Raw genomic sequence first — 57,671 nt, 5'->3', positions numbered from 1 at the left:
GACGAGCGTTTTGCCCGGTTCTCCGAAATGATCGGCAAGGCCGGCGAGCGTCTCGAGGCGCGCGACTATTCCTGGCTCATCCGGCTCTACTGGTTCACCATCGAGTTCGGCCTGACCCACGCGAACGGCGGCTACAAGGCGCTCGGCTCCGGGCTCGCCTCATCGCCCACTGAACTGCCCTACAGTGTCGAAAGCCCGGATGCGCAACGGCGCGCCTTCGACGTCATCGACATTCTGAGAACGCCCTACCGGATCGATATCCATCAGCCGGTCTATTTCGTTCTCGACAAGGTCGATGATCTTTTCAAAGCTGCCGAACGCGATCTGGCCGCCGACATCCGCACGGCGCAATCGCGCGGCCTGTTCGCCCCGCTCTATCCGGTCAAGGAAGACGCCTGAACCATGACACAAGACCTTACCCAGCAGACATGCGAGCCCTGCCAGGGCATCGGCAAGCCCATGACCGCCGAGCAGGCCAGGGAACAGATGGGCGCCCTGCACGACGACTGGGAGCTGAGCGGCGACGCCACGCAGATCAGCCGGACCTTCCGCTTCAAGGGATTTGCCAAGGCTGTCTACACCGCCAATCTCGCCGCCTATCTGGCCGACCGCGAAGGGCATCATCCCGATGTCAGCTTCGGCTGGGGGTATTGCACGGTCCGCTACACCTCCCATGAGCTGGGCGGGCTGTCGCTCAACGATTTCATTTGCGCGGCCAAGCTCGACAAATTGGTGATCTAGAGCAAATCCAGGATAAGTGGGCACCGGTTATCCGTCCGGATTTGCGCCAAAACAATGGCTTGGAGCCAAGATCCGATTCTGCAAGAAGTGGATCTGCTCCAGCCGGCCGCATTTGAGGTGGAGACCGCGGCCCGGACATTGTATTTACCGTGCAGACCCGGAGGATCCCGGCTCCGGCCGGACCGATGAGACAGCCAAGGAAGTGCCATGTCCGACGACGCCCTGCTCACCCGCAACGACGACGGCATCCTGCGGCTGACGCTCAACCGCCCCGAACGCATGAACGCGCTGTCGGAAGAGATGATGGCGTGTCTCAAGGACGCGCTTGAGCGCGCCGCAACGGACGCCGCCGTTCGTGTGGTGGTGCTCGACGCCGTGCCGGGAAAGGTCTTCTGCGCCGGCCACGATCTCAAGGAACTGACCGCGCACCGCAATGACGCCGACCGGGGCCGGGCGTATTTCGAAAAGATCATGACGACCTGCTCGGCGCTGATGCAGCAGATCGTGGCGCTTCCTAAGCCGGTCATCGCCGTGGTCGACGGCGTGGCCACGGCCGCCGGCTGCCAGCTGGTCGCCACCTGCGATCTGGCGCTGTGCACCGACACCGCCACCTTCTGTACGCCCGGCGTCAACATCGGGCTGTTCTGCTCCACCCCGATGGTGGCAGTGAGCCGGGCCGCCAACCGCAAGCAGGCGATGGAGATGCTGCTGACGGGCGAGAGCATCGATGCCTCGACCGCAAAGGATTTCGGCCTGATCAACCGCATCGTGCCGAAACAGTATCTCGACGTGGTGGTCACCAAATACGCGCAGATGATCGCCTCGAAATCGCCGCTGACGTTGAAGATCGGCAAGGAAGCGTTCTACCAGCAGATCGAGATGCCGCTCGATCAGGCCTACGCCCATTGCGTCCAGGTGATGACGGAGAACATGCTGGCCCGCGACGCCGAGGAAGGCATCGGCGCATTCCTGGAAAAGCGCAAACCGGAGTGGACGGGGGAGTAGGCGGCTGCGCCGGATCGCGGAGCCGGACCGGAGCACCCGCAAGCCTGCCGCCGACCCTTCGAGATGCCGTCTTCGACGGCTCCTCAGGGTGACGTTCTCGTGTTGATATATTTACAAGAATCACCACCCGCTCAACCTCATGCTGAGGAGCGTCGCGAGGCTCCGTTGTGAAGCATGACGTTATCGTGTTGAAGAATCACCACCAACTCAACGTCATGCTGAGGAGGGCCAAAGGCCCGTCTCGAAGCATCGGCCAAGATCTCCGTCTAGGCGCATGATCCCTGTTGCCATGTGAAGGGAAAGAATGCGCCTTCGGCGGCTTCTCTCCTGGGTTCCGGATTTCTCGACACGCTGACGCGTGCTCGGTCCGGAATGACGTTGAGAGTTGAAGCCCGACAGCAGCTGCGGTGAGTGGCGCAGCACCGGCGCAAACGGTCGCGGAGCCCTGAAGCGCCCCTGTGACGCTTCAACTATCCGCAGTCATTCCGGACCGTGTGCGGCGAAGCCGCATCACGCGATCCGGAATCCAGGATGAGAACGCCCGCAGGGCAGCCGTCCCATCGACGGCGGACGTGCCCCGGCGCATGCCGCAACCGGGGCCATCCCCCTATCCGGCCTGAAACAGCTTCACCGCGCCGCCGACGCCGGCGATCACCATCTGGGTGCCGACGACGGCGAGGATCAGCCCCATGATGCGGGTGACGATCTTGATGCCGTTGTCGCCGAGATAGGCCACGAAGCGGTTGCCGGAGATGAAGAAGCCGTAGCTCACCACGCAGAGCGCGAAAAACGCCGCGATCGTCACCACCAGGCCGGAAATCCCGGCGTTGGTGGAAAAATTGATGGCGGTGGCGATGGTGCCGGGTCCGGCGAGGATCGGCACCGCCAGCGGCGCGATCGCCACATCCAGCGCCGCCTGCCGGCTGGCCTTGGCGTCCGCCGCGCTGGGCTGCTGCACCTTCGAGGTGTCGCCCTGCACCATGTGGAAGCCGACCAGAAACACCAGAAGCCCGCCGGTGATGCGAAACGCCGGCAGGGTGATGCCGAACACCTGGAAGATCAGGTTTCCCGCCAGCGAAAACACCACGATGATGGCGAAGGCCAGCGCCAGGCCGCGCAGCGCCACCTGACGCCGGGTTGTGCTGTCGTCGCCGGCCGTCAGCGACAGGAACACCGGCGTGTTGGCCACCGGGTTCATGATGGCGAAGAAGGCGGCGAAGACCGACGCCGCGTGTCCGATGGAACCTTCCAAGTGCGCGCTCCCCGTGTAACGTGCCGCTGCGATTCCGACAAGCGTAGCACGGCCGCCGGCCCGCCATAGCCCCTTGTGACGCCGCGCAATTCTCACTAGCCTGCCGCCTCCCGAGGAAATCCAGGCGGCCTCATGAACCACGACAGCTATTCCGACGACTATATCCGCGCGATTCTCGATGACGTGAAGACCATCGCCATTGTGGGGGCCAGCGCCAACACCGTGCGGCCGAGCTATTTCGTGCTGAAATACCTGATTGCCAAGGGCTACGAGGTCTATCCGGTCAATCCGGGTCAGGCGGGCAGGGAGATCCTCGGCCGGCCCTGCCACGCCAGCCTCGCCGATATCCCCGCGGCCATCGACATGGTCGACATCTTCCGCAATTCCGAGGCCGCCGGCGCGGTCACCGACGAGGCGCTGGCGCTCTCCCCGCTCCCGAAGGTCGTCTGGATGCAGCTTGGCGTGCGCAATGACGCGGCGGCGGAACGCGCCGAGGCGGCGGGCCTGCGGGTCGTCATGGACCGCTGTCCGAAGATCGAATACGGTCGGCTCTCGGGAGAGATCGGCTGGACCGGCGTCAATTCGCGCACCATCTCGTCCAAGCGCCCGATGCTGAAATCAGGCTTCCAGCATCGCGGATTGCGGCCTGCGCCGGGTTCGAAAACCGGCGCCTGAGCCACCGGACCGAACAGCGCTAACCGACATCGAATTTGATTCAAAAAACGGTCGAAAATCATTCAACGAACCATCAAAAACGTCGAAATTTGAACGTCCCATTTGACGCAATGGAGGAGATCCCAATGAGCGACGACCAGACACCCGGCTTCTCGACCCTGTCGATCCACGCCGGCGCGCAGCCCGATCCGGCCACCGGCGCGCGCGCCACGCCGATCTACCAGACCACGTCGTTCGTCTTCGACGATGTCGACCACGCCGCGTCGCTTTTCGGCCTGCAGGCCTTCGGCAACATCTATACCCGCATCACCAATCCCACGACGGCGGTGCTCGAGGAGCGCGTCGCGGCGCTGGAGGGCGGCACGGCGGCGCTTGCGGTGGCCTCGGGCCACGCCGCGCAGATGGTGACGCTGCACGCGCTGATGACGCCGGGCGACGAAGTCATTGCGTCGACAAAGCTTTATGGCGGCTCCATCAATCAGTTCACCCATTCGTTCAAGAGTTTTGGCTGGAACGTTGTCTGGGCCGATCCCGACGATATCGCCAACTTCGAGAACGCGGTGAGCGAGAAGACCAAGGCGATCTTCATCGAGTCAATCGCCAATCCCGGCGGCATTGTCACCGACATCGCGGCCATCTCGGCTGTTGCGAAGAAGGCCGGCGTGCCGCTGATCGTCGACAACACGCTTGCCTCGCCCTATCTCTGCCGCCCCATCGAGCACGGTGCCGACGTGGTGGTCCACTCGCTGACCAAGTTCATGGGCGGGCACGGCAATTCCATGGGCGGCGTGGTCGTCGACGGCGGCACCTTCGACTGGTCCAGGGACGGCAAATATCCGTTCCTCAGCGAGCCGCGCCCGGAATACCAGGGCATCGTGCTGCACGAGACGTTCGGCAATTTCGCCTTCGCCATCGCGCTCAGGGTGCTCGGCCTGCGCGATCTCGGCCCCGCCATCTCGCCGTTCAACGCCTTCATGATCCTCACCGGCATCGAGACCCTGCCGCTGCGCATGCAGCGTCACTGCGAGAACGCGCAGGCGGTTGCGGAATGGCTGGAGAAGCACGAGGCCGTCGACTGGGTGTCCTACGCGGGCCTGCCCGGGGATTCCAGTCACGCGCTGATGCAGAAATACAGCCCCAAGGGCGCCGGCGCGGTGCTGACCTTCGGGCTCAAGGGCGGCTATGACGCGGGTGTTTCGCTGGTCTCCAACGTGCAGCTTTTCTCGCATCTCGCCAACATCGGCGACACCCGCTCGCTGATCATTCATCCCGCCTCCACCACTCACCGCCAGCTCACCGACGAGCAGAAAATCGCCGCTGGCGCGGGTCCCCAGGTGGTGCGCCTGTCCGTGGGTCTGGAAGACATCGCCGACATCATCGGCGATCTCGATCAGGCGCTGTCGGCCGGCTGAGAGCTGGGGTGTCTCCCCGATCATCACCGGCGCCGCAGGGCGCATGAATGCCGGGTCCTCACAACATGCAAGACCGCGGCGGGAGGGTCCCGCCACGGCCACCTGTTCTATTGGCCGGCGCCTGATCTCGGGCTCCGGCTCTCCCCCATGCGCCTGCGTTTTTGCGCGTTTTGAAGATGTTTGAGTTTTTTGCCTCAGGGATTGTAGGTTCACGCACACAGGCAAGGTGTGAGAGCCCCCATGATCGACAAGCTTGAAATGTTCATTGCCCTGGCGCGCGAGAAGCATTTCGGCCGCGCCGCGGAGGAATGCCGGGTCACCCAGCCGACGCTGTCGGCCGCCATCAAGCAGCTCGAGGATCAGCTCGACGTGATGCTGGTCCGCCGCGGGTCGCGCTTCCAGGGGCTGACGCCGGAGGGCCAGCGTGTGCTCGACTGGGCGCGGCGCATCGTCGGTGACGCGCGCACCATGCATGAGGAAATGCGCGCCGCCAAACACGGGCTTTCGGGCCACGTGCGCGTCGCCGCCATTCCAACGGCGATGGCGATGCTGCCCGATCTGACGACGCCGTTCTGCGAGCAGCATCCCAAGGTGACCTTCTCGGTGATCTCGCGCACCTCGGTGGAGGTGCTGTCGCTTCTGGAGAATCTGGAGATCGACGTCGGCATCACCTACCTCGACAACGAGCCGCTGGGCCGGGTCGCCAATGTGCCGCTGTACCTGGAGCGTTACTGCCTGGTCACCACCGAGGAAAATCCGTTCGGGCGGCGCGAGAGCGTGACCTGGAAGGAGGTCAGCGCGCTGTCGCTGTGCCTGCTCACGTCGGACATGCAGAACCGGCGCATTCTCAACCAGCATCTGGCGGAGGCCGGCACCGCGGCCAATCCGACGCTTGAGTCGGATTCGATGGTCGCGCTCATCGCTCATGTGCGCACCGGCAAGTGGTCGAGCATCATGCCGGTGAAGCTGGTGGAGACATTCGGCGCGGAGGCGCCGCTGCGCGCGATCCCCATCGTCGCGCCCGACGCTTCGCACACGGTCGGCCTCGTCGCCGCCTACCGTGAGCCCTACACGCCTGTGATCGCCGCGCTTCTGGCGCAGGCGAAGCGCATTTCCAGTCTCTGATCCGGTCTTTGGCGCGGGGCTCTTCCGCGCCGGCGGCATGGATGTCATCCCGCTTGATAGAAAAACCCTATCGAGCGACGGGATAGCTTTCTTGATATAACTGTACGTTTTCATGCAAAATTCCCTCTCATTGCGGTTTTGGGAGAAATTTGCATGTCAGTGCAGCCGTCTGCGCAGGAAATACGGGGCCGGGTCGGCGCCATCGTCGACCGCCTTTCAGAGCTGGAAGGTCCGCTGCTGCCGATCCTGCACGATGTGCAGGAGGAATTCGGGTGCGTGCCGCCCGCCGCGCTCACGACGATCGCCGGCAAGCTCAATCTGAGCCGCGCCGAGGTGCATGGCGTGGCGAGCTTCTATCACGATTTCCGCGAGCGGCCGGCGGGCCGCCGGGTGCTGAAGATCTGCCGCGCCGAGGCCTGCCAGTCGATGGGCGGCGACGCCATCGCCGACGACGTGATGCGCCGCCTCGGGATCGACTGGCACGGCACCACCACGGACGGGCTGGTGACGCTGGAGCCGGTCTATTGCCTCGGTCTGTGCTCCTGCGCCCCGGCGGCGATGCTCGGCGACCGGCTGCACGGGCGGCTCGACGCCGCTTCCGCCGGAGATCTGGTCGCGGAGGCGCGCCGATGAGCCTCACGATTTTCGTGCCTCGCGACGCCGCCGCCCTGGCCGTCGGCGCGGATTTGGTCGCCGAGGCAATTGCGGCTGAACTCAAGACACGTGGCATCGACGCCCTGATCGTGCGCAACGGCTCGCGCGGCATGCACTGGCTGGAGCCGCTGGTCGAGGTGGCGACGCCGGAAGGCCGCATCGCCTACGGCCCGGTCGCACCATCCGACGTGGTGGGTCTGTTCGACGCGGGATTCGAGGCCGGCGGCGAGCACGCCCTGTGGCTGGGCCTGACCGAAGAGATCGCCTATCTCAAGAACCAGACGCGGCTGACGTTCGCGCGCTGCGGCGTCACCGATCCGCTGTCGCTGGCGGACTATCGACAGCACGAGGGTCTGAAGGGGCTCGAGGCGGCCATCGCCATGACGCCAGCGGAGATCGTGCAGCAGGTGACCGACAGCGGGCTGCGCGGGCGCGGCGGCGCGGGCTTTCCCACCGGCATCAAGTGGAAGACCGTGCTCGATGCGCCGGGCGCGCGGAAATACATCGTCTGCAATGCCGACGAGGGCGACAGCGGCACGTTTGCCGACCGGATGATCATGGAGGGCGATCCCTTCGTGCTCATAGAGGGCATGGCGATCGCCGGCCTCGCGACGGGCGCGACCAAAGGCTACATCTACACCCGCTCGGAATACCCCCACGCCATCGCCACCATGCGCGCGGCGATCGACATCGCGCGGGCCGAAGGGATCCTGGGGCAGGGCGTGCTGGGTTCGGCCCACGCCTTCGACATGGAGGTGCGCGTCGGCGCGGGCGCCTATGTCTGCGGCGAGGAAACCTCGCTGCTCAATTCGCTCGAGGGCAAGCGCGGCGTGGTCCGCGCCAAGCCGCCGCTGCCGGCGCTGGAGGGATTCCTCGGCCGCCCGACGGTGGTCAACAACGTCATGTCGCTGGCCTCCGTGCCCATCATCCTGGACCGCGGCGCGGCCTTCTATCGCGACTACGGGGTCGGCCGGTCGCACGGCACGATCCCGATCCAGATCGCCGGTAACGTGAAATACGGCGGCCTCTACGAGACCGCCTTCGGGCTGACGCTGGGCGAGATCATCGACGAGATCGGCGGCGGCACGGCAAGCGGACGGCCGGTCAAGGCCGTGCAGGTCGGCGGGCCGCTGGGCGCCTATTTCCCGCGCGCGCTCTTCGACACGGTCTTCGACTATGAGGCGTTTGCGGAAAAGGACGGGCTGATCGGCCACGCCGGCATCGTCGTCTTCGACGACAGCGTCGACATGCTGAAGCAGGCGCGTTTCGCGATGGAATTCTGTGCCGTTGAATCCTGCGGCAAGTGCACGCCCTGCCGCATCGGCGCGGTGCGCGGCGTCGAAGTGGTCGACAGGATCGGGCAGGGCGATGCGCCCGGCGACCAGATCACGCTGCTTACCGATCTCTGCAACACGATGAAACTGGGATCCCTGTGCGCCCTGGGCGGCTTCACGCCCTATCCGGTGATGAGCGCGCTCACCCATTTTCCAGACGATTTCACACCAAAACACATCGCCGAAGCCGCGGAGTAGCACCATGGGTCTGATCCACGAAATCGATTACGGCACCCCCGCTTCCAAGGCGGAGCAAACTGTCACCCTGACGATTGACGGCGTTGCCGTCACCGTGCCCGAGGGCACCTCGGTCATGCGCGCCTCGGCGGAGGCCGGCATCCAGGTGCCGAAACTCTGCGCCACCGACATGGTCGACGCCTTCGGGTCCTGCCGCCTCTGCCTGGTGGAGATCGAGGGCCGCCGCGGCACGCCCGCTTCCTGCACCACGCCGGTGGCCGACGGCATGGTGGTCACCACCCAGAACACGCGGCTGAAGGACATCCGCCGTGGGGTGATGGAGCTCTATATCTCCGACCATCCGCTCGATTGCCTGACGTGTGCTGCCAATGGCGACTGCGAGTTGCAGGACATGGCCGGCGCGGTGGGCCTGCGCGACGTACGCTACGGCTACGAGGGCGACAACCATGTGAAGGCCAAGGCGGGGGACGGTGAGAATTTCCGCTACATGCCGAAGGACGAGTCCAACCCCTATTTCACCTACGATCCCTCCAAATGCATCGTCTGCTCGCGCTGCGTGCGCGCCTGCGAAGAGGTGCAGGGCACCTTCGCGCTGACCATCGAGGGCCGCGGCTTCGGCAGCCGGGTCTCGCCGGGCATGCACGAGGACTTTCTCTCGTCGGAATGCGTCTCCTGCGGCGCCTGCGTGCAGGCCTGCCCCACGGCGACCTTGCAGGAAAAATCGGTCATCGAGATCGGCCAGCCGGAGCATTCGGTGGTCACCACCTGCGCCTATTGCGGCGTCGGCTGCTCGTTCAAGGCGGAGATGCGCGGCGAGGAGCTGGTGCGCATGGTGCCGTACAAGGACGGCAAGGCCAATCGCGGCCATTCCTGCGTCAAGGGCCGCTTCGCCTATGGCTACGCCGGGCACAAGGAGCGCATCCTCAACCCGATGGTCCGCGAGAAGACCTCCGACCCGTGGCGCGAGGTCTCCTGGGAGGAGGCCTTCGCCCATGTGGCGAGCGAATTCCGCCGCATCCAGTATCAGTATGGCCGCGGCGCCATCGGCGGCATCACCTCCTCGCGCTGCACCAACGAAGAGACCTATCTGGTGCAGAAGCTGATCCGCCAGGGGTTCGGCAACAACAATGTCGACACCTGCGCCCGCGTCTGCCATTCGCCCACCGGCTACGGTCTCGGCCAGACCTTCGGCACCTCCGCCGGCACCCAGGACTTCGACAGCGTCGAGAAGACCGACGTGGTGATGATCATCGGCGCCAATCCGACCGACGGCCATCCGGTCTTCGCTTCACGGCTGAAGAAGCGGCTGCGGGCCGGTGCAAAGCTGATCGTCCTCGATCCGCGCCGCACCGACATCGTGCGCTCGCCGCACATCGAGGCGAGCCACCATCTGCCACTGCGCCCGGGTACCAACGTCGCCGTGCTGACGGCGCTGGCTCATGTCATCGTCACCGAGGGCCTGTTCGACGAGGCCTTCATTCGCGAGCGCTGCGACTGGGACGAGTTCCAGGACTGGGCATCGTTTGTGGCGGAGCCGGAGAATTCACCCGAGGTCGTCGGCGCCTATGCCGGGATCGACCCTGAGGAGCTGCGTGGCGCCGCGCGGCTCTATGCGACCGGCGGCAACGGCGCGATCTACTACGGTCTCGGCGTCACCGAGCACAGCCAGGGCTCGACCACGGTGATGGCGATCGCCAATCTCGCCATGGCCACCGGCAACATCGGCCGCGAGGGCGTCGGCGTGAACCCGCTGCGCGGCCAGAACAACGTGCAGGGCGCCTGCGACATGGGCTCGTTCCCGCATGAGCTGCCGGGCTACCGGCACGTGTCGGGCGATGCCACCCGCGAGCTGTTCGAGAAGCTCTGGGGCGTGACGCTGGACAGCGAGCCGGGCCTGCGCATCCCCAACATGCTGGACGCCGCCGTCGAGGGCAGCTTCAAGGGCATCTATGTGCAGGGCGAGGACATTCTTCAGTCCGATCCCGACACCCACCATGTGGCGGCCGGACTGGCGGCGATGGAATGCGTCGTGGTGCATGATCTGTTCCTCAACGAGACCGCCAACCACGCGCATGTGTTCCTGCCCGGCTCGACGTTTCTGGAAAAGGACGGGACGTTCACCAACGCCGAGCGCCGCATCAACCGCGTGCGCAAGGTCATGTCGCCGAAGAATGGCCTGGCCGACTGGGAAGTCACCCAGAAGCTGGCCCAGGCCATGGGGCTCGACTGGGCTTACACCCATCCCAGCGAGGTGATGGACGAGATCGCGCTGACCACCCCGAGCTTCGCCAATGTCTCCTACGACACTCTGGAGACCTTGGGTTCGGTGCAGTGGCCGTGCAACGACGCCGCGCCGCAGGGCACGCCGGTGATGCATCTGGACGGCTTCGTGCGCGGCAAGGGCAAGTTCATCCGCACCGAATATGTGGCGACAGACGAGCGCACCGGGCCGCGCTTCCCGCTGCTGCTCACCACCGGGCGGATCCTGTCGCAATACAACGTGGGCGCGCAGACCCGGCGTACCGACAATGTGGTGTGGCACGAGGAGGACCGGCTGGAGATCCATCCGCATGACGCCGAACAGCGCGGCGTCAAGGACGGCGACTGGCTGAGGATTGCCAGCCGCTCCGGCGAGACCACGTTGCGCGCGCTGATCACCGACCGGGTGTCGCCGGGTGTGGTCTACACAACGTTTCACCACCCCACGACCCAGGCCAATGTGATCACCACGGACTTCACCGACTGGGCCACCAACTGTCCGGAATACAAGGTGACCGCTGTGCAGATCGCACCGTCGAACGGACCCACCGACTGGCAGGTGGAATACGACCGGCAGGCGCGCCAGGCCCGCCGCATTCTGCCGGTCATCGAGGCTGCCGAATGAGCCGCGCCGGAATCGCCGCGCGCCAGGAAAGGAAATGGCCCATGTCGCCTGAGAAACTCGTCTATATGGCCAACCAGATCGCGACGTTCTTCCACTCCAAGCCGCACGACGAGGCGGTGGCCGGGGTGGCGGCTCACATTAACAGCTTCTGGGAGCCGCGCATGCGGGCCCAGTTCTTCGCGCTGATCGCGAGCGGCGAGGCGGGCTTCGATCCGCTGGTGCTGGAGGCGGCCCCGAGCATCCGCAAGGTGAGCGCGCCACGGCCGATGCCCGAGCCCGTGTGAGGATGCGGGCGATGGAGGCGCCCGCCGGTGCGCTTGAAACCGCTGTGAGCGTGGACGCGCGCGCCGATCACTACCGGCTGCTGGCGAGACTGTTGAGCGGTCCCGCGCGGCCGGAGCTTTTCGGCACCCTGCGCGCGACCGGCGGCGATCCCCTGGGTGACGCGTTCGCGGATCTGCATGCACGCGCAGCGGCGCTGGGTGATGAGGCCGTGGCGTGCGAGCACCGCGCGCTCTTTGCGGCCCGGCCGCAGCCGCGCCTGATGCCCTATGCCTCCTTTTACCGCAACGGCCATCTGTTCGGCCGGGCGCTCGCGGAGTTGCGCATCGACCTGGCGCGCATGGGGATCGCGCGCAACGGCGATCCGACCGAGCCCGAGGATCATGTCGCCAATCTCAGCATGATCATGGCCGGGCTGATCGCCGGCCGCGTGGGTTCGGTGCCGGTCCGCGCCCAGGCGGCGTTCTTTGCGCGCCATATCGAGCCCTGGGCGCCGAAATTCCTCGACGATCTGGAAGCCGCCGAAGGCGCCGATTTTTATGCGGCGGTGGCGCGGTTCGGGCGGGCGTTTCTCGCGGGCGAAGCCGCGATCGGGCAGAATTCCGGACCCTGAACGCTTGCGTGATCGTTCGATACGGCCTTCCGGCTGTTCTCTGAAGGTTGCCGTCCAACAGATGATTTCATAAAAATATCAATACGATGACGTCATCCTGAGGAGCCGCCGAAGACGGCGTCTCGAAGGATGGGCGGCGTGTTCGGAGAGGCTTTTACTGTCTGAAACCGTTCCGAATGCGCGGCTATCCCGCCGACGTCCGGAAAGCCTCACTCCGGTACGATGCGATGGGGATGGGAGAACACCTCGAAGCCATCGTCCCGCGCCATCGCCACAATCGTGATGCCGGCGGCTTCCGCCGTGCGCACCGCAAGCGCGGTGGGGGCTGAGACGGCGACAAGCACCGGGCTGCCGAGCACGGCGGCCTTTTGCACCATCTCCACCGACACCCGGCTGGTCAGCAGCAGCATGCCGCCGTGGGCGCGCGGCCCGGCGCGCGACAGCGCGCCAACGAGCTTGTCGAGCGCATTGTGCCGGCCCACGTCCTCGCGGATCGCCAGCAGTCCGCCGCTCGGCGTCCACAGGGCGGCGGCATGCACTGCGCTGGTTTCCGCGTGCAGCGTCTGGCCGGCGACCATGGCGCGTTGCGCGGCCATGATGTCGGCGGCGGTGACGCGCGCGTCGCCCTGCACCCGGGCGGGCCGCGGCACGGCTTCGCTCAGGCTCTCGATGCCGCACAGTCCGCATCCGGTGGGCCCGGCGATGCGCCTGCGCCTGTCGCGGAGTTGCGCCGCGGTGTCGGCGTCGAGCCAGATGCGCACGTCGATGCCCTCATTGAGCACGATCACGTCGATGGACCGGATCTGCGACGGGGCCTGGATCTGCCCCTCGGTGAGGCTGAAGCCATAGGCGTAGTCCTCCAGATCGCAGGGCGTGGCCATCATCACCGCGTGGGTGGAGCCGTTGTAGGTGAGCGCGACGGCGGTCTCTTCGGGAACCGCGCGCAACCCCGAGGGCGGGGCGGGCCGGTTCCAGCTCACGGTCCTGATCCTGCGGGTGGAGGACGTGTGGGGTGTGATGTCTTCTGCCATGCTCATGATGGCCGCACTATAGCGCAATGTTCGACGTGCGCTCGCAGAAAAAGATCAATATCACAGGAAAACGCACATGAAAGAGAGGTGCCGCAGCTCTAAAGACCGTTGAAATGCACCGTGCCCAGGCCTGTGACGTCATAGCCGGTCAGCGCTGCGACGCGGGCCTGGAACTCGGGCGTGCGGGTGAAGGCCATCAGCCGCTGCAGCGGCGGCTCGAACCAGTCGCGGCGCGTGACCAGAAGATCGAAACGCTCGCGGACGATGGGCACGAAGTCCAGCCGGAACTGCCGCGCCACGCACTGCAGGCCGAAGGCCGCGTCCGCCTCGCCCTCGAAGACCGCCAGCGCCGCGTCGCTTTCGGTTCTTGCCGCGCGGGTGAGCGTGACGGCGCCGGGGAGTTCCGTGTCCAGATAATGCTGCAGCAGCACCTGGCTGCCCGCCTTCTCCTGCCGCGGGATGACCCGCATGCCCGCCAGATCCGTGATGCCGGTGATCCCCTGGGGGTTGCCGGCGGGCACGATCAGCCCGCGTTCGCGCCACGCCCATTCGATGAGCGCGGCAGGCTGGCCGGCGGCCGCCGCCTTGATGGCGGGCACGTTCCAGTCGCCGCTTGCGGGATCGAACACATGCATGCCGTTGGCGATGCCTTCGCCGGCGCCGAAGCGTTCCAGCCCGTCGAGGCTGCCGTCGAGAAACGTCGCGAGGCCGGAATTGGATTCGCGCAAAGCCCATTCGAGCAGCGGGTCATGGCTGCCCAGCACCACGTTTGGCGGCTCGATTTCGGTCGAGGCGCCGGCGTCGGTGCCGTGGCTCTTCAGCCATTTGTAGATCGCCTGCCGGTCGAACAGCCATTTGCCCAGCGCGCGCGTGCCCGGAATCTCGCCCGCCGAGGCCAGCTCGTAGATCTTGCGTTCCTTCACGTGCAGCAGCGAGGCGACCTGCTTGGTGGTGAAGAATTTCTTCGCCAGATCGTCCAGCTCGGTCTCGGCGGTGTTCTCGGGCTCGGCCATTGAAAGGACTTGCTCCAATCCTGCGTGGCGGGATTCCGCACCGCGGCGCGGCACGGCGGGAAGCTCCTGAAAGAGCCGGACCAGGGTGGTGACGGCACACACCTGAATGGCAAAGAGTCTCACCCGGCACCAGCGAAAATTTCGCAAGGCGCGCCGGACGCGGGGAATGCAGCCTTTCGCGCGCGGCGGCGTCAGTACTCCTTTTCGAAGAAGATGCCGGCCTTGGTGCCGCCGTTGGCGTCGGTCTCGCCGCGCGCGCGCAGGTTCTTGGTCACGTCGATGTCGACGGTGACACGGCTGGAGCCGGCCTGCGAGCCTTGCTGGACGCCGAGCGAGACATTGTCGCTGACCTTCTTGCGCAGCTCCACGGCGGTGTTGTTGCTCTCGTCGGTGGTGATGTTGATGGTGTCCACGCCAAGGCTCTTGCGCAGCTTGTCCAGCGGATCGGCGCCGCCGAGGCTGGCCACCGCGCTCGCCAGCTGGGCGATCTGGGTCGCCGACAGGCCGGACAGGTTCTGGTCGAACAGCAGCAGCGCCAGGATCTCTTCCTGCGGATAGTCCGGCGAGGAGGAGAACTCGACCTTCGGATCGGACGCCGTGCCCGCCACCGTCACGGTGACGGTGGCCGAATTGGCGGTGGTCGTGGCCGCGAAGTCGAGCTGCGGATCGAAGCTGCCGAAAAACGTGATCGTGCCCCGGGTGAACGTCAGCAGCCGCGAGAGCAGCGACAAGGTGCCGTTGCGCAGAGTGAAGGCGCCGCTGGAGACCGGATTGGCCGTGGTGCCGGTGATGCGGATGCGGCCGCCGAGCTCGGCCTGCAGCCCGCGTCCGCGCACATAGATCTGTCCCGGCGCGTTGACGGTGAGATCCAGATTGACGCCGCCCGCGGCGTTGTCCTTGGGGCCCTTGCGCAGGGTGGCCGCCTGACGCGCCACGTCGCCCGGCGCGTTCACGTGCTCCACCGACACGGGCGCCAGCGTGGTCGCCATGGCTTGAGGAATGGTGATGTCCGCGCGCTTGACGGCAATGTTGCCGCCGATGCTCGGGGTCGTCGCGAGCGGTCCGCTGAGCGTGAGATCCGCGTCGATGCGTGCGGTGACGATCCGCCCGTCGGTGTAGGTGCCGTCGTCGATCTTCAACGACACATTGGCCGGCATGCCGCCGCCGATGCCGATTGTCCCCGAGGCCGCCAGCGTGCCGCCGCCGCCGATCTTGCCGGCGAGGCTGGTGATCTCGATCTGATCCCTTGAGAGCTGCGCGGTGGCCGAAAGCCCCGTGACCACAAGGCCGGTGTTGAGGCTGACGGCGGTTGCGTCACGGGTCGTGATCGTGCCGCTGATCGCCGGGCTTGCCGCGGTGCCGCCGATGCGCAGATCGAGCGCCGCGGCGCCGTCCAGCCGCAGACCGGATCGGGTCAGCGTGCGCTGGGCGATCGCAAACGGCAGCGTGCCGGTCACCGTCATGTCGAGGCGCGGCGCATCGGCAAGCGCGACGCTGCCCTTCGCCGTCATGGTTCCCGAGGAACCGACACCCAGCACCGTTGTGTGGGTGACGGTGTTTGCCTTGAACTGTCCCTCGCTGTTGAGGGTGGTCGCGGGCAGGCCGAAGCCGGCGACGGCACTGGCGGAGACATCGCTCCAGCGCACCGACCATTGCGCCGTCGGGTCGCTCGCCGCGCCCGTGACGCTGGCGCTGCCCGACAGGCTGCCGGCAAGGCCGAAGCCGGGCGCCACCGCGTTGACGAGCGCCACCGGCACCGCGTCGAGTTTCACCTTCACGTCCAGCGTGTCGCCGGCGGTGCCGGAGATCGTCGCGAACCCGGAGCCGAGCGCCAGGGAGACCGTCTCGATGGTCGTGCGGCCGTCGTTGCCGATCACTGCCTTCGCCGGGCCGGAGAGGCTGGTTTTCAGCCCCTGGTACTGGCCGCCGCCTTCGCTCAGCGTCAGCGTGATGCCATCGGCAGTGCGCGCCAGATTGCCGGTGAGCGCCAGATCGCCGCGGCCGAGATCGGCGCTGGCCTTGAAATCGGTGCCGTCCGCCGTGCCTGTCGCACTCGCCTCGATGCTTTCGATGATCGTCGCGCCCGAGCGGATGCCGCTCGCGGTGAGCGTGCCGTCCGCATGCGGCGTGGTGAGCAGGCCGGTGACGGTGGCCGAAAGATCCGCCTGGCCGATGCGCAGACCCGCGCGCTCCACCTTGCTGGCGTTGGCGGTCATCCGGGCGGTTGTCTCGCCCTGATCCTGGACGATCTCCACATGGGCGTTGAGCGCGCCCGACAGGCTCTGCAGCAGCAGCGGCGCGATCTCGGAAAGATCCGGCGAGGCAAAGTCCAGCGTGCCCGATGGCGTGTTGTCAGGAGCCAGCGCGAGGTTGCCGGACAGCCGGGTGCTGCCGGTAGCCAGCGCGATGTCGTTGATGCGGCGCACGCCGGTCTCGTCCGATGACAGTGTGGCGCTGCCGGTCAGCGGCTGTCCGCGCAGCCGGGCCGCCAGCTCGATGGTGCCCGAGGGCTTCGTGAGCGAGGCCGTCAGCGCGCTCTCAAGCGTCAGATCCTCCACCGCCTCGCCGCCCAGCGTCACGCCGTCGCCGGTCACGGTCGCGGTGACCTTCGGCGCGTCGAGCGGACCTTCGGCGCTGGCCTCCAGCGACAGGCTGCCCGTCATGCGCGGATCGAGCCGCCCAAGCGTCTTCACCTCGGCGCTCAGGTTTGCCGTTATCTCGGTGAGATCGCTGTCGGCTTCAAGCGCTGCCCGCAGCGCTGGCGTCTCAAGCGTCACGTCGCGCACCGACAGCGCGCCCTCCGCCGTGCGGGTCAGCGTGCCGCTCATCTGCGAGGGACCGCCCAGCAGCGCGTCGAGTTGCGCAACGCCGAGCAACAGATCCTGCCCTTGGGCGTCGAAGGCGAAGGTCGCCGCGCCATCCTTCGGGGTCGCTGTGGCGTCATAGGAAAGCTGCACCGCGCCACCAAGCGGCCGGCCGGCCAGCGCGGAATAGGGCGCGAGATCGGCGGCCGCGAGCGTGCCCTTGATCCGGGCGCTGTCGAGAGCATAGGTGCCGTCGAGCGCGGCGGTGAGACCGGGCGCTGCGACGGTGAGCGTGTGGATGTCCAAAGCGCCATCGGTGCCCAGCACCAGATCGGCGGAGGCCTTCGCCGGTCCGGACAGCGCCGCAAGCCGCGGATTTCCGGGGGCGTCGATGTCGGCGGCGATGTCGACGAGCGCCGGGATATGGCGGTCCCCGGCGCGCAGGCGGGCGTCGCGGCCGCGCGCGGTCGCCGTCAGCTTTACCAGACGCGCTTGCGGCGTCTCGATGCCGCTGCCCTCGATCACGGCGCTCCAGTTGGCCGCATCCAGCGTGCCGTCGGCCCTGGCGGTGATCGTCAGCGTTTCGAGCGCGAGGCTCTGGTCCGACAGCGTCAGCGAGACGGGCGTCTTGAGCGCGGCGGTCAGATCGGCGGTGAGCGCGTCGGCCGCGAGATCGGCGGTGCCGTTGAGCGAAAAGCCATCCGTTTCGGCCTCCACCACGCCGTCGAGCGGGGAAAATCCCGAATCCAGGCGTATGTCGCCGCGCGCCGTGGTGCTGCCGGCGAACAGCGGACGGATGCCCTCGGGCAGCAGGCGGGCCAGTTGCCCGTCGAGCGCGAAGCGCAACTGGCGGTTTTCGTCAGCCGTCTCCTCCAGCGTTGCCCGCCCGGTCACCGTCGGCACGTCGTCGAGCGCGATTGTCAGATCCGAACGCCAGTTGTCGAGCGGTCCGTCGCCCTCAAGCCGTACGTCGATGGCCGGCAGCGCGCCGATGTCCAGCAGCCGCGCGATCACGCCGCCGCCGGGCTCGCTGGCGCGCAGGGAAAAGCGCAAGGTCCGCTGATCGGGCTGGAACGCCACATCGGCGTCCAGCCGTCCGGCGATGTCGTCGTCGCGCTGGATTTTCAGCGATCCGGTCAGCTCGGAGGCGCGCAGATGCAGGGATCCGTCGGCAAACAGCCGCACCGGCGCGCCGGCGATCTCCGCGCCCAGGGAAATATCATTGATGCGCAGCGCGTCGACATCCACATCGACGGGGATGGCCGGAAGTCCGCCGCCGCTGGCCTCCGCCGTCTCCGCGGCGACGGGCTTGCGCTCCACCGCGATCGCGGAGACCGAGAGCCGGTCCACCTTGACGGCGCCGCGCAGCAGCGCAAGCGGATGCCACTGCATCTCGATGCCCTCGGCGCTGAGCCAGCGGCCCCGGGCATCGGTCATGGTGACGCTGTCGATGCGGGCAAGACCATCCCAGTCGAGCCGGATGGCACTGACGTCGATGCCGGCCTGCGGCGTCGACGCGCTGGAACTGACAACGCGCGCCAGCAGGGCGCCGCCGGGCCGGGTAAACAGCACAGCGACCAGCGCGGCCGGCAGAGCGACCACGACAAGCAGCAGGAGAATCAGGATTTTTGAGATTCGGCGCATGCGCCCAAGGTAAGCCGACGAATGCGGATTAAAAGCGGCCAGACGGGAAATCGGCGGGGAAAGGGTTCAAAACGCCTGGCTGAGGCCGACGTAGATGGCGTAGTCGGGGCGACCATTTCGAGCCAGGACGGATTTCTCTTGTCGATCAGCGCGGTGGCGTTTCGTTGAGATCGCTCAAGGTCTTGAGATGCACCGGCGCGTGATCGGGAAATGTCACGACCAGATCAAGCTCTCCGCCCATGGCTTCGATGTAGCTGCGCAAGGTCGAGAGCAGGACATCGGAACGCTTTTCGATGCGGGAGACGTTGTCCTGGGTCACGCCCAGAATCTCCGCCAAGCGCACTTGCGTCAGCGCGCGCGCCTTGCGGAGTTCCTGCAAGGTCTTGTATTCCGCGATCAGCTCGTCCGAACGCGCTTTCGCCTTCTTCCGCTGGGTGGCGGTCATATGTTTTTTGAAAACGTCATCGGCGGATATCGTCATGGTGTTTGTCCTTTTAGTCGAGCCAAATGGTCACCAAGCCGCTGATCGGCGGTTGCCAGAAGTTGTTTGTAAAAGCGTTTTTCGCTCACACCGGATTTGTCGCCCGCGACCAGAAGAATGGCTTTTCGCTCCGGGTCAAAGGCATAGGCGACACGCCAAGCGCCGTTATCGGCCCTGAAGCGCAGTTCCTTCATGTTGGCGTGCCTTGATCCCTTGAGGGTGTCGGCATGCGGACGGCTCAGTTGCGGACCGAATTCGGCGAGCAATATGACCATTGCCATGAGTTCAATTTTCACGTCCTCCGCCAAGCGATCGAATTCATCGGCGAAGCTGTCATGGAAATTGATGGTCCAGGCCATGCAGTGATTATGTCGTGAGGCGCATATGCATTCAAGTGCATATTTATGTCTCAAGCGTGCGAACGACGACATGAGCCGCTATTCGACAGCGGCCCTGGCGCCATCGGCGCTGACCGAAATCTTTCGTTTGCGTCAACTCTGGCCCCACCCTCGATTGTCACCCCGGCCTCCGAGCCGGGGACCACTCTGGGAGCCTCTTGTTGATGCCCTTGTGGCTTCGTTGCGGGGCATTGCTGCACGCTCGAAAGCCTTCATTCGAAGATCGGCATAATGGGCCCCGGGTCAAGCCCGGGGTGACAATCGAGGGTGAGGCGCGCTCAACCAGCGTTGTATATGGCGCACGCCAGCGGCTTCGTGGCGACGACGCGAATATCGGCGTCGATCTGATCGACAAATTTCGGGGCGACTTCGGGTCCCGGGCGGGCGCCGCAGCTGGATGTGATGTCTACAAATTGGCGCTTGAAAAGCGCGCTGCGGAGCAGTCCGGGCATGGCTGTCGCGTTATTTCACGGCGGCCCCTAAAAAGCCTGGCTGAGACCGACGTAGATGGCGTAGTCGGGGTCGTCCTTGCCGGGGTTGAGCGGCACGGCAAAGTCGAACCGCAGGGGCCCGAGCGAGGAGTAGTAGCGCAGGCCCAGGCCAACGCCGATCTTCAGCGGTTCGGAGAAATCCGGCAGCTCGGTGGAATAGGCCGCGCCGGCATCCATGAAGCCGACGACGCCGATGCTCTCGGTGATGCGCGTGCGCACTTCCGCCGATCCCTCGAAGAAGCTGCGCCCGCCGACGACCTCTCCGGCCACGCGCGGTCCGATGTTGCGGTAGGCGTAGCCGCGCACCGATCCGCCGCCGCCGGCGTAATAGCGCCGGGAGGGGGGAATGTCCTTCAGGCTCGAGCCGAAGATGCTGCCGGTGGCGAGACGGCCGGCGAGAATGAAGCGCTTGGCGTCGTCAAACGCCTGATAGGCGGAGATGCTGGCCTTGGTGAACAGCATCGCCCCGCCGGTCTCGATGTCGTAGGCGGGTTCGGCGAAGGCGGTGGCGCGAAACCCCTCGGAGGGGTCGAGGACATCGTCACGGCTGTCGTGGGTGACCTCGCCGAAGACGCCGAACAGCGCATAGTTGCCCGAGCCCAGCGCGTCGTCCTCGCGCGCGAAGGAGAATTCGGTGCCCACGGCGTATTCCAGCGTATCGGAGTGCTGTTTACCCACGCGCATGCTGCCGTAGACCGAGCGGCTGTCGTAGGCTTCCGGGTTCTCGCGCTTGGCGCCCACGGTGGCGGTGAAACTTGTTGTCGGGCCGAAGGCGCCGGGCTTGGTGAAGACGATGCGGGTGGCGTATTCCAGCTCGCTCAGCGAACGGGTGCCGATGCGCCCGGCGGAGCCCTCGATGCTGAGTTGTTCGCCGCGGCCGAACAGGTTGCGGTTGCGCCAGTAGGCCTCGAGCCCGGCGCCTTCCGTGCTGGAAATGGTCGCGCCGCCGCCGATCACGTGACGCTTGCGCTCGGACACCTCGATGGTGATGGGCAACTGGCCGTCGGCGTCGAGCTGCTCGGCTTCGGCGACGCGGATGCTGCCGAAAATGCCCAGGGCGCGCAAGCGCTTGCCGGCTTCGCGCAGGGCTTCCGGATCGTAGCGGCTGCCCGGTGCGATATTGGCCTGGGAGACGATGAAGTCCGTGTCCGTGCGCTCCTGGCCGCTGACCGAGACCGCGCCGAAGGTGGCCGTGGGGCCGGGATCGACCTCAAGCGCCACGTCCAGCCGCCGGCTGGCGTGATCGGCGACCACGGAACGGTCGGAAATCCTTGCGAACGGATGGCCCTGCGCCTTGAGATTGGCCACGAGTTTTCGTTCGGCGGCGAGGATGTTGTCCGACAGCGCCGGCTCGCCGGGCACCAGGCCATAGTCGCCCGGCGGCACGTCGGCCGCAGTGCCGCCTTCGCGGTGCAGGGTGGAAATGGCGATGTCGCCGAAGTGGAACTGCGGCCCGGTGTCCACGCGGATGCTCACTGGCACGCGCTGCCCGGCGCGGCGGTCGATCGTGCCGCTTTCCACCGCCGTCTGCAGGGGCACGCCGGCGATGTCGATCTCAATGGTGCCGCCGTACAGCCCGGATACATATAGCCGCGCGAGCAGCTGCTGCTGGTCGCCCAGCGCGCGGGAGATTAGCCCCGGCGCGCCCGAGGGCGGCGTGTCCGCCTGGCCGATGAGCTGGGAGGCCTTGGTCAGCGCGTCCCTGAGATCCTCGTCGCCGCCGGAAACCGTGATCGTCGCGGTGTAGGGCAACGGGTCGGGAACGGCGGCGGGCGTCGCGGTTTCCTCGTCCTCGAAGAACGTGAATCCGAAGAGCTCGAATGCCTGGGCGGAGGACGTGACGAGGCAACCAGCGCAGAGAAACCCTGCGATGAGCGCGGCCCGTGTGGCCGCAAGGGGAGTGCGATTGCTCATCGCAGGCGGCTGACGTCTCATTCCGCGGAACATTCAACTCCATACAGGCGTCCGGCCTCGCAGGACCGGGCCGCACTTTCATTTCCGCATCATTGTAAACGAAAAATCTCTACAGAAACAAAAGACCGCGTCCGTCGGGCCGCATTTACCCGACCGTGACGGATGGCGCATGAGCCGTGCCGTCTTCAATCCCGCCCTTTGAATACCGCAGCCGTACGGCAGGTCAATGGCGGGGCGCGAAAAAGCCCGCGCACGGCATGCCGTGCGGCATGGTTTTTCGAGACGGCGCGCCGCGTCGTTCGCGGCGCCAGCCGGGCACCTACAAGCGCAGGCCGGTCTCCCGGTCGAACAGCTTGGCCTTGCCCATCTCGACCTCGAATCGGAAGGCGGTGCCCGGAGGGCTCGCGTCCTGGGGGCGGACGCGCGCGATGAGCTCCGTGCCGCCGATCGAGAACACCAGCATCGTGTCGGGGCCGGTCGGCTCGACCACCTCGACGGGCCGCTCGAAGATGAAGCGCTCGGGTCCGGGCAGCTCGGTGCCGGCGGCGAAGATGGTCTCCGGCCGCAGGCCCAGGACGACCGAGTGCCCGTCCTGCGCCGTGATCCTGTCCGCGATGGTTTTGGGCAGCGGGAAACGCAGGGCCGGGTCCGCGCCCGCGGGCTCGACGAACAGCCCGCCATCATGCCGCAAGGTGCCGGGCAGCATGTTCATCGGCGGCGAGCCCATGAAGCCCGCGACGAAGAGATCCACCGGATCCTCGTAAACGGTGGTCGGATCGGCGAACTGGCGGATATGGCCGTTGTCCATCACCGCGATGCGCGAGGCCAGCGTCATCGCCTCGATCTGGTCGTGCGTGACATAGACGATGGTCTTGCCCAGCCGCTGGTGCAGCTTCTTGATCTCGGTGCGCATCTCGATGCGCAGCTTGGCGTCGAGGTTCGACAGCGGTTCGTCAAACAAAAACACGTCGGGCTTGCGCACCAGGGCGCGGCCCATGGCAACGCGCTGGCGCTGGCCGCCGGACAGTTGCCCCGGCTTGCGGGCGAGATAGGGATCGATGTGCAAGAGCGCGCTGACCTCGGCGACAGCGGCGTCCTGTTCCGCCTTGGGCACGCGCCGGGTCACCATGCCGAAGGTGATGTTGTCGCGCACGGTCTTGGTCGGATAGAGCGCGTAGGACTGGAACACCATGGCGATGTCTCGGTCCTTGGGCGGGATGTCGTTGACCAGCCGGGCGCCGATGTGAATGTCGCCCGAGGTGAGGGTCTCCAGCCCGGCGATCAGGTTGAGCAGCGTGGACTTGCCGCAGCCCGACGGTCCGACCAGGACGACGAACTCGCCGTCACCGATCTCCAGGTCGATGCCCTTGATGACGTCGGTCGCGCCGAAGCGCTTGAACACCTTGTCGAGGCGGATGTCGGTCATGCGGCTATCCTTTCACGGCGCCTGCCGCGAGGCCGCGGACGAAATAGGTTCCGGCGATGACGTAGACGGCCAGCGTCGGCAGGGCGGCGATGATCGCCGCCGCCATGTCGACGTTGTATTCCTTCACCCCGGTCGAGGTGTTGACGATGTTGTTGAGCGCCACGGTGACGGGATTGCTGTCGCCGACGGTGAACGCGATGCCGAACAGGAAGTCGTTCCAGATCTGGGTGAACTGCCAGATCACCGTGACCACGATGGCCGGCAGCGACATCGGCAGAACAATGCGGAAGAAGATGCCGAAAAAGCCCGCGCCGTCCACCTTCGCCGCCTGAATGATGCCGTCGGAGACGCCGATGAAGAAGTTCCGGAAGAACAGGGTGGTGAAGGCCAGGCCGTAGATGGTGTGTACCAGGATGAGGCCGGGGATGGTGCCGGCCAGGCCGAGCAGGCCCAGCGTGCGGGCCATTGGCAGCAGCACCACCTGGAACGGGATGAAGGCGCCGAACAGCATCAGCGCGAAAATCACGTCGGCGCCGCGAAAGCGCCATTTGGTCAGCGCGTAGCCGTTCAGCGCGCCGAGCAGGGTCGAGATGGCGACCGCCGGAACCACCATGGCGACCGAATTCCAGACATAGGGTTTCAATCCGTCGCAGCGCACGCCGACGCAGGCGGAATCCCAGGCCTTGGCCCAGGCGTCGAAGGTCACCTCGCGCGGCAGGCTGATGAGCGAGGTCTGCCGGATTTCCGCCAGCGACTTCAGCGAGGTGGAGATCATCACGATGAGCGGCACGAGATAGTACAGGCAGAACAAGCCGAGAATGACGAACAGCAGGACGCGCAGCGCGCTGTGCCGCAGCCCCTTTTGCCGAACCACACCGCCTTGCGCGGAACCGGGCATCACGCGGACCTCCTGAGTTCCGAGTAGAGGTAGGGCACGATGATCGCGGTGATGGTGACGAGCATCATCACCGCGCTGGCGGCCGCCATGCCGAGCTCGCTGCGCTGGAAGGCGAAGGAATACATGAAGGTGGCCGGCATGTCGGTGGCGTATCCCGGCCCTCCGCCGGTCAGCGCGATCACCAGATCGAAGCTCTTGATCGCGAGATGGGCGAGAATGATGATCGTGGAGAGGAACACCGGCCGCATCATCGGCAGGACGATGCCCGTGTAGGTGCGGATCGGCCCGGCGCCGTCGATGGCGGCCGCCTTGAGCACCTCGTCGTCGACGGAGCGCAATCCCGCGAGGAACAGGGCCATGGCGTAGCCGGAGGATTGCCACACGCCCGCGATCACCACCGTGTAGATGGCGAAGTCCGGGTTCACCAGCCAGTCGAAACGGAAGCTCTCGAAGCCCGCCAGGTGCATGAGGCGCTCCAGGCCGACGCCGGGATTGAGGATCCATTTCCACACGGTTCCGGTGACGATGAACGACAGCGCCATCGGGTAGAGATAGATGGTGCGGATCACCCCTTCGATGCGGATGCGCTGGTCGAGCAGGATCGCGAGCAGAATGCCGATGGCGGCGGAAATGATGATGAACAGCGCCGAGAAGATGAACAGGTTGCTCAGCGCGATGTGCCAGCGCGGCGTCTGCCACAGGCGCACGTATTGCACCAGCCCCTCGAAGCCGTAGGAGGGCATGACGCCCGAGCGGGTGAACGAGATGTAGGTCGTCCAGGCGATGAAGCCGTAGACGAAGAAGAGGCTCGCCGCGAACAGCGGGGAGACCACCAGTTTCGGCAGCCATCGCTCAAGCAAGCGTCCCATCGCAGATGACCTCTTGAGGGTGGATATCTTCGTGGCGCGCGGAAGGGCCGGGGCGTTGCCGCTCCGGCCCGTGTCGCGGCTCTCAGAGCTGGGCGCGTTTCACGGCGGCGGCGAGGTCCGTCGCGGCGTCCTGCGAACTCATGTCCGAATTGAAGAAATTCGTCACCAGATCGAGGATCTCGCCGCGGACCGACCGCGGAATCGCCATCTCGTGCGCCATGGAGGGCACGAGCGTGTCCGCCTTGATGGCGGCGAGCAGGTCGTCGTGCGATTTCACCGCGCAGACGTCGAACTTGTCGAGGCTCACGTCGGTGCGGGCGGGAATCGAACCCTTCGCCAGATTGAAGGTCTCCTGGAATTCCGGCGACATGATCAGGCTGGCCAGGACCTGCTGGCCCTTGAGGTTGTCCTCGCCCTGCACCTTGAAGAAGGTGAAACTGTCGGAATTCAGCACGAAGCCCTTGCCCGGCGTCGGCGCGCAGATGAAGTCCTTGCCCGGCACCTTGCCGGCGGCGAGGAACTCGCCCTTGGCCCAGTCGCCCATGATCTGGAAGGCGGCCTCGCCCTTCATCACCATGGCGGTTGCCAGGTTCCAGTCGCGGCCTGAGAAGTTCGGATCGACATAGCCGCGCATCTTGCGCAGCTGGTCGAAGGACTTGACCATCGTATCGCTGGTCAGCGCGTCCTGGTCCAGCTCGACCAGCGCCTTGCGGTAGAAATCCGCGCCGCCGACGCCCAGCACCACGTCCTCGAACACGGTTGCGTCCTGCCAGGGCTGACCGCCATGGGCGAGCGGGGTGATGCCCGCCGCCATCAGCTTGTCGGCCACAGCGTTGAACTCGTCCCAGGTGGCGGGCAATTCGGTGACGCCGACCTTGGCGAGCACCTCGGGGTTGGCCCACATCCAGTCCACGCGGTGGATGTTCACCGGCGCGGCGACGTATTTGCCCTCGTATTTCATGATGCTTGCGAGGACGGGCGGCAGAACGGCGTCCCAGGTCTCCGTCTCGGCGACGGCCTCCACGTCATTGAGCGCGCCCTGCTGGGCCCATTCCTGGATGCCGGGACCCTTGAGCTGCACGGCGGTGGGCGGATTGCCGGCCACCACGCGGGCGCGCAGCGCCGTCATCGCGGCATCGCCGCCGCCGCCGGCGATCGGGCTGTCGATCCAGGTGCCGCCCTGCGCCTCGAAGGCCTTCTTCAACTCGCCGACGGCCTTGGCCTCGCCGCCGGATGTCCACCAGTGCAGAACTTCAACGGTTCCGTCGGCCCGGGCGGCGCCCGGCAGGATCATTGCAGCAACGGCCGAAGCCATCATGAGTTTCCTGAACATGTACATTGGACGTCTCCCTTCGGTTTCCGACCTCGGTGACCTGAATGTTGTTCTGTCGTTCAGCGCGGATTTGTTTGCGTCTCGAGTGATTTTATTGTTCTCGCTGGAACGGGCACTTCGGTTCTGATCCCAGCAAATGGCATTTGCCGGCGCTTGGCTTTGATCGGGGTCAAGGGTGGAGCGCTTTTTGTCGCTGATGATGCAGGGACTGGCGCTGCGGCAGAAGCGGGCGGTTCCGGAAGAGGGAACTGGCGTGGAGACATAGAGGCATGGAGACATGGAGAGATGGATGTGAACAGGCGTGTGCGAGGCCGGTTGCCCGGTGCTGCGCTGCTGATGGGCATCCTGGCGCTGTGGGGCACGGTGGCGCCGGCCCATTCCGATGACGCCGTTGCGCGGGGCAGGGTGGTCGTCGAGCAATGGTGCCGCGATTGTCATCTGCGCGCCGGCGACAGGCCGGATCCGGACATGGCGCCCCCTTATGAGCAGATCGTTTTGCGCCCCGGGCGTGACCGGGCCTATTTCACGCGCTTCTTGCGGGAGGATCATTTTCCGATGACGACGTTCCGCCTGTTCGATCAGGAGAAGGCGGATGTGGTGGCCTACCTGATGAGCCTGCGCGAGGCAGCGCGGCGTGGCGCGGGGCCGGGGACCGCGCGTTGATCCACGTCATACCTTCGGCGCCGGCCCGGCCCTAGGGTTGAGCCGGGATGATCCGTGCAGTGACAACGGGGCCGTGATGATGAGCAGCGAAACCGAAAGCGTTGTCTGGTTCGAGCAATGCGGCCGCAAGGATGTCGGCCGTGTCGGCGGCAAGAACGCCTCGCTCGGCGAGATGGTCAGTGCGTTGACGCCGGAGGGCATCCGCGTGCCGCCGGGCTTCGCCACAACGGCGGATGCCTATTGGCGCTATCTCGAGGCCAACGGCCTGCGCACGGAGATCGAGGCGGCGCTCGCCGCGTTGACGGAGGGAGCCGCCACGCTTGCCGAGACCGGCGCGCGCATCCGCAAGGCCTTTCTGCTCGGGCGCTGGCCGGATGATCTCGCGAGCGCCATCACCGCGTTCTACGGGCAACTGGCCGCGCGCACCGGCCGGGCGGATGTGGATGTCGCGGTGCGCTCCAGCGCCACCGCCGAGGATCTGCCGGATGCCAGCTTCGCCGGCCAACAGGAAACCTTTCTCAATATTCGCGGCGCGGACGCGCTTCTCGATGCCTGCCGGCGCTGCTTCGCCTCGCTGTTCACCGACCGCGCCATCAGCTACCGCGCGGTGAAGGGGTTCGACCATCTCAAGGTGGCGCTGTCCATCGGCGTGCAGCAGATGGTGCACTCCGACCGGGGCGGCTCGGGCGTGATGTTCTCCATCGACACGGAAACCGGCTTCGACAAGGTGGTGGTGATCAACGCCGCCTGGGGGCTGGGCGAAACCGTGGTCCAGGGCACCGTCGATCCCGATGAATATGTGGTGTTCAAGCCGTTGCTGGCGGAGCCCTCGCTGGTGCCGATCATCGAGCGGCGGTCGGGCGCCAAGGCGCAGAAGATGATCTACGCGCAGGGCGCGGCGCCGACGCGCACCGTGCCGACGTCGAAGGCGGAGCGGGCGGCGCTGGTGCTCGGCGATGACGATATTCTCACGCTGGCGCGCTGGGCGGTGAGCATCGAGGCCCACTATGGCTGCCCGATGGACATCGAGTGGGCGCGCGACGGCGACACCGGTGAGCTGTTCATCGTCCAGGCCCGGCCCGAGACGGTGCAGTCGCGCCGCGACATGTCCTCGCTGCGCAGCTACGAGATCCGCTCCAGGGGCCGGGTGCTGGTGACGGGGCTGAGCATCGGCGATGCGGTCGTCGCGGGCCGGGTGTGTCTCATCGAGAGCGCGGCGGATATCGGCGACTTTGTCGATGGCAGCATCCTGGTGACGGGCACGACGGACCCCGACTGGGTGCCGATCATGAAACGCGCCGCGGGCATCATCACCGATCACGGCGGGCGCACCTCGCACGCCGCCATCGTCAGCCGCGAGCTGGGCCTGCCGGCCATCGTCGGCGCGGGCGACGCGACCAGGCTTCTGCACTCCGAACAGGATGTGACCCTGTCCTGCGCGGAAGGAGACGAGGGATTCGTCTACGAAGGGATCGCGGATTTCGAGGTGCGCGAGGCCGCGCTCGAGAATATTCCGGCGACCGCCACCAAGGTGATGCTCAATCTCGCCAATCCCGGCGCCGCCTTCCGCTGGTGGCAGATCCCGGCCGACGGCGTCGGACTGGCGCGCATGGAATTCGTCATCTCCAACCACATCCGCATCCATCCGATGGCGCTGCTGGGCTTCGACAGACTGCATGACGCGGAGGCCAAGCGCGCGATTGCGGAGCTGACGGAGGGCTATGACGACAAGGCGGAGTATTTCGTCGACCGGCTGGCGCGCGGTCTGGCGCGGATCGCCGCCGCCGCCCACCCCAAGCCTGCCATCGTGCGGATGAGCGACTTCAAGACCAACGAATACGCGGGGCTGATCGGCGGCGCGGAATTCGAGCCTGCCGAAGAGAACCCGATGATCGGCTTTCGCGGCGCCTCGCGCTACTATTCCGACGCCTATCGCGAGGGTTTCGCGCTGGAATGCCGGGCGATCCGGCGGCTGCGCAAAGAGATGGGCTTTTCCAACGTCATCGTGATGATCCCCTTCTGCCGCTCGGTGCGCGAGGCCGACCGCGTGCTGGAGGTCATGGCCGAGAACGGCCTGCGCCGTCATGAGGATGGTCTGGAGGTCTACGTGATGTGCGAGATCCCCTCCAACGTCATTCTGGCGAAATCCTTCGCCGAGCGTTTCGACGGGTTTTCCATCGGTTCCAATGACCTCACGCAGCTGACACTGGGCGTCGACCGGGATTCGGAACTGCTGTCGGAGCTTTTCGACGAGCAGGACGAGGCGGTGAAATGGATGATCGCCAATGTCATCCGCGAGGCGCATCAGGCGGGCGCCAAGGTGGGGCTGTGCGGCCAGGCGCCGAGCGACCATCCGGAATTCGCCCGCTTCCTTGTCGAGAGCGGCATCGATTCCATTTCGGTGACGCCGGACAGTTTCGTCGCGGTGAAGAAGCAGGTCGCGGCGGCGGAGGGCTGACGCGCCGGTTCCGAACGGTTGTCAGTGTGCCTTGGCCGGACGTTTCTGCGCCAACGCCACGGCCGCGCCGCGCAGTCCCGGATCCTTCGCCGTGATGACGAAGGCGGGGATCTGCGCCAGGTAGGACGACATCCGTCCCTTGTTTTCAAACGCCTTGCGGAAGGCGCCGGAGGTCAGGTGTGTCAGGATCCTCGGCGCGATGCCGCCGCCGAGATAGACCCCGCCGCGCGCGCCGAAGACCAGCGCGAAATCGCCCGCGGTGCGCGCCAGCACTGAGACGAAACACGACAGCGTCTGCGTCGCGTGCGCATCCCCGCCAGCGTCCGCGCGGGCGACGATCTCGGCCGCCGGCAGGGTTGCGGTCCGGCCGTTCTTGAGCCGGCCGAGCGCCGCGTGAATGGCCTCGATACCGCTTCCCGACAGCACCCGCTCGATCGACACATGACCGAATTCCCATGCCAGATGCTCGAGGATCGCCATTTCGCGGGCGCTGGTGGCGCCGAAGGACACATGCCCGCCCTCGCCGGACGTCGCGCTCCAGCCGTCGGCCACGGGAACCAGCCCGCTGACGCCGAAGCCGGTGCCCGGTCCCAGCACCAGCCGCGGCGCGGTCTCGTTGATCTGCGTGCCGCCGATCCGCTGCAGATCGCTGTCCGCGAGATAGGGCAGCGACAGCGCGATGGCCTCGAAATCGTTGAGCAGGGTGACGTTTTTTATCCCGGTGGCCTCCCGGATTCCGGCGGTGGTGAAGGACCACGGAGCGTTGGTCAGAGCGACCGTGTCGCCGGTGATCGGTCCCGCGATGGCGAAGGCGGCCATGCGCGGGCGTTCGTCGATGGCGCGGTAATAGGCGCTCACCGCGTCCTCGAAGGAGCTAAAATCCCTGGTCTTGTAGAGGGTGAAATGCTCGATGGTCAGCCGGTCGATGTCGCTGATGGCGAAGCGGGCATGGGTGCCGCCGATGTCGCCCACAAGCGCGCGCCTTCTGTCGTCCGGCATCTCGATCGGTCCTTCCCGTTCTATTCTTTATGACGCGCGCCGGACCGCGCATCCTTGATGGGGATCAAGGCGTGGCGCGGTGCGTCGCGTATCGTGGGTTTTCACGAGGGAGAGATTTCGAAAAGGCAGGCGCGCGTTGGCAAGAGCTCAAGCAACGCCGGACAAGACGGCACGGACCCGAACCAGTGCGTCCGGGCGCGGAGCGGGAGAGCGCGCGAACGCTTCGATCGCCGTGAAGCTGCGCGACTATGCGGATCTGCTCGAGCAGCAGGGCGCGGACGGGTTTCGCGAGCGCGCCTATCGCAAGGCGGCGGAGACGGTCGCGGCCTTGCCACGGCCCGTCGCCGATATCCTGGAGCAGGAGGGGCGTGCCGGGTTGATCGCGCTGCCGGGCATCGGCAAGGGCATCGCGGGCGCCATCGCCGAACTGGTGGTGAGCGGCCGCTGGTCGCAGCTCGAACGGCTGCGCGGCGAGCTCTCCCCGGAGAAGCTTTTTCAGACCATTCCGGGCATCGGGCCAAAACTCGCGGCGCGGCTTGCCGACGAGATGCATCTGGAGACGCTGGAGGATCTGGAGGCCGCGCTGCATCTGGGCGATGTCCGGATCGCGGGCCTGGGGCCGCGCCGCAGCCAGGCGATCGCCGCCGTGCTGGCGGAGCGGCTGGGCCGTCCGGTCTTCCGGCGCGAGCACCGCGCGGACGCCGTCCCCGGCGTCGACCTGATCCTGGAGATCGATGCCCGCTATCGCGAGCGCGCGGCGGCGGGCAGCCTGCGCAGGATCGCGCCCAAGCGCTTCAATCCCACCGGCGAGGCCTGGCTGCCGGTGATGCACGCCCGGCTCGGCGAGTGGCAGTTCACCGCGCTGTTTTCCAACACGGCGCTCGCCCATCAGCTCGGCAGGAACGACGATTGGGTGGTGATCTATTTCGAGAGCGACGGGCATGCGGAAGGCCGCTGCACGGTGGTCACCGAGACGCGCGGTCCGCTGGCGGGCAGGCGGGTGGTGCGGGGCCGCGAGGAGGAATGCGCGCAACTGAACGATGATCGGTGAGGGGGGAGCCGGATGGACATTCTGAGGCGACGTAGTGCGGGAGGGTTGCCGCGCGGCGGCATGCTGGCCGTGCTGCTCTTGGCCTGCGTGCTGATGTCGGGGCTGGCTTCAATGCCGGCCCTCGCCGCCAATGTCGGGGTGCGGATCGATTTGTCGCGGCAGACCATGCAGGTGAGCCTGGACGGCCGTGTGGCCTACCGCTGGCGGGTATCCACCGCGCGGCGCGGCTACCGCACGCCGACCGGCCGGTTCAGGCCCGTGCGGCTGGCGCGGATGTGGTACTCGACGATCTACGACTACGCGCCGATGCCCTATTCGATCTTTTTCTACCATGGCTATGCGATCCACGGCACCACGGAACTGCGCAATCTCGGACGTCCCGCCTCGCATGGCTGCGTGCGCCTGCATCCCGACCATGCGCGCACGCTCTTCGAGCTCGTCAAACGCTATGGCCGGGCGGCGACGGAGATCGTCATCACGCGCTGAAAGCGCGGCTGGAGTCGCAGCCTCTGCCGGCATGGTTTGCTTGAATTTTTAACGTGCAATCCAGCTCCTCCACTGCTGAGCCGGGGCTGTGGATTTTGCCAGCTTGACTCTCTGACGTCAGATGATGTTCCCTATTTGTTCTTTAATGGAACGCGGCATCATCTCATGGATCCTCAGACGAAAACGGCCCTTCTGGCCCGCTTGCGTGGCGATATCGCCAAGCTGGAAAAGCGCCCCATGCCGGGGGTGCCCGTGGCTGCGCCGGCGCAAACCGGCGTGCCCTTCATGGCTTGTCCCGCCGGCGTCCTGCACGAGGTCTGGACCGATCATTTCAGCCATTCCGCGGGCGTCTTCGGCTTCACGCTGGGGCAGATCCGCGGGCTTCTGGATGTCACGCGGCACGCCGTCATCTGGCTGCAGATCGCCCATGAGGGCCAGGAATACGGCATGCCGCATGGCGCGGGGCTGGCCGGCTTCGGGCTCGATCCCGCGCATCTGATCCTCGGCCGCACCCGCTCGATCACCGATCTTCTGTGGGCGGGAGAGGAGGCGGCCGCCTGTCCGGCTGTGGCCGCCGTCATCGCCGACATCGGCAGCCACCACAAGGCGCTGGATTTCACGGCCTCCCGGCGGCTGGGGCTGCGGGCGGAAGCCGCAGGCGCCTCGATCTTTCTCATGCGCTACGGGGGCGAGCGGGAGGCGAGCGCCGCCAGCTTCCGCTGGCATGTGACGCCGCAACCAAGCGCCGCGATGCCTTTCGACAACCGCGCGCCGGGACACGCGCGGTGGCAGGTCACGCTGGAGAAAGGGCTTGGACGCGCGGGCGGCAAAACCGAGGGCGGCACGTGGACTGTGGACTGGACGGACAATGGCTTTGCACTTGCACCAAAGGGAGATGCGGACGGTCGCCGAGCGGCGCTACCTGGTGCTGCATCTGCCGCGCTGGGCGACCGATTGCCTGAAACGGCATGACCCGCTGCTGGCGGGCAGCGCCGCGCCGCTGGTGCTCTACGAGCGCCAGAACAACGCCATGCGGCTGGTGGCGCTCGACGACCGGGCGCGGGCTTGCGGGCTGGGGACCGGCCAGACGCTGAGCGATGCGCGCGCCATGTGCCCCGGGATCATCGCGCGCGAGATCGACCGGGCGGAGACCGAACGGCTGTTCACCGAATTCGCCGACTGGCACAGCAATCTCTCGCCGATCGTCGCGGTCGTCCGCGACTGGTCGGCGCATGAGGACCTGTGCGTCGACATCACCGGCGCCGCGCATCTGTTCGGCGGCGAGCGCGCGATGCTGGCAATGGCGTTGCGGCGGCTGCAAGGCTTCGGCTTTTCCGTGCAAGGCGCCATCGCGCCGAGCATCGGCGCGGCGCTGGCGCTGGGCCGTTTCGCGCCGGGGCAGATCGTGCGGCCGTGCGGCCTGGCTCACGACGATGGGGCGCCGCCCTCAGCCGCCGCGCTGCGGGAGGAGGGCGCGGGGTTTCACAGGCACGGCAAGGCGCGATTGGAGCCCGAGAGGCAGGGCCCGGCGCTTGTCGAGGCGCTCGGCCCGCTGCCGGTGGCGGCCTTGCGGCTGAGTGCGGAGCAGATCGCGGGACTGCACGAGATGGGCCTGAAGACCGTCGGCCAGCTGTTCGGGCGTGACCGCGCGGGGCTGGGCGCTCGCTTCGGCCTGTCGCTGCTGACCCGGCTGGATCAGGCGTTGGGGCGCGCGCGGGAGCCGCTGGTGCCGCGCCTGCCGGTCATCGATTATCGCGCCCGGCGCAATTTCGCCGAACCCATCGCGCTGATCGACGATGTGCTGATGACGGCGCGCGATCTGGCGCAGCAGCTTTCCGCGCAGTTGGAGCAGGCGGGTTTGGGCGCGCAGACCTTCCACCTGATGCTTTACCGCGTGGATCACAAGCTGATGCATCTGGCGGTCAACGCGGCGCAGGCGACCCGCGACGCAGGCCACGTGTCGCGGCTTTTTGCCAACCGCATCGGCAAGCTGGTCGAGGAATTCGACGCCGGCTTCGGCATCGAGACGATCCAGCTCGCGGCCAGCTCCGTCTCGGAACTGCCCGATGTGCAGAGCGGGGCGTTCGGCACCGGCGATGGCGCCATCGATCTGGATCTGCTGATCGACCGGCTGTCGAGCCGGCTGGGCGCGCAGGCGGTGTTGCGGCCCCGGTTTTCCGACACCCACATCCCCGAGCGCGCCGTGACCCTGGCGCCAGCGGTGACGCAGGCGGGCCAGGCCGCTCAGTCGGCGGCCGATCCGACCCTGAAACGCCCGCTGCGGCTGCTGCCCGCGCCGGAAGTCGTGACGGTGGTGGCCGAGGTGCCGGACGGGCCGCCGGTGCGCATGCAGTGGCGGCGGCAGGGCTACCGGTTTGTGAAGGCCGCCGGACCGGAGCGCATCGGCGTCGAATGGTGGCAGCCCGGCGAGGGCGCCTTCACGCGCGACTATTACACCGCCGAGGACGTCTCCGGGCGGCGCTTCTGGCTGTTTCGCGAGGGGCTCTACACCACCGAGACCGACCGCCCACGCTGGTTCATTCACGGGTTGTTCGCATGAGCTACGTCGAGATCGGCGCGCTGTCCAATTTCTCCTTCCTGCGCGGCGCCTCGCATCCCGAGGAACTCGTCGCCCGCGCCGCCTCCCTCGGCCTGGGCGGGCTGGCGCTGTGCGACCGCAACAGTTTCGCCGGCGTCGTGCGCGCGCATATGACCATGCGCCAGGTCGTCGAGTTCGCGCCGCGCTTCCGCTATCTCGTGGGTACCCGGCTGGTGTTCTGCGACGGCACGCCGGATGTGATCGCCTGCCCGGTGGACCGCGCGGCCTACGGGCGGCTCTGCGCCCTGCTGAGCCTGGGCAACCGCCGGGCGAAAAAGGGCGACTGCCTTCTGCATTTCGAAGACCTGAGCGCTTACGCCGACGGCCAGCAGTTCATCCTCGCGCCCGATGAGCCGGACGGGATCGAACGCGCCTTGCGCGATCTGGCCGCTCTTGGGCCGGGGCGGGTGTGGCTGGGGGCGGCCTGCCGGCATCGCGGCGACGACCGCGCCCGGCTGAACCGGCTGGCCGCCTTGGCGAACAGCGCGCAGGTGCCGCTCATCGCGCTCAACGAGATCCTCTACCATGAGCCCGGCCGCCGGCCGCTGCAGGACGTGCTGAGCTGCGTGCGCGAGCATTGCACGCTGCAGACCGCCGGGCGGCGGCTGGAGGTGAACGCCGAGCGGCATCTCAAGGAGCCGCACGAGATGGCGCGGATGTTTCGCGAGCACCCCGACGCCATTCATGAGACGGAGCGGTTTGCGCGCGCCATCCGCTTTTCGCTTGAGGACCTGCGCTACAATTATCCCGAGGAGACCATCGGCGACGGCGAGACTGGGCAGCAGACCCTGGAACGGCTGACCTGGGAGGGGGCGAAGAAGCGCTATCCCGGCGGCATTCCCTTCAAGGTCAGGCGCGGGGTGCTCTCCGAACTCAGGCTGATCGCGGAAAAGCAGTACGCGCCGTATTTCCTCACCGTGCACGATCTCGTCCGCTACGCGCGCGAGGAGTGTGGGATCCTGTGCCAGGGGCGAGGGTCGGCGGCCAATTCCACCGTGTGTTTCTGCCTCGGGGTGACCGAGGTCGACCCGATGGTCGGCAATCTGGTCTTCGGGCGGTTTCTGTCGACCGAGCGCGACGAGCCGCCGGACATCGACGTGGATTTCGAGCACGAGCGGCGCGAGGAGGTCATCCAGTATCTTTATGCGAAATATGGCCGCGAGCGCGCGGCGCTGGCCGCCACCGTCATCACCTACCGCAGCCGCAGCGCCATCCGCGAGGTGAGCAAGGTGTTCGGGCTTTCGGCCGATATGGTGGAGGCGCTGAACGGGCTGCGCTGGGGCAGTTCGTCCAAGGGGTTGGACGCGGATATGGTCGCCGCCGCCGGGCTGGACGCCACCGATCCGGCGCTCGCCATGGTGCTCGCCCTGGTCAAGCAGCTGATCGGCTTTCCGCGCCATCTCGGCCAGCACGTGGGCGGCTTTGTGCTCACCCAGGACCGGCTGGATCACTGCATCCCCGTCGCCAATGCGGCGATGGAGGACCGCACCTTCGTGGAGTGGGACAAGGACGATCTCGACGCGCTCGGCATCCTGAAGGTCGACGTTCTGGCGCTGGGCATGCTGACCTGTGTGCGTAAGGCGTTCGAGCTGATGGACAGCCATTACGGCATTCCGCTGACGCTCGCCGGTGTGCTGCGGGATCAGGACGACCGGGTCTACGCGATGACCCGGCGCGCCGACACGCTCGGCGTCTTTCAGATCGAAAGCCGCGCGCAGATGTCCATGCTGCCACGGCTCAAGCCGAAGGAATTCTACGATCTGGTCATCGAGGTGGCGATCGTGCGCCCCGGCCCCATCCAGGGCGGCATGGTGCATCCCTATCTCAAGCGGCGGCAGCGCGGCATGCCGCCCAACGAGCGCATGCCCGGCAAGCTGCGCGCGGTGCTCGAGCGCACGCTGGGCATTCCGCTGTTTCAGGAACAGGCCATGCAGATCGCCATTGTCGCGGGTGGTTTTTCGCCGGGCGAGGCCGATCAGCTCCGCCGGGCCATGGCGACGTTCCGCCGCTCGGGCACCATCGGCCGGTTCCGCGACAAGCTGATCAAAGGCATGCTGGCGCGCGGCTACCAGCGCGATTTCGCCGAGCGCTGTTTCCGGCAGATCGAGGGCTTCGCGGATTACGGCTTTCCCGAAAGCCACGCGGCATCGTTTGCGCTGCTGGTCTATGTGTCGTGCTGGCTCAAGTGCCATTACCCGGACGTCTTCGCCTGCGCGCTTCTGAACGCGCAACCCATGGGGTTTTACGCCCCGGCGCAGATCGTGCGCGACGCGCGCGAGCACGGTGTCGAGGTCCGGCCCGTCGACATCAACCATTCGCTCATGGAGAACACGCTGGAGGACGGCGCGCGCGCCGCGGAACATCTGTGGGAGCGGCACGCGGAGATGCGCGGCGACATCCATTCGGTACATGCGCTGCGGCTGGGGTTCTCGCGCATCAAGGGTTTCAAGGAGGAAGCGGCGCGGCTGATCGCGGAGAAGCGCGGCAAGGGCTATGACTCGGTGCGCGACGTGTGGCTGCGCACGGGCCTGGGATTGCCCGTGCTGGAGCGCCTGGCACGCGCCGATGCGTTCCGTTCCCTGGGTCTTGGCAGGCGCGATGGCCTGTGGGCGGTGAAGGGACTGCGCGGCCGCGACGGGGCGGAGCTGCTGCCGCTGTTCGCCGCGGCGCAAGGCCCGGCCGCGCATGAAGAGCCCGACGCGGATCTGCCGCCGCTGCCGCCGGGCGAGGACGTGATCCACGACTACCGCACCCTGTCTTTGTCGCTGAAGGCGCATCCGGTGAGTTTCCTGCGAAGCGCCTTGCGCGACAACGGCCTGCTGACGGCGGCGGAGATCAACGCCACTCCCAACGGCCGTATGGCGACCACCGCCGGGCTGGTGCTGGTGCGCCAGCGTCCCGGCACGGCCAAGGGGGTGATTTTCGAGACCCTCGAAGACGAGACCGGCGTGGTCAATGTCATCGTCTGGCCCAAGGTGTTCGAGGCCAACCGCCAGGTGGTGCTGGGCGCGCGGCTTTTGCGGGTGCGCGGGCAGGTGCAGAAGGAGGGCTGGTGGTGCATCTGATCGCCCGAGAGCTGAGCGATTTCACGCCTGCGCTGCTGGCGGTGGCGGACGGGCACGACATCGGCTCGGCGGCGCTGGCCCGGGTCACCGGAGCGCACGGACCCTTGCCGCTGGCCAGCCGTCCGGCGGCGCGCGCGGCACAACCCGACGAGGCGGCCATGCGCGCCGCGCTGCCCGCGGGCCGCAATTTCCACTAGAGAAAACCGACAAGAGTCCGCTCCCGTCTTAACCCGCGATTCAGCCTAACGCGCGTTAAAGGCCGCGTATTTACCAGCTGTAACCCCGCCCGCCCTACCGTTGCCGTGTTGATGTGGCGCCGCGTCTGGCGCCGGTTGCAGGAAGAGGGACGGGGACATGTATCGCCTCTGCGTCAGATCAGTACGTCTGGGACTCTTTGCCGTCGCGGTCGCGGCCTTGTCGGGCTGCACCACGGACATCACGGGCAGCACCACGACATGGGGCGACGCCAGGCTGGCGCAGACCGGTCCCGCCAACCTCAACGCCTACACCGCCGACCGCGCTCTGGTGGAAGCCCGCAACCATTTCCGCAACAACGATTTCGGCTACTCCGCCGCGCTGTACAAGCGCGTCGTGGAGCTGTCGCCCGACAACCAGGAAGGCTATGTCGGCCTCGGCGCCTCCTACGACAAGCTGCGCCGTTTCGACCTGTCGGACCGTGTCTACGCGACGCTGTACAATCTCTCCGGCGCCACGACCCAGTATTACAACAACGCCGGCTATTCCTACATGCTGCGCGGTGACCTGAAGTCCGCGCTCAGCAACTTCCGCAAGGCCCAGAAGCTCGACCCGGAAAACGTGGTGGTCACCAACAATCTCAAGATGCTGGCCAAGGGCGCGGGCGAAGCGCGGGTGTAGGGGGGCGTTTCGGTCCATGGAGGAACCATCCGTATCCGCCCTCTCCCACGGGGAGAAGGCTGGGGTGAGGGAATGAACGCTCTCGTGGATACCGACCCAATTCATACTCTCCACCCGGCGCGTTCGCGCCGACCTCTCCCGCAGAGAGCGGGATGGGGCAATTCCACTGGGGCAATTCCATCTTTCACGGAATCATCTGTTTCGCCATGCTCGGGCGACCGCGCCCGTGCCTGAAGAACAAGAGCTGGAGGCCCGGCCGAATAAGCCGCCCGATCCTTCGAGACGGCCCTTTGGGCCTCCTCAGGATGAGGTCTTCGAGACGGCGCTGGCGCGCCTCCTCAGGATGACGTCATCGTATTGATATATTTTATGAAATTACCACAGGCTCAACCTCATCCTGAGGAGCCTGCGTTAGCAGGCGTCTCGAAGGATAGGCCACATGTTGGGAGGCTGGCCCAATTTTTGGCACGATACCCCGATTGACGGGAGCGGCCACCTGTTTCAATGGAAAGCAAAACCGCTCCAAGGGATCGAAGGCGGTCAGTCCGCCGACGGTGTCGTGGGCTCTGGAGCCCCGGCGCCCTTGTCCGCGGACTCCTCGGTGAGCGTCGGGATCACGACGCCGTTCTTGCCCAGACCGCCAAGACGGTTCATCGAGGCCTTGGACGGATCGACCGTCTCGCGCTCGAGATTGGCCCTCACCGCGTCGCCCGCCTTGTAGGAGATCCGGTCGCTGTTCTGGGTGTAGTCGTAGACGCAGCCGCCCAGTGCCATGGCCGTAACAGCCACGAGGGCGGCGGTGCGCCAGCCGGTCCGTGCGATCCGTGCGCTCATTGGGCGGCCTCCGTTCCGAGATTGATGATGTGCCCGGACGGACCGGCGATACCGGCGCCTGTCTGGAACTTCTCGATCATCTCCGGCGTCACTTCCATCTTGCCCAGCGCGAAGAACTCGGCGTCGTTCGCGGGCAGGGTGTTGTCGAGCGGCGAGGCGGCCACCTGTCCCGGCCGTGTCGGCTGGACCAGCCGCGGCGTGACGATCACCACCAGCTCGGTTTCGTTCTTCTCGTAGCTGGAGGATTTGAACAGCGATCCCAGGATCGGCACGTCGCCGATCCACGGCAACTGGTCCTGTTTCAGGTTGGCCTGGTTCTGCAGCAGCCCGGCGACGGAAAAGCTCTGGCCGTCGCGCAGTTCCACGGTGGCGTTCAGCTTGCGGGTGGTGAACACCGGATCGCCGGCGGCGGTGAAGCTGCCGATGCCGCTGACCTCGGGCGAGAGCTGCACCTGGATGCGGTCGTCGTCCAGCGCCACGGGGGTGAACGCCAGCCGGACGCCGAAATCCTTGTAGGAGATCGTCGCGTTGCCGTTGGCGTCGGGCACACGGATCGGAATCTGGCCGCCGGCCAGAAAGCTCGCGGTGACGCCTGACAGCGTGGTGAGGTTCGGTTCGGCCAGCGTGCGCACCAGCCCCTTGCTCTCCAGCGCGTTGATGGTCGTGGACAGGCTGAAACCGGTGCCGCCGGAAATGATGTTGGCGATGAAGGAGGAGAAGGAGGCCGCGGTGCCGGCCGGACCGTCCGGATCGCCGCCGATACTTGCCGATCCGCCGTTGCCCGAGGCGTTCCACTGAATGCCCAGTTTCCGGCCGGCCTCGCGCTGGGCTTCCAGGATGCGGACTTCCAGGTTGACCTGCTGGCCCCCGCGATCGTCATGGTGTTGACGACGGCGGGGCTGCCGTATTGCGCGACGATATCGAGCACCTTCTGCATCGAGGGGCCGTCGGCCACGGATCCGGCAAGCCGCACCCGGCCGTTGACCGTGCTGACGGTGACGTTGGAGCTGGGCATGGCCGCGCGGATGGAGCGGGTCATGTCGCCGGTGTCGGCGCCGACTTCCACCGCCAGCAGACCCACGGGTGTGCCCGAGGCCGAATAGAGGTTGACCGTCGTGGTGCCGAAACTCTTGCCGGCCAGATACAGCGAGCGGTCGGTGATCGGCTGCGCATCGGCGATGGAGGGATCGGCGGAGACGATCTTGCCGACGGATTCAGACATCATCACGGTCACCGCCTGGGAGACGGGCAGATGAATCCGCATCACCGATGTGGTGGTCAGGTCGTACTCGATCGTCTGCGCGCGCGCGGCGCTCAGCCCGGCCCACATCAGAAGGGCGCCGAGCAGGCTCCCAAGGATCACAAGCCGCAGGAAAACGGCCGGCGCCATGGCTTGGGATGAATACTTACAGGGAGTGTTTGCAGGACCGGTCAATCTGCGATGCTTTGCTGTTGTTTCAGACCAACGCCCAAGGCTTAGCAGTGTTTGGTCAACGGGGTCTTAACGGGGAAACGTAATTCGCACGCCGGCCGGGGCCGTCTGTTGGGAAACGGGGCGGTTGCCGCTCGATTGACCATCCTGGGGCGCGCAATTTGTCGAGGGTGCGCGCGTGATGCTCCGATCCGCCGTTCGCGGGGGCGCCGGGTTCGCCTGGCGCCGGGACAGGGGCGAAATCAGTTGGTCCAGAACGGGCTGGAAATCCGGATGGCCTGGTTCGACCCGCGATTCTCCGCCGGGGCGTTTTCGGCGAAGTCGGTGACCGAGCGCAGCACCAGCGACAGCTGCCCGACGGTGGATGCGTTGATGAGCACCTCGGCCTTGGTGGGGTCGAGTTCCAGCGTGGCGATGGCCAGGCTCGTGAAGTTCTCGGCGCGGCGCACGTCGGCTTTCTTCACCTCGCCTTCGGCGTTCATTTCTCCAAGTCGCGAGTTGATCGCCAGCACCCGCACATTGTGCAGGATCGTCTGCGACTGGCGTGTGCCGGTGGAGGACTCGTCCTGGGAGGAGCGCCCGGCCCCTTGCGGGTCAGAACCACATCGACGTGATCGTTCGGATTGACGAAGCCGCCGGAGGCGGATTCCGCAGCGACCGACACGGACACGGCGCGCATGCCCGCGTTCAGCACGGCCGACAGATAGCCCTGCGAGGCGCTGGCCAGCTTCTGCGCGCGGATCGGCTCGCCGGGGAAAATCTCGAACCGCGCCACCGATCCGGACATCTCGGCGATGGCCATGGGCGCGGCGGCGGCGGTGATGTATTCGGAACGCAACGAGGCTTCCGGCCAGTCCTCCCAGGCGACGGTCGTCTCGGAGATCTGTTCGCCGACGCCGATCTCGCGTTTCGCGACCAGGATCTGTGTCGTCTTCGCGGCGACGACCTGAGGCGCGGCCTGAATGACCGGCAGGGCTGGCTGAACGTCGCGTTGCGTTGTCAGAAAGGCGGCGACGCCGCCCGAGCCCAGCGCCATCAGCAGCACCAGAATGCGCGATGGCTTGTTGAACAATCCGCGCAGCATGCGCCGGCTCCTTGCCTTGATACCCCCTTCGTGAGCCTCCGCGGCGCGCGTCCACTGCAGTTCGGAGCGCAAGACCTCCGGACCACGGCGGTCGAGCTTGCGGCGCTCCTCGCCCTGGTACTCGCCCTCGCGGCCGGGCTGACGGCGGTCGCCGCCCTTGCGGCGCTCACCCTGGCGGCGCTCGCCTGTGGTCTCTGCATCGGCCTGTTCGGCCTCTGGTTTCTTGAGTATCGACACAGGGTCCTCACGGAAGCGATTGGCTTTGTGCGAAGCGGCCCGTTGCGCGAAACCCTCGCGCTACGGCCGCCTTGCGGCATGGACACTGGGCGTCCAAACCTTCAAGAGCCTACCGAAGAGGGATCACCGTTGCGTTCATCACGCGGTGACAATTTGAACTAATTTTCAAAAATGGATTTTGGGCGCGCCGACGCGTCGGCACGGTTCTCTCTGAAGTCAATGCCGTTCCTCCTCGGTGTCATCCTCGGGAGGCCGCAGGCCTGCCCGGGGATCCAGTATCCCGTGTGGCCGGCGTCGATGCACAGGCCGTGGGGATTGTGGTTACTGGATGCCCGCCTTCGCGGGCATGACACGGAGAGTATGACACGGCGAATATGACGCCAGGGCGATCCAACCGTGCATGCCGCCGCGCGGCACGTCTGAAGAGTCCCGCCGGGGACCTCGCAAAGGGCCCTAAACCAGCCCGCCCATCTCGGTGATCATCTCGGCCACCTGCGCGCCGTCGAGCTCGGGATTGGCGGCGGCGACGCCCGCAGCCTCGCCGGTGGCGAACGCCGTGCCCATGACGCGGATCGAACCATAGGCGAGGTCGTCGGCGCCGATGGTGCGGCCCGCGAAATACAGATTGTCGATCTCGGCGGAGCGCAGCGCGTCGAGTGGCACATGCGCATACCCCGCCCCGCCCACGGAGTGATATTCGGGCTTGCCGAGTTCGGTGTGCAGTTCCGCCGGCCACCCGGCACGGGCCACGCCGTCGGGGCGCTGCCGTCCCTTGATGAGATCCTCGCCGGTGATGCGGAGGCGCGCCTTGGGATGGCGGCTTTCGCGCACGCCGATCTGCGGTCCGGTCTGCACCAGATAGGCGTTCTCGAACCCCGGCACGGTCTCCCTGAGCACCTGCACGTAGTCGTGCGCGGAGGCGCGCATGATGCGTTCGGCCCTGGAGAATGTCTGCGATGACAGATCGTGCATCGGCAGATCGATGATCATCCACCACAGATCGCCCGAGCCCGGCATGCGCGTGTAGATGCCGCCGTCGGTGCGCGCGACCGGGTAGTCGCCGGTGGTGTTGTAAAAGGCCAGCGCCTTGATGATCGCCGCGCGGTCGACCTTCAGATCCGGCGCCAGTCCGCCGACGCGGATCGGGGCCGAGGCCGCCTGCAGATAGCCGTGCTCGTTGCCGGTCTGCATGCTCACGCCGGTGACCAGCGACAGGTTGGCGTCGCCCGTGGCGTCGATGAAGGCTTCCGCCGTCAGGCGCTCGCGGCCGTCCATCCCGGCGACCACCACGGATTCGATCGCCTTGCCGGTGCGGGTGACCGCGGCGACGCGGCTGTGCAGCAGCACGTCCACGCCATGGGCGGCCAGCACCCGGTCGAGCGCCAGCTTCACGCCCTCCGGCTCCAGCACGATGATCCAGTTGCCGGTGGTCGGCGAGCGGTAGGGCGCGCCATCCATGCCCGTGGCGCGCAGGGCGTCGAGCACCAGATCGGCGGCCCCGCCCACGGCCTTGACCGGTTCCAGGCCCTGCTGGAAGAAGCCGCAATAGGCCAGCACCTGGGAATGCGTCGCCGCGCCGCCGAGAAAGCCGTATTTCTCGATCAGGCAGGTCTTCGCCCCGGTGCGCGCAGCCCCAAGGGCCGCGCCGATGCCGCCCGCGCCGCCGCCGGCGACGATGACGTCGTAGTGGGATTCGGTTTTACGGGTCATGTGCGCCAATCGAGCAAGCGGTTTTCAAACAGGCCGATCACCGCGCTGACGCTGACGCCCATGACGGACAGAATGACCACGCCGGCGAACAGGCGTTCGAGATCGTAGAGCGAGCCGGCTTCGAGAATGTAGGCGCCGATGCCGTATTCCGCGCCGAGCATCTCGGCCGCCACCAGCAGGATGATGGCGATCGCCAGGCTGACGCGCAGCCCGGAGAGAATGCCGGGCATGGCGCCGGGCAGCACGATCTTGGTGATGATCGAGAACCACGACAGCGAGAAACTCTGACCCATGCGGATCAGCGAGCGGTCCACGTTGTCGACCGCGCCGTAGGTGGCCACCACCGTCGGCGTGAAGGTGCCGAAGGCGATGAGCGCGTATTTCGAGGTTTCGTCGATGCCGAACCAGATCACGAACAGCGGCAGCAGCGCGATCTTCGGGATCGGGAAGATGGCGGCGACCAGGGGCACGAGACCGGCGCGGATGAAGGAGAACAGCCCGATCAGCACGCCGACGCCGATGCCCGCCGAGGCGCCGATGCTGGCGCCCACCACGAGCCGGCTGAGCGAGGGGACGAGGTGCTTCCACAAAAGGCCGCTCTGCCACAGATCGACGAAGGTGGCGAAGACTGCGGACGGGCGCGGCAGCGTCAGGTTGGAGATGAAGCCCGAGCGCGTGCCCACTTCGGCGAACGCGATGAGAACCACGAACACCACCAGTCCGACCCAGCGCTTGGACTGCGGCACGAAGCCGCCGCCGCGGAAGTCGACCGTGCGCTGCGCGGGCTCTGTTGGTTGTGCCGGCGTTGCGGCCTGAGAGACATCAGACATCAAGCAACTCCTTGTCGGCCGCCACGGCCTCGTCGCGCATCAGGTTCCACAGGTGCTTTTGCTGCAGCTCGAGATCGGTGTCGCCGAGCGCGCGGTCGGACAGGGGCTTGTCGATTTCGACGATTTCGCGGATGCGGCCGGGACGGCGCGACAGCACCACGATGGAGTGGCCGAGCCGCACGGCCTCGTTGAGATTGTGCGTCACATAGACGGCGGTGAAGGGTTCGCGGGTCCACAGGCTGACGAGGTCGTCCATCAGCAGCTCGCGGGTCTGGCTGTCGAGTGCGGAGAGCGGCTCGTCCATCAGCAATACCGCGGGGCGGACGGCGAGGGCGCGCGAGATCGCCACGCGCTGCTTCATGCCGCCGGACAGCTGCTTGGGCAGCGCCTTGCGGAATTCGCTCAGCTTGGTGCGCGCGAGCACGTCGGCGATGATCTCCTCGGCTTCGCGCGCCTTGATGCCGTGATCTTCCAGCACCAGCGAAATGTTGCCTTCCACCGTGCGCCAGGGCAGCAGCGCGAAATCCTGAAAAACGTAGGTCAGCGGATTGATGCTGTCGGCGGGCGGCGCGCCGACCTGCACGACGCGGCCCGATGTGGGCCGTTCCAGCCCGCCGATCAGCCGCAGCAGCGTCGATTTTCCGCAGCCCGAGGGGCCGACGATGCACACGATCTTGCCGGCGGGAATCTCAAGGTCGATATCCCGCATGACCTCCATGCTTCCATAGGAATGGCTGATATTTTCCAGGCGCAGGTCCATGGGATATCCGTGTGTTCAGAAACGGCTGGGTCGCGGGACGGGAAGTTCCCGTCCCGCGGATGGGGCCAAAAGCGTGGGGCCGCCGGCTTTTGTGTCCCGGCCCTGAGGGCTGGGCGCCGGTCGGTCTGGAGCAAGTCCAGGACAAGTGGACGCCGGTTGTCCGTCCGGATTTGCGCCAGGCAAAGCGCGAAAGTCACGATCTGTTTCTGAAAGAAACGGATCCGATCCAGAGCCTGTGAGTATCAGTGTGTTTTCCCAAACATCATTCAATGTCATCCCGGGCGAGCAAAGCGAGACCCGGGACCCAGTAGCCGTTGTCGCCGGTTGCAGCGCGCCAAACCTGGCGTCGGCGTTTACTGGGTCCCGGCTCTGGGGCCGGGATGACATCGCCATTTTGGAGAATCCTGAGATAGCCTCACTTGCTCCAGATTCAATTGTCAACGCCGCTTACAGCGTCCGCACGTAGGAGCTGTCCACCAGCATGTCGTAGGTGATCGTGTCCTTGACCAGGCCTTCGGACTTGAACCAGTCGAGTTGATCGGTCACCGACGCCTTGTTGATCGCGGCGCCCTCGTTGATGCGCATGGCGCCGTTGATGATGCTGGGGGCTGCCTTCTCAAACGGGCGGTCGGTGTAGACGTACTTGTGGATCAGCTTGACCATGTCGTCGGCCGCCGCGTCGCCCGCGGTCTTGTCCACCAGCGCCGCGTTGAAGTCCGCCGCGCCCCTGGCGAAGGCGGCGAGGAAGGCTTCGGTCTTGGCGCGCTCGTTGTCGGCGTTCTCCGGCGAGGTGAACACGGTGGTCACCTGGTAGTCGGGGATGTAGTCCGCGACATCGCCGATGATGTGCACCGCGCCCGAGCCGGCCAGCGGCTTGGCGATGTGCGGCACGATCGACCAGGCGTCGATCTGGCCGGACTTGATGGCGCCGATGATCGCGCCGGTCTTCTGCAGCGGCTTGAAGTGCATCTCGACGCCTTCCTTCGCCGCGATCTTCGCGCCCATGTAATGGAACGAGGATCCCGCCTGGGTGATGCCCCAGGACTTGCCGTCCAGCTTGGAGGGATCGGTGAGCCCGGCCATGAAGGCGGCGTCCGATGCCAGGATCTTCTGCCCGTCGACGCCCTTCTCCTCGGACAAGGCGCCGCCGATGACCTTCGCCGCGCCCTTCTCGGCCAGCGAGATCAGGCCGCCGGAAATGGCGGTGACGGCGTAGTCGACGTCCTTGGAGGCGACCGCGACCGCCATCGGCTGGGCCGCCTGGAAGTACTTGAACTCAACGTCGAGCCCGGCGTCGGCGAAATAGCCGCGCTCGAAGGCGACGAAGCTGGCCGCGTGGCTGGTGAAGCGCAGCGCGCCCACGTTCACCTTGGTGTTCGCGGCGCGGGCCGGCAGGCCGAACATCGATGTGGCGGCGACGCCGCCCATCAGACCAAGCGCGTGGCGTCTGTTAATTGTCAGCATGGTAGTCCTCCCTTGGTGGCGGCGGATTTCGTTCCGCAGCCTGTTACTTGGAAACGCTCGAAGGCCCCCGATCGCGATGCCGCGGTTGAGGCTGTCTTCGATATCGGTCTTGAGGCAGCGCAAGGCTGCCGCGACGTCGCGCTTGAGGATGGCGTCAACAAGCGTGACGTGATTGGCGGCGGAGGCTTCCAGGTCGATCTGGCCCTCGCGCAGGGCGGCGAGGCGGAAGCGGCGCGATTCATCGTAAAGCTGCGCCTGGAAGGCGATCAGCCGCGGCGATCGGCACGCCGACACCAGGCAGACATGGAACGCGCGCTTGGCCTCGTCCCAGGCCAGCGCCGCCTCCAGTGGCGCGGCGATGACATCCCGGCGGACCCGCGACAGCGCGTGATGGGCGGCGATGATCTGGCCTTCCCAGCTCACGTCGCCATGCTCCATCGACCAGGTGAGGCCCAGCCGCTCGATCTCGCTGCGCAGCCGGGTGATGTCCTTGAGATCGTCCTCGGTGGCCGAGGAGACGCGAAAACCCCGCTGGGCGTTGGCTTCCACCAGCCCTTCCGAGCTCAGCAGTGTCAGCGCCTCGCGCATCGAATGGCTCGATCCGCCATACTTGGCGCGCAGCTCCTCGATCTTCAGCCGCTTGTCCGGCGGCAGCGCTCCAAAGGAGATGTCGCGGCGCACGGCGCTGGCGATCAGGCCCACCACTGTCTGACTGTCGTCATTTCCACGCGAGAAAATCATGATCTTTCACTGAAACCCAAAATGTGTAAGATTTTTACGACTGTGTAGGCAAACGAGTCAATCGGGAAACATAACAATGATCGAACGGCCGGCTCAGACCGTCATTCCCATTCTTGGCGACCCGGTGGCGCAGGTGGCCACGCCGCCGCTGTGGAACGCGCATTTCGCAAGCATCGGGGCGGATGCCGTCTGCGTGCCCATCCATCTCAAGGCGGCGGGTCTGGAAGCGTTTGTCGAGTGGATGCGCCACGCGCCCAATGTGCCCGGCTTCCTCACCACCATTCCGCACAAGGCGGCGTTGCCTGCGCTGTGCGACACCTGCCGCGACGAGGTCGCCATGCTCGGCGTCGCCAACACGGTGCGGCGCAACGCCGACGGCCGGCTCGAGTGCGCCATGTTCGACGGCGTCGGCATGATCGCGGCGATCGAGGCGCGGGGCGCGGTCATCGCGCAAGGCGCGATTCTGATCATTGGGGCGGGGGCTGCGGGCGGCGCCATCGCGCATGAGGCTCTGACCCGGGGTGCGACGCGGATTGTGATCCTGGATCATGTCCAGGCTCAGGCGGACAGGATCGCAGGCCTGTTGCGCGCGCGGTTCCCGGAGCGGGAGGTGATCACGCAGGCTGATGCCGCCGGCCCCTTCGCGGCGATCGTCAACGCCTCGCCGCTGGGCAACGCGCCCGGCGATCCGCATCCCTGGCCGCTGGAGGCGGTTGGCGCGGAGACCGTGATCGCCGATGCCGTGACAGATCCATCGCCCACGCCCTGGCTCGCGGCGGCGAAGGCCGCGGGCCTGCGCACCGTCCCCGGCTCCGACATGGCCGCTTTCCAGGCCGCCCTCATGCGCGCGTTCATCGGCATCGCGTGAGGGGAGAGGGTCAGCCGCCCCGGTCGCCAGTCCGGGCGCGGCGGACAACGACATGATGCTTCGCGGACCCGGGGCGGGCCACGCGTCCGGCGGCGAAGGGCCGTGGTCAGCTTCGCGCGTGTCGCCCGTCCTTCGAGACAGCCGCTTTGCGGCTTCCTCAGGATGAGGTCATCGCGTTGATGCCTTTTAAAATCACCACCCGCTCAACCTCATCCTTCGAGACGGTGTGGCGCACCTTCTCAGCATGAGGTGCGTGCGCGTGAGGCTGGCTTTTCAAGACTCTCAACACGATGACCTCACCCTGAGGAGCGCGCACCGCGCGCGTCTCGAAGGGCCGGCGGCGCACCCGGATGGCCCTGCTCGGCCTGCGCCGATGCGCTATGCCTTTGTCATAACTCTTGTTTTCCCATCGATGCCCACCAGAAATCCGGCGACGGTTCAAAACCTTCTATGCGTCATTTGGTGAATAGACGCAGGGTAAAAATCATATAGTATGACTTTTAATAATGAAGCCGAAGCCGCCGCGGCGGCATGATGGCGTGAACCCAGGGAGGAAGATGATGATGACAACCAGGACTTGGATCGGCGCGGGCGTGCTCGCGTCCATGACGCTCATGGCATCGGCCGCGATGAGCCAGACGATCGGCTTTTCGCAGATCGGCTCGGAATCGGGCTGGCGCGCGGCGGAGACGACGCTGACCAAGCAGCAGGCCGAGGCGCGCGGCATCACGTTGAAATTCGCCGACGCCCAGCAGAAACAGGAAAACCAGATCAAGGCGCTGCGCTCGTTCATCGCGCAGGGCGTTGACGCCATCCTGCTGGCGCCCGTCGTGGCCACCGGCTGGGATTCGGTGCTCGATGAAGCCAGGGAAGCCGAGATCCCGGTGGTGCTGCTCGACCGTCAGGTGGATTCCTCCAAGGATCTCTATCTCACCGCTGTCGGCTCGGATCTTGTCCATGAAGGCAATGTCGCGGGCCAGTGGCTCGTCGACGCCGTCGGCGGCAAGCAGTGCAATGTCGTGGAACTGCAGGGCACGACCGGGTCCTCGCCCGCCATCGACCGCAAGAACGGTTTCGAGCAGGCGATCAAGGGTCACGAGAACATCTCGATCATCCGCAGCCAGACCGGCGACTTCACCCGCACCAAGGGCAAGGAAGTCATGGAAAGCTTCCTGAAGGCGGAAGACGGCGGCAAGACCATCTGCGCGCTTTATGCGCACAACGACGACATGGCCGTCGGCGCCATCCAGGCGATCAAGGAAGCCGGGCTGAAGCCGGGATCGGATATCCTCGTGGTGTCGATCGACGCCGTGCCGGATATTTTCCAGGCCATGGCGGCGGGCGAGGCGAACGCCACCGTCGAGCTGACGCCGAACATGGCGGGGCCGGCCTTCGACGCGCTGGACGCCTATCTCAAGGACGGCACGGTTCCGCCGAAGTTCATCCAGACCGAATCCAAGCTCTACACCCAGGCCGATGACCCGATGGCCGTCTACGAGGAAAAGAAGAACCTCGGCTACTAGGACAGCCTGCCTCGCGCGAAGCGGTTCGGTGGGCATTGTCCACCGGACCGCAGCCGCGTCCTGAAATCGGGCTGCTGAAATCGCAGGACCCGGATTCGGATCGCCCTTTCAGGGTACAATCCCACAGGTATTGACGGGGGTACGGGTGTCTCAACCGCTCTTGCACGCCAGGAAGGTCACGAAGACCTTCCCCGGAACGATCGCACTTGATGCGGTGGATTTCACGCTCCAGGCGGGCGAGGTCCATGCGCTGCTCGGTGAGAACGGGGCCGGCAAGTCGACGCTGATCAAGTGTCTGACCGGCGCCTACCGCCGCGACTCCGGCGACATTCTGCTCGACGGCCGCCCGATCGATCCACGCGACACCCTGGAGGCGCAGGGGTTCGGCATCGGCACCGTTTACCAGGAAGTCAATCTGCTGCCCAACCTGACGGTGGCGGAGAACCTGCTGCTGGGTCATCAGCCCACGCGTTTCGGCATGATCTCGAGCCGGGCGATGAACCGCGAGGCGCGCGCGATGCTGGCCGGCTATGGCCTGCAGATCGATGTGGGCCGTGCGTTGGAAAGCTATTCCGTCGCTGTGCAGCAGGTCATCGCCATCGCCCGCGCGGTGGCGCTGTCGGGCAAGGTGCTGATTCTCGACGAGCCGACCGCCAGCCTCGACGCGCAGGAGGTGCGGCTGGTGTTCGACGTGGTGCGCGGATTGCGTGAGCGCGGCCTGGGCATCGTCTTCATTTCCCATTTTCTCGATCAGGTGTTCGAGATCTCGGACCGCATCACCGTGCTGCGCAACGGCGCGATGGTCGACACGCGGCCCACGCAAGGCCTCGACCGGGTGCGGCTGGTCAACCTGATGCTGGGCCGCGAGCTCGAGCAGGAAACCCGCGAGACGGGCCGCAGCGCGGCGGCGGGGCCGTTGATGCTGCGCTTCCGCGGCTTCGGGCGCGGCGGCCACATCGCGCCGTTCGATCTGGACATCCGCGCCGGCGAGGTCGTCGGCGTCGCGGGTCTGCTGGGCTCGGGACGGACGGAAACCGCGGAGGTGCTGTTCGGCGCGCGGCCGCATGACCGGGGACAGGCCGAGGAGGCGGACGGCAAGCCCCTGCCGCTGCGCTCGCCGCGCGAGGCGATCGCGCAGGGCTTCGGCTTTTCTCCGAGGACCGCAAGAGCGACGGCATCATCGGCGATCTGAGCGTGCGCGAGAACATCATTCTGGCGCTGCAGGCGCGGCTGGGCTGGAGCCGGCCTCTGCCGCTGCGCGCGCAGGCGGCCATGGCCGATGATTTCATCCGGCGGCTCGACATCCGCACGCCGAACGCGGAAAAGCAGGTCGGCCAGCTCTCGGGCGGCAACCAGCAGAAGGTGCTTTTGGCGCGCTGGCTGGCGACCAATCCGCGGTTTCTCATTCTCGACGAGCCGACGCGCGGCATCGATGTGGGAGCGCACGCGGAAATCATCCGGCTGATCGAGGATCTCTGCGCGCAGGGCATGGCCTTGATGGTGATCTCCTCGGAACTCGATGAACTGGTCGCCTACAGTCACCGCGTCATCGTGGTGCGCGACCGGCACCATGTGGCGGAACTGGTGGGCGAGGACATCACCACCGACACCATGGTCGCGGTGATCGCCGCGGCGCCGCCCGGCGGCGCCGAGCCGTCTCCGGAGGCACCGTCATGAGCGGCGTCCGCGCTTTCGCCTTTCGCATCGCGCCGCAGCTCGGCACCCTGTGTGTGGTGATGATCGTCATCGCCGCGGTGTTCCCCGGCTTCTTCGACGTCTCGATCGCCAACGGCCGGCTCTATGGCTCGACGATCGACATTCTCAACCGCGGCGCGCCGGTGGCGCTTCTGGCCATCGGCATGACGCTGGTCATCGCCACGCGCGGCATCGATCTGTCGGTCGGCGCGGTGATGGCGATTTGCGGCGCGGTCGCGGCATCCTCCATCGAGCAGGGGTTCGGTCTGCCCGCGACGCTGCTTCTGGCGCTCGCCGCCGGTCTCGTCTGCGGGCTGTGGAACGGATTCCTGGTCGCGGTCTTCGGCATCCAGCCGATCGTCGCGACCCTGATCCTGATGGTGGCGGGCCGCGGCATCGCCCAGCTCATCACCGAGGGCACCATCCTGACCTTCAACGATCCCGGCCTCATCTTTCTCGGCGGCGGCGCGTTTTTCACCATTCCCACCCCGATCGTGATCTTTCTCGCCGCCGGCCTCATCGTCACGCTCGGCGTGCGGCTGTCGGCGCTGGGGCTGCTGATCGAGGCGCTGGGCATCAACCGGCGCGCCAGCACGCTGGCCGGCGTCAACACCCGCGTGCTGCTGATCGCGGTCTACATGACCTCGGGCTTCTGCGCCGCGCTGGCCGGCGTCATCGCGGCCGCCGATATTCGGGGGCGGATGCCAACAACGCGGGCCTCTGGCTCGAGCTCGACGCGATTCTCGCCGTCGTGGTCGGCGGCACCTCGCTGCTGGGCGGGCGGTTTTCCATTGTCGCCTCGCTGATCGGCGCGCTGATCATCCAGGCGGTCAACACCGGCATCCTGCTGTCGGGCTATCCGCCGGAATTCAACCTGATCATCAAGGCGGTGATCATTCTCATCATCCTGGTGCTGCAGTCGCCCGCGGTGCGCGCCAGCCTGTCGTTCCTCCGGCGCGATACGCCGCACCCCAAGCCGGAGACCGTGACCCAATGACCGCGCGCAGCCTGCCGCTTCTGGCGACCCTGGCGATCTTTCTCGCAGCCTACGCCGTGTGCTATCTGCAGTTCCCGGCCATGCTGTCGACCCGCGTCATCGGCAACCTGCTGACCGACAACGCCTTCCTCGGCATCGCCGCCGTCGGCATGACCTTCGTGATCCTGTCCGGCGGCATCGATCTGTCGATCGGCTCGGTGATCGCCTTTTCCGGTGTCTTCATCGCCGTCGTGCTGCGCGACACGAGCCTGCATCCGCTCACCGTGTTTGCGCTGCTGCTGATCGTCACGACCCTGTTCGGCGCGGCCATGGGCGGGCTGATCCACGTGCTGGAGATGCCGCCCTTCATCGTCACGCTGGCGGGCATGTTCCTGGCCCGCGGCATGGCCTATGTGCTGACCATCGATTCCGTCCCCATCGACCACGACTTCTACGACACGCTGCAGAAGACCTACTGGCTGATGCCGGGCAAGGGGCGGCTGACGCTGATCGGCGGCGCCATGCTGGCGGTCTTCGCGCTGGGCGCGATCCTGGCCCACCGCACCCGCTTTGGCACCAATGTCTACGCGCTGGGCGGCGGCGTGCAGACCGCCCGGCTGATGGGCGTGCCGGTGGCGCGCACCACCGTGCAGATCTACGCCCTGTCGGGATTCCTTGCCGGGCTGGCGGGCATCGTCTTCTCGATATACACCTCGGCGGGCTATTCGCTCGCCACCGTCGGCGTGGAGCTCGACGCCATCGCCGCGGTGGTGATCGGCGGCACCCTGCTCACCGGCGGCAGCGGTTTTGTCGCCGGAACGCTGATCGGGGTGTTGATCATGGGGCTCATCCAGACCTACATCATCTTCGACGGCACGCTGTCGAGCTGGTGGACCAAGATCGTCATCGGCGTCCTGCTGTTCGCCTTCATCGGACTGCAGAAGGGTCTCGTCTGGATCACCAGCCGGGAGTCGCTGAAGACCGCGCGGTCGCCGCTTCGGCGCGCGCACAACGAGGCGGGCGTCACATGACGCCCAGAAGACAATGGTGGACATGCTCAAATCGGCGATTGCGGGGCGCGTGTCGCGCAACAGCCATGCCTTCGTCGTCCATGAACTGGGCAAGGCGATCGTCAACGGCGAGCTGAAGGTCGGCACCCTGCTGCCCGGCGACGCGGAACTAGCGGAACGCTTTTCGGTGTCGCGCACGGTGTTGCGCGAGGCGATGAAGACGCTGGCGGCCAAGGGGCTGGTATTCGCCCGCGCGCGCATCGGCACGCGGGTCACCGAGCGCACCGCGTGGAATTTCTTCGATGCCGACGTGCTGACCTGGCATCTGGAATACGGGCTGGACAGCGACTTCCTGACCCATCTGTCGGAAATGCGTCTGGCGTTCGAGCCCTACGCCGCCCGCCTGGCCGCCCGGCACGCCACCTCCGAAGACATCGCGCGCATGTATGAGCACGCCGAGGCCATGCGCACGGCGAGCTCCACGGAGGCCGTCGCGCTGGCGGACCTGGCGCTGCACATGGCCGTGCTCGACGCCTCCCGGAATCCCTTCATGTATTCCGTCGGCAACCTGATCGAGGCGGCGCTGGTCACCAGTTTCCAGCTGAGTTCGCCGTTCGGCGACCCCGCGCGCCAGCGCGGCGCGGCGTTGGCCCACCGCGCCATCGTCGAGGCCATCGAGGCGGGTGATCCGGACGCGGCGGCCAAGGCCACGGAACGCGTGATCATCGAGGGTCTCGACCGGGTCGCCAAAACCATGGGCTGACCCGGGCGGGGGATGTTGAGGCGCCGTTTTCGCGGATGCGCTGCGTCGTTTCGCGCCGACCCCCGGATTGTCATCCCGGCTGCAGCGCAGCGGAAAGCCGGGACCCAGTAATCATTGAATTCCCGGCGTTTGCCGAAGGGGCTCAACCGCTGTGGCAATGGTCTGGCGCAATCGCGGGCGCCGTCGGCTACTGGGTCCCGGGTCTCGCGATGCTCGCCCAGGATGACATTCCAGGGTGGAGCAACAGCGTTGATGACAGCGAGAGCGCGATCCGCGCACCCCCCATCGACCCCTCACAGCGCCCTGACCGCCATCGGTTCGTCCCGCGCCGGCGCGTCGCTCAAGGCCAGTGGGTTTCTCAGCGGCAGGCCGAAGGGGCCGCCTCGATCTCGAAGACGTCGCCCGCCTGCGCGGTGATTCCTTGCGCGAACGACAGCGTGGCGGTGCCGAACATATGCACATGCACGTCGCCGGGCTCGCGGAACAGCCCGTACTTGAAGTGGTGATGCTCCAGGTTGGCGATGGTATGCGACATGTTCGCCTCGCCGGTCAGGAACGGCTGCTCGAAGATCGCCTCGCCATTGCGCAGCACCCGTGAGGTGCCCTGGATGTCGGCCGGCAGCTCGCCGATCAGGATTTCCGGGCCAAAGGACGCCGGGCGCAGCTTGGAGTGCGCCAGATAGAGATAGTTCACCCGCTCCATCACGTGGTCGGAGAATTCGTTGGACAGCGCGAAGCCGACGCGAAAGACACCGCCGTCGTCGCCGATCACATAGATGCCGGCCAGCTCCGGCTCCTCGCCGCCGTCCTGGGCGAAGGCGGGGGAGACCAGCGGCGCGCCGGGCCGCGCCACCGCGTTGCCGTTGCCCTTGTAGAACCATTCCGGCTGCACGCCGACGCCGCCGCCCTGCGGTTTGCCGCCTTCCAGCCCCATGCGGAACATGCGCATGGAATCCGACAGGGTCTCCTCGTCCTCCATCGCCTTGTGGTGCATGGAATCGCGCGTCGCGGCCGAGCCCAGATGCGTCAGCCCCGTTCCGGTGAGATGCAGATGCGCCGGGTCGGGATGATGGATCGGCGGCAGCAACCGGCCCTCGTCATAGGCGCGGGCCAGATCCACCGCGGGACCGAAGCCGAGCCGCGCGATGCGCATCGCCAGCGTCTCGCCGGCGCGCGCGCAGTCCATGGCCAGCGCGTAGACGCTGTCGGCGCCGCGCACCTCGTAAGCTTCCGTGCCCTCGCGCGCGATCACTTGCGCCTTGCCGGGAGTCGTCTCGATCTGTGAAATCAACATGAGGGGGTCCTTTGCGCTCTCACGCCTTGTTCTTGTTGTAGACGTCGAAGATGACGGCGCTGAGCAGCACCAGCCCCTTGATCACTTGCTGCCAGTCGATGCCGATTCCGAGGATCGACATGCCGTTGTTCATGACGCCCATGATGAAGGCGCCCACCACCGCTCCGATGACGGTGCCCACGCCGCCGGACATCGACGCCCCGCCGATGAACACCGCGGCGATCACGTCAAGCTCGAAGGCCTGCCCGGCCTTGGGCGTCGCCGTATTCAGCCGGGCGGCGAAGACGAGACCGGCAAGCGCCGCCAGCATGCCCATGTTGGCGAAGGTGAGGAAGGTCAGCTTCTCGGTGTTGATGCCCGAGAGCTTGGCCGCCTTCTCGTTGCCGCCGATGGCGTAGAGCCGGCGCCCCACCGTGGTGCGGTTGGCGACGAAGCTGTAGATGGCGATCAGCAGCGCCATGATGATGAACACGTTGGGCAGGCCCCGGAACGTCGCCATCAGATAGCACATGGCGATGATCGCGAAGGCGATGAGCGCGTGCTTGGCGGCGAAGAACGGAAACGGCTCGTCGTCCGCGCCGGTCGCCTGGCGTTGGCGGCGTCCGCGCGCGGCCAGCGCCAGCAGGGTGGTGGCGACGATGATGCCCAGGGCGATCGAGGTGAGGTTGGGCTTTCCGCCGCCGATGAAGTCCGGCACAAAACCCGAGGAGATCAGCTGGAACTGGCGCGGGAAGGGCCCCACGGACTGCCCAGCCAGCAGCCACAGCGTCAGCCCCTTGAACACCAGCATGCCGGCCAGCGTGACGATGAAGGAGGGGATCTTGAAATAGGCGACCCAGAAGCCCTGCGCCGCGCCGATGATCGCCCCCACGCCCAGGCAGATCACCCCGGTGAGCACATAGTTCATGTCCCAGTTGACGATCATCACGGCGGCCAGCGCGCCGATGAAGCCGAGCACCGAGCCCACCGACAGATCGATATGGCCGCTGACAATGACCAGCAGCATGCCGATCGCCATGATCACGATGTAGCTGTTCTGCAGGATCAGGTTGGTGAGATTGACGGGTTTGAGCAGGATGCCGCCGGTGGCGACCTGAAAGAACGCCATGATCACGACCAGCGCGATCAGGATGCCGTATTCGCGGATGTGGCTGCGGATGAACCCGAGATACCCCGGTGCCGCCGTCTGCTCGCGGTGTGAAGTGACGCTTTGTTCCATGGTTTATCCCGTCGTGTCCTGGCCCGCGGACTTGATGATCATCGACATGATGCGTTCCTGGCTGGCTTCGCCTGCCGTCAGTTCGCCAATGAGCCGCCCCTCGTTCATCACGTAAAGCCGGTCGCAGATGCCGAGCAGTTCCGGCAGTTCCGACGAGATGACGATGATGGACTTGCCGGAGGCGGCGAGGTCGCGGATCACGGTGTAGATTTCGAATTTCGCGCCCACGTCGATGCCGCGCGTCGGTTCATCGAGAATGAGGATGCTGGGATCGGCGTAAAGCCATTTGGCCAGCACGACTTTCTGCTGGTTGCCGCCCGAGAGGTTGAGCGTCTTCTGGGCGACCGAACTGCACTTGATATTGATCTTGCGGCGGTATTCCTCCGCCACCGCGGTCTGGCGGTGTTCGTCGACCACGCCGTTGGCCGAGACGCCGCCAAGGTTGGCCAGCGTCACGTTGCGGGCGATCGTGTCGTCGAGGATCAGTCCGTAGGTCTTGCGGTCCTCGGTCGCATAGGCGAGTCCGGCGGCGATCGCCTGCGGGATGGTGGAGACAT

Annotated in this window: 49 protein-coding genes and 5 pseudogenes (2 of these 54 cut by a window edge); 28 read left to right on the top strand and 26 right to left on the bottom strand. The window is 66.4% G+C overall.

Annotated elements, in window-relative coordinates:
- The 3 genes from phhA to D1F64_RS18580 form a co-directional block, all read left to right on the top strand.
- Positions 1-399, top strand: partial view of a phenylalanine 4-monooxygenase gene (gene phhA / locus D1F64_RS18590; protein WP_117413627.1) — the 3' portion only. The gene continues 396 nt to the left of window position 1, outside the view; only the last 399 of its 795 coding nucleotides appear in the window; its start codon lies off the left edge, out of view; it ends in the stop codon at positions 397-399.
- A 3-nt stretch (positions 400-402) separates the two neighbouring features.
- Entirely contained in the window at positions 403-741 is a 339-nt protein-coding gene (locus D1F64_RS18585; protein WP_117413626.1) for a 4a-hydroxytetrahydrobiopterin dehydratase, read from the top strand.
- Positions 742-948: 207 nt separating this feature from the next.
- Entirely contained in the window at positions 949-1,746 is a 798-nt protein-coding gene (locus D1F64_RS18580) for an enoyl-CoA hydratase (RefSeq protein WP_117413625.1), read from the top strand.
- Positions 1,747-2,353: 607 nt separating this feature from the next.
- On the opposite strand, the gene D1F64_RS18575 is transcribed toward D1F64_RS18580, so the two are convergent.
- A complete protein-coding gene (locus tag D1F64_RS18575) occupies positions 2,354-2,998 on the bottom strand; it encodes a MarC family protein (protein ID WP_117413624.1) in 645 nt (214 codons plus the stop codon).
- A gap of 132 nt (positions 2,999-3,130) precedes the next feature.
- On the opposite strand from D1F64_RS18575, the gene D1F64_RS18570 reads away from it, so the two are divergent.
- The 8 genes from D1F64_RS18570 to D1F64_RS18535 all read left to right on the top strand — a co-directional run bounded on the left by D1F64_RS18570 (position 3,131) and on the right by D1F64_RS18535 (position 12,175).
- Positions 3,131-3,673 carry a CoA-binding protein gene (locus tag D1F64_RS18570; RefSeq protein ID WP_117413623.1) on the top strand — a complete coding sequence of 181 codons (543 nt, stop codon included), beginning with the start codon at positions 3,131-3,133 and terminating at the stop codon, positions 3,671-3,673.
- 125 nt (positions 3,674-3,798) lie between these two features.
- Complete coding sequence (locus D1F64_RS18565) at positions 3,799-5,085, top strand: O-acetylhomoserine aminocarboxypropyltransferase (RefSeq protein WP_117414715.1); 1,287 nt, start codon at positions 3,799-3,801, stop codon at positions 5,083-5,085.
- A gap of 240 nt (positions 5,086-5,325) precedes the next feature.
- Entirely contained in the window at positions 5,326-6,210 is an 885-nt protein-coding gene (locus D1F64_RS18560; RefSeq protein ID WP_117413622.1) for a LysR family transcriptional regulator, read from the top strand.
- A gap of 153 nt (positions 6,211-6,363) precedes the next feature.
- Positions 6,364-6,843: a formate dehydrogenase subunit gamma gene (locus D1F64_RS18555; RefSeq protein WP_117413621.1), complete on the top strand. Its 480-nt coding sequence runs from the start codon at positions 6,364-6,366 to the stop codon at positions 6,841-6,843.
- A complete protein-coding gene (locus tag D1F64_RS18550) occupies positions 6,840-8,396 on the top strand; it encodes an NADH-quinone oxidoreductase subunit NuoF (protein ID WP_117413620.1) in 1,557 nt (518 codons plus the stop codon). Before D1F64_RS18555 ends, D1F64_RS18550 begins: the two co-directional genes overlap by 4 nt.
- 4 nt (positions 8,397-8,400) lie before the next feature.
- Positions 8,401-11,280 (top strand): formate dehydrogenase subunit alpha, encoded by a 2,880-nt coding sequence (gene fdhF / locus D1F64_RS18545; RefSeq protein ID WP_117413619.1) that lies wholly within the window; start codon positions 8,401-8,403, stop codon positions 11,278-11,280.
- Between the two features lie 41 nt (positions 11,281-11,321).
- Positions 11,322-11,564, top strand: coding sequence for a formate dehydrogenase subunit delta (locus D1F64_RS18540; RefSeq protein ID WP_117414714.1), 243 nt, complete (start codon positions 11,322-11,324; stop codon positions 11,562-11,564).
- Positions 11,565-11,575: 11 nt separating this feature from the next.
- A complete protein-coding gene (locus tag D1F64_RS18535; protein WP_162901642.1) occupies positions 11,576-12,175 on the top strand; it encodes a molecular chaperone TorD family protein in 600 nt (199 codons plus the stop codon).
- Between the two features lie 209 nt (positions 12,176-12,384).
- On the opposite strand, the gene fdhD is transcribed toward D1F64_RS18535, so the two are convergent.
- From fdhD to D1F64_RS18485, 11 genes are all read right to left on the bottom strand, one after another.
- A complete protein-coding gene (gene fdhD / locus D1F64_RS18530; protein WP_248304511.1) occupies positions 12,385-13,212 on the bottom strand; it encodes a formate dehydrogenase accessory sulfurtransferase FdhD in 828 nt (275 codons plus the stop codon).
- 92 nt (positions 13,213-13,304) lie between these two features.
- Positions 13,305-14,219, bottom strand: coding sequence for a helix-turn-helix transcriptional regulator (locus D1F64_RS18525; protein ID WP_117413617.1), 915 nt, complete (start codon positions 14,217-14,219; stop codon positions 13,305-13,307).
- Positions 14,220-14,410: 191 nt separating this feature from the next.
- On the bottom strand, positions 14,411-18,667 hold the full coding sequence (locus D1F64_RS18520) for a translocation/assembly module TamB domain-containing protein (RefSeq protein WP_117413616.1): 4,257 nt from the start codon (positions 18,665-18,667) through the stop codon (positions 14,411-14,413).
- Between the two features lie 145 nt (positions 18,668-18,812).
- Positions 18,813-19,148, bottom strand: coding sequence for an XRE family transcriptional regulator (locus D1F64_RS18515; protein ID WP_117413615.1), 336 nt, complete (start codon positions 19,146-19,148; stop codon positions 18,813-18,815).
- Positions 19,145-19,507, bottom strand: coding sequence for a type II toxin-antitoxin system RelE/ParE family toxin (locus D1F64_RS18510; RefSeq protein WP_117413614.1), 363 nt, complete (start codon positions 19,505-19,507; stop codon positions 19,145-19,147). The genes D1F64_RS18515 and D1F64_RS18510 overlap by 4 nt, the downstream gene beginning before the upstream one ends.
- 317 nt (positions 19,508-19,824) lie before the next feature.
- On the bottom strand, positions 19,825-19,998 hold the full coding sequence (locus D1F64_RS23560; RefSeq protein WP_162901641.1) for a hypothetical protein: 174 nt from the start codon (positions 19,996-19,998) through the stop codon (positions 19,825-19,827).
- Positions 19,999-20,025: 27 nt separating this feature from the next.
- The gene (locus D1F64_RS18505) at positions 20,026-21,951 is read right to left on the bottom strand and encodes an autotransporter assembly complex family protein (protein WP_117413613.1); all 1,926 of its coding nucleotides are present in this window, start codon (positions 21,949-21,951) and stop codon (positions 20,026-20,028) included.
- A gap of 319 nt (positions 21,952-22,270) precedes the next feature.
- Complete coding sequence (ugpC, locus tag D1F64_RS18500; protein ID WP_117413612.1) at positions 22,271-23,377, bottom strand: sn-glycerol-3-phosphate ABC transporter ATP-binding protein UgpC; 1,107 nt, start codon at positions 23,375-23,377, stop codon at positions 22,271-22,273.
- A 4-nt stretch (positions 23,378-23,381) separates the two neighbouring features.
- Positions 23,382-24,275 carry a carbohydrate ABC transporter permease gene (locus tag D1F64_RS18495; RefSeq protein WP_117413611.1) on the bottom strand — a complete coding sequence of 298 codons (894 nt, stop codon included), beginning with the start codon at positions 24,273-24,275 and terminating at the stop codon, positions 23,382-23,384.
- Positions 24,275-25,144: a sugar ABC transporter permease gene (locus D1F64_RS18490; RefSeq protein ID WP_117413610.1), complete on the bottom strand. Its 870-nt coding sequence runs from the start codon at positions 25,142-25,144 to the stop codon at positions 24,275-24,277. Before D1F64_RS18490 ends, D1F64_RS18495 begins: the two co-directional genes overlap by 1 nt.
- Before the next feature lie 82 nt (positions 25,145-25,226).
- The gene (locus D1F64_RS18485; RefSeq protein ID WP_117413609.1) at positions 25,227-26,483 is read right to left on the bottom strand and encodes an ABC transporter substrate-binding protein; all 1,257 of its coding nucleotides are present in this window, start codon (positions 26,481-26,483) and stop codon (positions 25,227-25,229) included.
- A 285-nt stretch (positions 26,484-26,768) separates the two neighbouring features.
- Between D1F64_RS18485 and D1F64_RS18480 the strand changes: the two genes are divergently transcribed.
- Entirely contained in the window at positions 26,769-27,140 is a 372-nt protein-coding gene (locus tag D1F64_RS18480; protein WP_205470536.1) for a hypothetical protein, read from the top strand.
- Positions 27,141-27,219: 79 nt separating this feature from the next.
- The gene (gene ppsA / locus D1F64_RS18475; RefSeq protein WP_117414712.1) at positions 27,220-29,598 is read left to right on the top strand and encodes a phosphoenolpyruvate synthase; all 2,379 of its coding nucleotides are present in this window, start codon (positions 27,220-27,222) and stop codon (positions 29,596-29,598) included.
- 21 nt (positions 29,599-29,619) lie between these two features.
- Here ppsA and glk read toward each other — a convergent pair whose 3' ends face one another.
- The gene (glk, locus tag D1F64_RS18470; RefSeq protein ID WP_117413607.1) at positions 29,620-30,597 is read right to left on the bottom strand and encodes a glucokinase; all 978 of its coding nucleotides are present in this window, start codon (positions 30,595-30,597) and stop codon (positions 29,620-29,622) included.
- A 232-nt stretch (positions 30,598-30,829) separates the two neighbouring features.
- Between glk and D1F64_RS18465 the strand changes: the two genes are divergently transcribed.
- From D1F64_RS18465 to D1F64_RS18440, 7 genes are all read left to right on the top strand, one after another.
- Positions 30,830-31,648, top strand: a complete 819-nt coding sequence (locus tag D1F64_RS18465) for a helix-hairpin-helix domain-containing protein (protein WP_248304510.1) — start codon at positions 30,830-30,832, stop codon at positions 31,646-31,648.
- A gap of 12 nt (positions 31,649-31,660) precedes the next feature.
- Positions 31,661-32,134: a L,D-transpeptidase gene (locus D1F64_RS18460; protein WP_248304509.1), complete on the top strand. Its 474-nt coding sequence runs from the start codon at positions 31,661-31,663 to the stop codon at positions 32,132-32,134.
- A gap of 165 nt (positions 32,135-32,299) precedes the next feature.
- A complete protein-coding gene (locus D1F64_RS18455; RefSeq protein WP_117413604.1) occupies positions 32,300-33,106 on the top strand; it encodes a hypothetical protein in 807 nt (268 codons plus the stop codon).
- Positions 33,030-34,694: a DNA polymerase Y family protein gene (locus D1F64_RS18450; protein ID WP_162901640.1), complete on the top strand. Its 1,665-nt coding sequence runs from the start codon at positions 33,030-33,032 to the stop codon at positions 34,692-34,694. The genes D1F64_RS18455 and D1F64_RS18450 overlap by 77 nt, the downstream gene beginning before the upstream one ends.
- Positions 34,691-37,798, top strand: a complete 3,108-nt coding sequence (locus D1F64_RS18445) for an error-prone DNA polymerase (RefSeq protein ID WP_248304508.1) — start codon at positions 34,691-34,693, stop codon at positions 37,796-37,798. The genes D1F64_RS18450 and D1F64_RS18445 overlap by 4 nt, the downstream gene beginning before the upstream one ends.
- Positions 37,786-37,995 carry a hypothetical protein gene (locus tag D1F64_RS24850; protein ID WP_248304507.1) on the top strand — a complete coding sequence of 70 codons (210 nt, stop codon included), beginning with the start codon at positions 37,786-37,788 and terminating at the stop codon, positions 37,993-37,995. The genes D1F64_RS18445 and D1F64_RS24850 overlap by 13 nt, the downstream gene beginning before the upstream one ends.
- A 157-nt stretch (positions 37,996-38,152) precedes the next feature.
- Positions 38,153-38,674: a tetratricopeptide repeat protein gene (locus D1F64_RS18440; RefSeq protein WP_117413602.1), complete on the top strand. Its 522-nt coding sequence runs from the start codon at positions 38,153-38,155 to the stop codon at positions 38,672-38,674.
- A gap of 540 nt (positions 38,675-39,214) precedes the next feature.
- Here the strand turns inward: D1F64_RS18440 and D1F64_RS18435 are convergent.
- Entirely contained in the window at positions 39,215-39,508 is a 294-nt protein-coding gene (locus tag D1F64_RS18435) for a hypothetical protein (protein WP_117413601.1), read from the bottom strand.
- Positions 39,505-40,140 (bottom strand): hypothetical protein, encoded by a 636-nt coding sequence (locus tag D1F64_RS24845; RefSeq protein WP_248304506.1) that lies wholly within the window; start codon positions 40,138-40,140, stop codon positions 39,505-39,507. The genes D1F64_RS18435 and D1F64_RS24845 overlap by 4 nt, the downstream gene beginning before the upstream one ends.
- Between D1F64_RS24845 and D1F64_RS24840 the strand changes: the two genes are divergently transcribed.
- Both D1F64_RS24840 and D1F64_RS24835 read left to right on the top strand, forming a co-directional pair.
- On the top strand, positions 40,133-40,306 hold the full coding sequence (locus D1F64_RS24840; RefSeq protein WP_248304839.1) for a hypothetical protein: 174 nt from the start codon (positions 40,133-40,135) through the stop codon (positions 40,304-40,306). The genes D1F64_RS24845 and D1F64_RS24840 overlap by 8 nt on opposite strands.
- An 80-nt stretch (positions 40,307-40,386) precedes the next feature.
- Complete coding sequence (locus D1F64_RS24835) at positions 40,387-40,611, top strand: hypothetical protein (protein WP_248304838.1); 225 nt, start codon at positions 40,387-40,389, stop codon at positions 40,609-40,611.
- A 14-nt stretch (positions 40,612-40,625) separates the two neighbouring features.
- Here the strand turns inward: D1F64_RS24835 and D1F64_RS24830 are convergent.
- From D1F64_RS24830 to D1F64_RS24820, 8 genes and pseudogenes are all read right to left on the bottom strand, one after another.
- A pseudogene (locus D1F64_RS24830) lies at positions 40,626-40,730 on the bottom strand (pilus assembly protein N-terminal domain-containing protein); the annotation flags it as partial.
- Between the two features lie 452 nt (positions 40,731-41,182).
- Positions 41,183-41,452: a hypothetical protein gene (locus D1F64_RS25195; RefSeq protein WP_256372879.1), complete on the bottom strand. Its 270-nt coding sequence runs from the start codon at positions 41,450-41,452 to the stop codon at positions 41,183-41,185.
- Complete coding sequence (cpaB, locus tag D1F64_RS25190) at positions 41,419-42,261, bottom strand: Flp pilus assembly protein CpaB (protein WP_117413599.1); 843 nt, start codon at positions 42,259-42,261, stop codon at positions 41,419-41,421. The genes D1F64_RS25195 and cpaB overlap by 34 nt, the downstream gene beginning before the upstream one ends.
- 453 nt (positions 42,262-42,714) lie before the next feature.
- Positions 42,715-43,971, bottom strand: a complete 1,257-nt coding sequence (locus tag D1F64_RS18410) for an FAD-dependent oxidoreductase (protein ID WP_117413597.1) — start codon at positions 43,969-43,971, stop codon at positions 42,715-42,717.
- Positions 43,968-44,801 (bottom strand): ABC transporter permease, encoded by an 834-nt coding sequence (locus tag D1F64_RS18405; protein ID WP_117413596.1) that lies wholly within the window; start codon positions 44,799-44,801, stop codon positions 43,968-43,970. The genes D1F64_RS18410 and D1F64_RS18405 overlap by 4 nt, the downstream gene beginning before the upstream one ends.
- The gene (locus D1F64_RS18400; protein ID WP_117413595.1) at positions 44,794-45,561 is read right to left on the bottom strand and encodes an ABC transporter ATP-binding protein; all 768 of its coding nucleotides are present in this window, start codon (positions 45,559-45,561) and stop codon (positions 44,794-44,796) included. Before D1F64_RS18400 ends, D1F64_RS18405 begins: the two co-directional genes overlap by 8 nt.
- 447 nt (positions 45,562-46,008) lie before the next feature.
- Entirely contained in the window at positions 46,009-46,989 is a 981-nt protein-coding gene (locus tag D1F64_RS24825) for an ABC transporter substrate-binding protein (protein ID WP_248304798.1), read from the bottom strand.
- Positions 46,990-47,184: 195 nt separating this feature from the next.
- Positions 47,185-47,766: pseudogene (locus D1F64_RS24820) on the bottom strand (GntR family transcriptional regulator); the annotation flags it as partial.
- A gap of 76 nt (positions 47,767-47,842) precedes the next feature.
- Here D1F64_RS24820 and D1F64_RS18385 point away from each other — a divergent pair.
- From D1F64_RS18385 to D1F64_RS18355, 6 genes and pseudogenes are all read left to right on the top strand, one after another.
- Positions 47,843-48,634: a shikimate dehydrogenase gene (locus D1F64_RS18385; protein ID WP_117413594.1), complete on the top strand. Its 792-nt coding sequence runs from the start codon at positions 47,843-47,845 to the stop codon at positions 48,632-48,634.
- Between the two features lie 560 nt (positions 48,635-49,194).
- Complete coding sequence (gene ytfQ, locus D1F64_RS18375; RefSeq protein ID WP_117414708.1) at positions 49,195-50,157, top strand: galactofuranose ABC transporter, galactofuranose-binding protein YtfQ; 963 nt, start codon at positions 49,195-49,197, stop codon at positions 50,155-50,157.
- A gap of 145 nt (positions 50,158-50,302) precedes the next feature.
- A pseudogene (locus D1F64_RS18370) lies at positions 50,303-51,834 on the top strand (sugar ABC transporter ATP-binding protein).
- Positions 51,831-52,849 (top strand): annotated as a pseudogene (locus D1F64_RS18365) (ABC transporter permease). The pseudogenes D1F64_RS18370 and D1F64_RS18365 overlap by 4 nt, the downstream one beginning before the upstream one ends.
- Positions 52,846-53,859 (top strand): galactofuranose ABC transporter, permease protein YjfF, encoded by a 1,014-nt coding sequence (gene yjfF / locus D1F64_RS18360; protein ID WP_117413592.1) that lies wholly within the window; start codon positions 52,846-52,848, stop codon positions 53,857-53,859. The pseudogene D1F64_RS18365 and the gene yjfF overlap by 4 nt, the downstream one beginning before the upstream one ends.
- Positions 53,860-53,872: 13 nt before the next feature.
- Positions 53,873-54,601 (top strand): FadR/GntR family transcriptional regulator, encoded by a 729-nt coding sequence (locus tag D1F64_RS18355; RefSeq protein WP_117413591.1) that lies wholly within the window; start codon positions 53,873-53,875, stop codon positions 54,599-54,601.
- 293 nt (positions 54,602-54,894) lie between these two features.
- Here the strand turns inward: D1F64_RS18355 and araD1 are convergent.
- From araD1 to mmsA, 3 genes and pseudogenes are all read right to left on the bottom strand, one after another.
- Positions 54,895-55,895, bottom strand: a pseudogene (gene araD1, locus D1F64_RS18350) (AraD1 family protein).
- A gap of 19 nt (positions 55,896-55,914) precedes the next feature.
- Complete coding sequence (mmsB, locus tag D1F64_RS18345; RefSeq protein ID WP_117413590.1) at positions 55,915-57,114, bottom strand: multiple monosaccharide ABC transporter permease; 1,200 nt, start codon at positions 57,112-57,114, stop codon at positions 55,915-55,917.
- Positions 57,115-57,117: 3 nt separating this feature from the next.
- Positions 57,118-57,671: the 3' end of a multiple monosaccharide ABC transporter ATP-binding protein gene (gene mmsA, locus D1F64_RS18340; RefSeq protein ID WP_117414707.1), read on the bottom strand. Its footprint extends 970 nt past the window's final position; the window shows 554 of its 1,524 coding nt (coding positions 971-1,524); the start codon falls outside the window, past its right edge; it ends in the stop codon at positions 57,118-57,120.

The organism is Breoghania sp. L-A4 (assembly GCF_003432385.1).
Classification (GTDB): Bacteria; Pseudomonadota; Alphaproteobacteria; order Rhizobiales; family Stappiaceae; genus Breoghania.
The sequence above is the reverse complement of the archived record's forward strand: the minus strand, read 5'-3'. Positions and strand labels throughout refer to the sequence as shown.

Bases quoted from the DNA above. Each gene is read 5' to 3' on its own strand.
- D1F64_RS18585 (WP_117413626.1), top strand. From the start codon at position 403: ATGACACAAGACCTTACCCAGCAGACATGCGAGCCCTGCCAGGGCATC.
- D1F64_RS18580 (WP_117413625.1), top strand. From the start codon at position 949: ATGTCCGACGACGCCCTGCTCACCCGCAACGACGACGGCATCCTGCGG.
- D1F64_RS18570 (WP_117413623.1), top strand. From the start codon at position 3,131: ATGAACCACGACAGCTATTCCGACGACTATATCCGCGCGATTCTCGAT.
- D1F64_RS18565 (WP_117414715.1), top strand. From the start codon at position 3,799: ATGAGCGACGACCAGACACCCGGCTTCTCGACCCTGTCGATCCACGCC.
- D1F64_RS18560 (WP_117413622.1), top strand. From the start codon at position 5,326: ATGATCGACAAGCTTGAAATGTTCATTGCCCTGGCGCGCGAGAAGCAT.
- D1F64_RS18555 (WP_117413621.1), top strand. From the start codon at position 6,364: ATGTCAGTGCAGCCGTCTGCGCAGGAAATACGGGGCCGGGTCGGCGCC.
- D1F64_RS18550 (WP_117413620.1), top strand. From the start codon at position 6,840: ATGAGCCTCACGATTTTCGTGCCTCGCGACGCCGCCGCCCTGGCCGTC.
- fdhF (WP_117413619.1), top strand. From the start codon at position 8,401: ATGGGTCTGATCCACGAAATCGATTACGGCACCCCCGCTTCCAAGGCG.
- D1F64_RS18540 (WP_117414714.1), top strand. From the start codon at position 11,322: ATGTCGCCTGAGAAACTCGTCTATATGGCCAACCAGATCGCGACGTTC.
- D1F64_RS18535 (WP_162901642.1), top strand. From the start codon at position 11,576: ATGGAGGCGCCCGCCGGTGCGCTTGAAACCGCTGTGAGCGTGGACGCG.
- fdhD (WP_248304511.1), bottom strand. From the start codon at position 13,212: ATGAGCATGGCAGAAGACATCACACCCCACACGTCCTCCACCCGCAGG.
- D1F64_RS18525 (WP_117413617.1), bottom strand. From the start codon at position 14,219: ATGGCCGAGCCCGAGAACACCGCCGAGACCGAGCTGGACGATCTGGCG.
- D1F64_RS18520 (WP_117413616.1), bottom strand. From the start codon at position 18,667: ATGCGCCGAATCTCAAAAATCCTGATTCTCCTGCTGCTTGTCGTGGTC.
- D1F64_RS18515 (WP_117413615.1), bottom strand. From the start codon at position 19,148: ATGACGATATCCGCCGATGACGTTTTCAAAAAACATATGACCGCCACC.
- D1F64_RS18510 (WP_117413614.1), bottom strand. From the start codon at position 19,507: ATGGCCTGGACCATCAATTTCCATGACAGCTTCGCCGATGAATTCGAT.
- D1F64_RS23560 (WP_162901641.1), bottom strand. From the start codon at position 19,998: ATGCCCGGACTGCTCCGCAGCGCGCTTTTCAAGCGCCAATTTGTAGAC.
- D1F64_RS18505 (WP_117413613.1), bottom strand. From the start codon at position 21,951: ATGAGCAATCGCACTCCCCTTGCGGCCACACGGGCCGCGCTCATCGCA.
- ugpC (WP_117413612.1), bottom strand. From the start codon at position 23,377: ATGACCGACATCCGCCTCGACAAGGTGTTCAAGCGCTTCGGCGCGACC.
- D1F64_RS18495 (WP_117413611.1), bottom strand. From the start codon at position 24,275: ATGCCCGGTTCCGCGCAAGGCGGTGTGGTTCGGCAAAAGGGGCTGCGG.
- D1F64_RS18490 (WP_117413610.1), bottom strand. From the start codon at position 25,144: ATGGGACGCTTGCTTGAGCGATGGCTGCCGAAACTGGTGGTCTCCCCG.
- D1F64_RS18485 (WP_117413609.1), bottom strand. From the start codon at position 26,483: ATGTACATGTTCAGGAAACTCATGATGGCTTCGGCCGTTGCTGCAATG.
- ppsA (WP_117414712.1), top strand. From the start codon at position 27,220: ATGAGCAGCGAAACCGAAAGCGTTGTCTGGTTCGAGCAATGCGGCCGC.
- glk (WP_117413607.1), bottom strand. From the start codon at position 30,597: ATGCCGGACGACAGAAGGCGCGCGCTTGTGGGCGACATCGGCGGCACC.
- D1F64_RS18460 (WP_248304509.1), top strand. From the start codon at position 31,661: ATGGACATTCTGAGGCGACGTAGTGCGGGAGGGTTGCCGCGCGGCGGC.
- D1F64_RS18455 (WP_117413604.1), top strand. From the start codon at position 32,300: ATGGATCCTCAGACGAAAACGGCCCTTCTGGCCCGCTTGCGTGGCGAT.
- D1F64_RS18450 (WP_162901640.1), top strand. From the start codon at position 33,030: ATGCGGACGGTCGCCGAGCGGCGCTACCTGGTGCTGCATCTGCCGCGC.
- D1F64_RS18445 (WP_248304508.1), top strand. From the start codon at position 34,691: ATGAGCTACGTCGAGATCGGCGCGCTGTCCAATTTCTCCTTCCTGCGC.
- D1F64_RS18440 (WP_117413602.1), top strand. From the start codon at position 38,153: ATGTATCGCCTCTGCGTCAGATCAGTACGTCTGGGACTCTTTGCCGTC.
- D1F64_RS18435 (WP_117413601.1), bottom strand. From the start codon at position 39,508: ATGAGCGCACGGATCGCACGGACCGGCTGGCGCACCGCCGCCCTCGTG.
- D1F64_RS24835 (WP_248304838.1), top strand. From the start codon at position 40,387: ATGGTGTTGACGACGGCGGGGCTGCCGTATTGCGCGACGATATCGAGC.
- D1F64_RS18410 (WP_117413597.1), bottom strand. From the start codon at position 43,971: ATGACCCGTAAAACCGAATCCCACTACGACGTCATCGTCGCCGGCGGC.
- D1F64_RS18405 (WP_117413596.1), bottom strand. From the start codon at position 44,801: ATGTCTGATGTCTCTCAGGCCGCAACGCCGGCACAACCAACAGAGCCC.
- D1F64_RS18400 (WP_117413595.1), bottom strand. From the start codon at position 45,561: ATGGACCTGCGCCTGGAAAATATCAGCCATTCCTATGGAAGCATGGAG.
- D1F64_RS24825 (WP_248304798.1), bottom strand. From the start codon at position 46,989: ATGGGCGGCGTCGCCGCCACATCGATGTTCGGCCTGCCGGCCCGCGCC.
- D1F64_RS18385 (WP_117413594.1), top strand. From the start codon at position 47,843: ATGATCGAACGGCCGGCTCAGACCGTCATTCCCATTCTTGGCGACCCG.
- ytfQ (WP_117414708.1), top strand. From the start codon at position 49,195: ATGATGACAACCAGGACTTGGATCGGCGCGGGCGTGCTCGCGTCCATG.
- yjfF (WP_117413592.1), top strand. From the start codon at position 52,846: ATGACCGCGCGCAGCCTGCCGCTTCTGGCGACCCTGGCGATCTTTCTC.
- D1F64_RS18355 (WP_117413591.1), top strand. From the start codon at position 53,873: ATGGTGGACATGCTCAAATCGGCGATTGCGGGGCGCGTGTCGCGCAAC.
- mmsB (WP_117413590.1), bottom strand. From the start codon at position 57,114: ATGGAACAAAGCGTCACTTCACACCGCGAGCAGACGGCGGCACCGGGG.